We start from the raw sequence: 57047 nt of genomic DNA on the forward strand, positions 1-57047 counted from the left end.
TCGCCGCGCAGCTCGTCGAGGCCGTAGGCGGTGTCCTCGACAGTGTCGTGCAGCAGGGCCGCGCAGAGCGTCTCGTCGTCGGTGCCCAGCTCGGCCAGGATGGTGGCCACGGCCAGCGGGTGGGTGATGTACGGGTCGCCGCTCTTCCGCTTCTGGTCGCGGTGGTGGTAGGCGGCGACGTCGTAGGCGTGCTCGATCAGGCGCAGGTCGGCCTTGGGGTGGGTGGCGCGAACCGTCCTGAACAGCGGCTCCAGCACCGGATTCATGGCCCCACCCCCAAATCGCCGTCGACGCACCGCCGGGACACCGGGCGCCGTCTCGGCACTCCCAGCGTCGGTTACGTCGGGCACGACCACATCACGGGGCACACAGACTCCTTACTATCGAGTCCAGGCCCCCCAGTGTATCCAGGTGACAAACCTGGCCTCTCTCGGGGCGGGCTCAGACGATCACAAGGGAGCGCAAATCCACTCCCGCGAGACGCTCGCGTCCCTTGAGAAAGGCCAGCTCCATCAGTACGGCGACGCCGACGACCTCGGCACCGGCCCTGCGCACCAGTTGTACGGTGGCCTCCGCCGTGCCGCCGGTGGCGAGCACGTCATCGACGATGAGCACCCGGTCGCCTTCGGCGAAGGCGTCGCGGTGCACCTCGATGGTCGCGGATCCGTACTCGAGATCGTAGGACTCCTCCAGGGTTTCGGAGGGGAGTTTGCCCTTTTTTCTGATGGGCACGAATCCGGCCCCCGCCCGGTAGGCCACCGGAGCGGCCAGAATGAAGCCCCGCGCCTCGATCCCGACGATCTTGTCCACGTCGAACGCGCCGGCCAGTTCGTCGACCACGGCCGTGAACGCCACCGGGTCGGCCAGTAGCGGGGTGATGTCCTTGAACATGACTCCCGCCTGGGGGTAGTCGGGAACGTCCCTGATCCGGTCGCAGATCAACGAGCTCAGGTCGCTCATGACGGCACTCCTTCGGTTGACCGCCTGGCGGTCCTCTCCCACGACTGACGGCCTCCATGATGGCCCATCCGGCGGACCACCGGCGCCTGCCGGGGGGTGGTAAGTGGCATTCACCCGGTTATGTCCGGCCCTGTGAGGGCCCTCAGGGCTTCTACAAGCCGACGCCCCCGCCCATCTGGGCGGAGGCGTCGTTCACGCGTGTGCGGGCCCGTGTGGGCCGAGCCGGGCTAGCCCTTGGCCGTCGCCGCGCTCTTGGCGCCCTTGCCACCCTTGGTGCCGGTGGAGGCGAGCCGCCTGGCGATGGCCTGGTATTTCGGCTCCCGCTCCTTCAGCGTCACCAGCAGCGGCGTGGCCACGCACAGCGAGGAGTAGGTGCCGACGATCATGCCCACGAACAGGGCCAGCGACAGGTCCTTCAGCGTGCCCGCGCCGAGCAGCGTGGTGCCGATGAACAGGATCGCCGCCACCGGCAGGATCGCGACCAGCGAGGTGTTCAGTGATCGGATCAGCGTGTGGTTGAGGGCGTTGTTGGCCGCCATCGAGTAGGTCTGCTTCGACGTGGTGCCCAGCTTGGCCGTGACTTCCTTGATCATGTCGAACACCACGACCGCGTCGTAGAGCGAATAACCAAGGATGGTCAGGAAGCCGAGCAGCGTCGCGGGCGTGACCTCGAAGCCCGACCAGGCGTAGACGCCCGCCGTGATGACGAGGTCGTGGATGAGCGCGACGATGGCGGCCAGCGCCATCTTCGGCTCGAACGCCATGGACAGGTAGAGAATGATCGCCAGCATGAAGACGCCCAGGCCGATCCACGCCTTCTTGGAGACCTCACCGCCCCAGGACGCGCCGATCGACTGGATGTCGACGTCCTTGACCGGGACGCTGAAGTCCTTCGCGATGCCGTTCTGGACCTTGGTCACCGCCGCCGTGTCAAGGGTCTCAGTGGTGACCCGCCAGCGGTCGCCGGCCGTCTGCACGATCGGCTGGTGCACGCCCTCGTCGAGGAAGGAGGAGCGGACCTGCTGGATGGTGGCGGTCTGCGCCTTGAAGGAGAAGACCGACCCGCCCTTGAACTCCACGCCCAGGTTGAGCCCGTTGATGAGCAGCCCGGCGAGGGAGACGATCAGCAGGAAGCCGGAAAGGCTGTACCAGAGCTTCCAGCGGCCGACGAAGTCAACGTCGATCTCGCCGCGGTAGAGGCGACGCCCCAGTCCCATCTCAGGCCTCCTGCGGGGTGGTCGTACGGCCGGTGGTGCCAAGGTCCTGGCTCATACGCTCGGAGTCGAGGCCGGACAGCGGGTGACCCTTGGCGAAGAACTTGAGCTTGGCCAGCACCGCGATGAGCGGCTTGGTGAACAGGAACACGACCACGATGTCGATCAGCGTGGTCAGGCCCATCGCGAACGCGAACCCGGCCACACCGCCCACGGCCAGCAGATAGAGCACGATCGCGGCGATGAACATGACGGCGTCGGCGATCAGGATCGTGCGCCGCGCACGCACCCAGGCCACCTCGACGGCCGCGCGCAGCGTCCGCCGCCCTTCCTTCATCTCATCTCGGATGCGTTCGAAGTAGACGATGAAGGAGTCGGCGGTGATGCCGATCGAGACCACCAGGCCGATGATGTGCGGCAGCGACAGCCGGAACCCGGCGTTGTGGCCGAGCACGACCACCGCCGTGTACGTGATGATCGTGGCGACCGCGAGGCTGAGGACGGCGACAATGCCCAGGCCGCGGTAGTAGAACAGCGAGTAGAGCACCACGAGGGCGAGGCCGAAGGCGCCGGAGATCAGGCCGCCCATGAGCTGGTCCTGGCCGAGCGTCGAGGACACGGTGTCGATCGAGCTGGGGTTGAACTTCAGCGGCAGCGCGCCGTACTTGAGCTGGTCGGCCAGGTCGGTGGCGGTCTTCTGGGTGAAGCCGCCGGTGATCTCGGCGCGGCCGCCCGGGATCGGGCCGATGATGTTGGGCGCGGTGATCACGACGCCGTCGAGCACGACGGCGACCTTGTTGCGCGGCTCCTTCGAGTTGTACGCGGTCGAGGTGAGCTTGCTCCACTCACTCGCGCCGCTGCTCTTGAAGTCGAGCTGGACGAGCCACTGCGTGCTGCCCTGCTGGACGCCGGCGCTGGCCGAGGAGATGTCGGTGCCGACGACCTTGGCCACGTCGAGGACGTACTTGAGGCTGCCGTCGGACTCACACGCGGCGAACTGCTTGGCCGGGTCGTCCTGGACGCCCTTGCCGCGGTTCTTCGGGTCGCTGCAGTCGAGCTTGTTGAACTGCGCGAGCACGGCCGGGTCGATGCCCTGGGTGTCGATCCCCGCGGTGGGGTCCTGGGTGGGCGGCTGGCCGCTCGACGTCGGGGTGGGCGCCGGGGTGGCCTTGGCGTCCTTCTGGCCCTTCTTGGTGTCCTGAGCCTTCGGCGTCTCCTGGGCCTTGGGCGCCTCGGTCGCCGGAGTGCCGGCCGACGGGGTGGCCGACGGCGCGACGAGCGCCGAGGACAGGGCCTTGCCCGTGGGCGACGTGCTGGGCTTGGGGGCCCCAGCAGACGAGGACGGCTTGGCCGACGGCTTGGAGGTTGCCGTGCTGGACGGGGCGGCGGACGGCGAGGTGCCCGGCTTGGGGGCCTCGGTGGCGAGCTCCTGCGGAGTCTGCGTGGCCGCCATGGCGAGCACCTGGCGGAAGCGGAGCTCCGCCGTGGTGCCGACCAGCTTGATGACCTCCTCCTGACCCGCGCCCGGAACGGAGATGATGATGTTGTCGCCTGACTTGGCGACCTCCGCGTCGGACAGGCCGGTGCCGTTGACCCGGTCGCGGATGATGTTCACCGCGCGGTCCAGGATCTCCTCAGGCGGTGCCGCGCCGTTCAGGGTCACGGGAGACAGAGTCACCGTCGTGCCGCCGGCGAGGTCGAGTGCCAGCTTGGGCGTGAACGCCTTCTGCAGGAACATCGTCCCACCGAGGGCGATGATGAGCGCCAGCAGCACCAGGAGCGTTCGCCCCGGTCGGCTGTGGCGGCTGGTCGGTCGGGCCACTGGTCGTCAGTCTTTCAGATAGGGGTTTGAGGCAGAGCCTAGTCAGGACTGCTTGGTGCTGGAGTCCTTGCCGCCGTTGCGCTCCACGGTCGTCTCGGTCTCCTCACGGGGAGTGTTGTCCTTGTCGTCGTCGCCCTTGACTACCTCGTGGCCGGCCGTGTCGTCCGCGACGGGCTCGTCGGCGAGAGGCTCGTCGGCCGGAGCGTCTCCGGGAGTGACGACACGCCCGATGGCGGCCTTCACCCATCGGGTCTCGATCCCGGGGGCGACCTCGAGAATCACGTCCTCATTGTCCACCGCCACCACCGTTCCGAACAGGCCGGTGGTGGTCATGACACGGGCACCCGGAGCCAATGAGTTCTGCATGGCGGTCGCTTCTTGCTGGCGCTTGCGCTGGGGACGGATCAGCAAGAAGTAGAACACCACCACCAGAAGGATCAGCGGCAGGATGCTTCCGAGTTGTCCCATGTTCATAAGGGGCGACCTTCCATTGTCGTACAAGAAGTTGACACCGGCCTCGCGCCGGAAATTCCGTGCGTAGCCTCGGGGCCGCGCCGCTCAGCCCGTCAGCCTACACAGCCAGCCAAGCCACGGAGTGTAGGCGCTTGTTGCGAAACGCGGCAACGAAGCAGCGTTTCGGCGCGCGGGGAAGTTCCCATATTGAAACGGTTGCAACCGTTCTGTGATCAGTCGAAAAGTGTCGCTCCGAATGCGTCGGGTGGCGGTGTCATCCCGAGGTGGTGCCACGCCGCGGCGGTGGCGACCCGGCCGCGCGGGGTCCTGGCCAGCAGTCCTTGGCGTACGAGGAAGGGTTCGGCCACCACTTCGACCGTCTCCGGCTCCTCGCCGACGGCCACCGCGAGCGTCGACAGGCCGACGGGGCCGCCGCCGAACTTGCGCAGCAGCACCCCGAGCACCGCGCGGTCGAGCCGGTCGAGCCCTTCGGGGTCGACTTCGTACAGGTTGAGGGCCGCGGAGGCGATGTCGCGGTCGATGACGCCTTCCGTGCGCACGTCGGCGAAGTCACGGACCCGGCGCAGCAGGCGGTTGGCGATGCGGGGCGTGCCGCGCGAGCGCCTGGCGATCTCGTGCGCCCCCTCGCCCGGCAGCGTCACCTCGAGCAGCCTGGCCGAGCGGTAGAGGACCCGCTCCAGCTCCTCGACCTCGTAGAAGTCCATGTGCGCGGTGAAGCCGAACCGGTCGCGCAGCGGCGCGGGCAGCAGACCGGCCCTGGTGGTGGCGCCGACCAGGGTGAACGGCGCGATGTCGAGCGGGATCGCGGTGGCTCCGGGGCCCTTGCCGACGATGATGTCGACCCGGAAGTCCTCCATCGCGAGGTAGAGCATCTCCTCCGCGGGGCGGGCCATTCGGTGGATCTCGTCGATGAACAGCACCTCGCCCTCGGCCAGCGTCGACAGGATGGCCGCGAGATCACCGGCCCGCTCCAGGGCCGGCCCTGAGGTGATGCGGAGCGGAGCGCTCAACTCGGCTGCGATGATCATAGCCAGTGTCGTCTTGCCCAGACCCGGCGAACCACTCATCAGCACATGATCCGGCGGCCGATTGCGCCGCATGGCGCTTTCCAGCACCAGCGACAGCTGCTCCCGCACCCGCGCCTGGCCGATGAACTCGCTCAGCCGCTTGGGCCGCAGCGCCGCCTCGATCTGCAGCTCGTCACCCTCGGCGTCGGGCGAGACGAGATCACGTTCAAGGCTCACGCCTGGACCTCCCCGCTCATCGCGCGCTGCTCAGCGTTCGCAGGGCGGCCTTGAGCAGGACGGCGATCTGCGGGTCGTCGCCCGCCTCCGGCTCGACCGCGGCGATGGCCTCGTCGGCGTCCTTGGCGGAGTAGCCCAGCCCGACCAGGCCCGAGTGGACCTGGTCGCGCCAGGCCGCCGCCCGCCGGTCGCCGTTGAGGGCCGCGTCGAGCGCCTCGTCGGGGGTGCCGAGCCGGTCCTTGAGCTCCAGCACGATGCGCTGGGCGCCCTTGGGGCCGATGCCCGGCACCTTGGTGAGCGCCTTGAGGTCGGCGGAGGCCACGGCGACGCGCAGCGCGTTGGGCGTGTGGACGGCGAGCATGGCCAGCGCCACCTTGGGGCCGACGCCACTGGCCGTCTGGAGCAGCTCGAAGACGGTGCGCTCGTCGGCGGTGGCGAAGCCGTAGAGGGTGAGCGACTCCTCCCGCACCACCAGCGACGTGGCCAGCCGCGCCTCCTCGCCCACTCTGAGCGCGGCGAGGGTGGCGGGTGTGCAGTGGGTGAGGATGCCGACCCCGCCGACCTCGATCACCGCGCCGTAGGGGGTGATCGCCGTCACCTGCCCGGCCACGGACGCGATCACAGCGCCACGTCCTTCCCTATCGTACGGCCCTCTGCCATACGGCTCAGGGACGTGCGGTCCTCTGCCGCGCGGCCCTCTGCCATACGACTCAGGGACGTGCGGTCCTCTGTCGTGCGGCTCTGGGCCGTGGGGCCCTGTGTCGTACGGGGGGCCCGGGCTGTGCGGCTCTGGGCTCTGACCACGGCCTCGGCCAGCTTGTGCTGGGCGCCGCCGCGCCACACGTGGCAGATGGCCAGGGCGAGCGCGTCGGCGGCGTCGGCGGGCTTGGGCATCTCGCTGAGCCGCAGGAGGCGGGTCACCATGGCGCCGATCTGCTTCTTGTCGGCGGTGCCGCTGCCGGTGATGGCGGCCTTGACCTCGGACGGGGTGTGGAGCGCGACCGGCAGACCGCGCCTGGCCGCGCACAGGACCGCGATGCCCGCCGCCTGGGCGGTGCCCATGACCGTGCGGACGTTGTGCTGGCTGAACACCCGCTCGACCGCCACCGCGTCGGGACGCACGTCGTCGAGCCACTGCTCGATGCCGGCCTCGATGCCGACCAGCCGGGTGCCCAGCTCCTCGTCGGCGCCGGTGCGCACCACGCCGACGGCCACCAAGGACAGCGGCGCGCCCGGCCGCCCCTCGACCGCGCCAAGGCCGCACCGGGTCAGCCCCGGATCGACGCCCATCACCCGCACCGGCCTGCCTCCCCGCGCCGCCGAACATCTGTTCGGCACGAGACTCTACCCCGGCTGACGTGCCCGCGCATCGGGAAACGCCCGCGAGCATGGGCCATCCGCCGGGAACACCCGCGACCGTGCGCCGGCCCTCCGGAACGCCCGCGACCGTAGGACCGCCGGAGAGCGGACGTGGCTGGGGCGGTCAGAAGTAGTCCAGCATGTACGGCTTGGCGGCGAAGACGGTGTCCAGCAGCTCGTCGTAGCGTTCGTGCCCGGACATGAGGCCGCCGCGCCGCAGCGTGGCCGCCGGGATCCCCGCGTACAGGGCGGACAGGCCGTTGATCGACAGCACCGCCCCGGACTCCCCCGGGTCCCCGAGCGGCGTGGCGGCTCCGGCGCCGCCGGAGAACTCCAGCCGCCAGCGCCCCGTGTTGCCCGCCCGCAGCCGGTCGGTCACCTCGACGACCGCCTCACCCGCGACGGCGGCCGGGTATCCCCTGCGCTCCACGGCCGCCGCCACGTCGAGGACGCGGAACATCCACCGCACCTGCTTGATGTGCTCCGTGGACCGCTCACGCAGCAGCCACAGCACCGGATCGTCGGGCGCGACGTTGGCGGTGACGTGCTCGGCCATCGACGACGCGCTGCCCACCAGCGACCACAGCGCCCTGGCGGTCTCCTCGGACTCGGCGACGAGGTTGTCGACCTCGATGTCCGGGCCGGCCCAGCGGTAGACGACGTAGCCGTCCGGCGCCAGATAGAGGAAGTCGTCCTCCCGGCCGAGCCACAGCGCCCAGGTGCGCTCGTCCCATGAGACGGGGCCGGAGGCGCGCGCGGCGCCGTGTGCCCGCCGCAGCACCGAGACCACCTCGGCCGCGTCGCCGGGACCCATCCTGCGCAGCTCGACCCGGCCGCTCGGCGGGATCGTCCGCAGCGCCTCGGCCGGGAGCGTGACGCGGTGCTGCGCCCCCGCGTGCTCGTAGCCGGCCGAGCGGTAGAGCGGCGTGGTGGCCGGATAGAGCGCGGACACGGCGTCGCCGAACGCCACGGCCCGCTCCACGGTGGCCTGCATGAGCCGGCCGCCGACGCCCTTGCCGCGATCCTCCGGGCTGACGGTGACGGCCGCGACCCCGGCCAAGGGCTGCGGCTTGCCGTGCCACCACTGGGTGAACGGGCGCAGCCGCGAGGTCGCGACCAGCCTGGGCCCGTCGAACATGCCCAGGTAGCGGCCCTCGGCCAGCGCGGGCAGCGCCGCCTGGCGCCAGCGCTCCCGCTCGGCGGCAGGGACCAGGCCGAAGGAGCGCTGGCGGAGGTCGAGGACGGCGTCAAGGTCGTCGGAGGTCACATCACGGATGTCCACGGTCCCACAATTTACGCAGGTGAGGCGTCCGTCCGCGAACGGCCCACGGTGATGGCGAGCCGGTCGAGGTAGAGCAGTTGCGCGGCGACGATCCCGATCAGGGCGACCGCGACCACGGCCAGCGGCGTGGCCAGGCCGACGTCGGGCGGGGCCGAGGTGTAGCCGCTGGTCCGGGTGAGCAGCTCGACCGGCGCGGTGGCCAGGCCGGGGTCCTGGGCGACCAGCAGGGGCCACAGGAGTTCCTGGCCGTTCACGAGCGTGACGGCCAGGACGAGGATGCCGGCCATGGGGAGTGAGGGCAGGACCACGCCGCTCAGGAAGTCCTTGCCGGCACGCGCGGCCAGCCCCTTGCACAGCAGCGTCAGGATCAGCAGGGCGGGCACGCTGACCAGCACCGGCTGGACGAGGGCGATGAAGGAGTCGATCAGGCTCATGCCGCGGATGGTGCGCCAGTCGGCCAGGCTCAGCGGGCCCATCCCGACGAACAGCCAGGGGGCGAACACCAGCAGCAGCCACTCGCTCCTGCGGCCCAGCGGCCGCAGCCCGCCGATGCCGAGGGCCCCGAGGTAGGCGACGCCCACCGACACCAGCGCGCCGATCAGGGCGGGCGCCCAGGTGTTGAGGACCGTGCGCCACCCGGACGGGGCCGCGGATCCCGGCTGGGTGGGCGCCAGCAGCGCCGACAGCCACGGCCAGGTCAAGGCGAGCCCGACGGCGGCGACGACCACCAGCGCCACCACGCCGACGATCACCTTGGCCCCGGAGCCGGCGCGTACGACGGCCTGATCCGGGGTCGCCCCGCGGGGTTCGACCGTGATGCGCATGCCGCTCGCCGCCGCCACGCAGACCGCGCCGATCCCCAGGACGCCCAGGACCAGCCCCATGACGGTCGCCACCGCGGCGCCCAGCCCGACCCTGCCCACCATGAAGCTGTAGGTGTACTGGACGAGGCTCAGCGTCTGCGTGGACCCGTTGGGGCCGCCGTGCGTCATGGTCAGCCCGATCGCGAACGTCTGCAGCCCGGCGGCGACCATCGCCAGGGCGACGAGCCCGCCCACGGCCAGCATGGCCGGTGAGACCGTGCCGCCGCGCAGCGCGGGCAGGAACGCCATCGTCGCCAGCGCGCAGACCACGCCGAAGGTGGCGGCGGCCAGGATGAGCTGGAGCGTTCCCGGAGCCGTGGCGGGGTCGCGCAGGCCCTCGGCCATCGTGGCCAGGCCGGACGCGTCGGGCATCAGCCCGCGCATCCAGGAGACCGCTACGGCCACCGGCGAGAACGCCACCATGGCGAGGGACAGCACGATCCGCCCGGCGCGCCTCGGCCAGGCGCCCGACCAGTCGAGCGCCAGCGCGAGCAGCGGTCCCACCACCACGGCCACCAGCAGCGGGATGACCGTTATGGACAGCGTGAAGACCAGTGCCTTCCAGAACGCCCCTTGACCCAGCACCTGGCCGTAGTTGGCCAGTCCCACGAAGACGCTCGGGCCGGTGAGCCCGGCCGACTGGAGGCTGAGCAGGATCGTCTGGACGGTGGGCAGGAGCAAGGTGATCAACGTGCCCAGCAGGGCCGGCAGCAGGAGCAGCCATCCGAGGGCCGGAGACGCGAAAGCGGGCGAGATGTCGGTAGAGGTACGGGGGGAGGTCACGACGCCCGACCTTACAGCGGACTCAGATCAGGCGTGCGCCATCACGCTTCCAGCTTCTCCATGACCTCGTCGGAGACGTCGAAGTTGGCGAAGACGTTCTGCACGTCGTCGCTGTCCTCGAGCGCGTCGATGAGGCGGAACACCTTCTTGGCGCCGTCCTCGTCGAGCGGCACGCTCATCGTGGGCAGGAAGCTCGACTCGGCGGAGTCGTAGTCGATGCCGGCCTCCTGGAGCGCCTTGCGCACCGGGACCAGGTCGCCGGCCTCGGAGACGACCTCGAAGGAGTCGCCCAGGTCGTTGACCTCCTCGGCGCCCACCTCCAGCACCGCCGTCAGCACGTCGTCCTCGTCGAGCCCCTGCTTGGGCACGAGCACGACGCCCTTGCGGTTGAACATGTAGGACACCGAGCCGGGGTCGGCCAGCGAGCCGCCGTTGCGGGTGAGCGCGACGCGCACCTCGGAGGCCGCGCGGTTGCGGTTGTCGGTGAGGCACTCGATGAGCACCGCGACGCCGCCGGGGGCGTAGCCCTCGTACATGATGGTCTGCCAGTCGGCGCCGCCCGCCTCCAGGCCGCCGCCGCGCTTACGGGCCCGTTCGATGTTGTCGTTGGGCACCGAGTTCTTCTTGGCCTTGAAGATGGCGTCGAAGAGCGTCGGGTTGGCGTCCGGATCGGGGCCGCCGGTCCTGGCCGCCACCTCGATGTTCTTGATGAGCTTCGCGAACAGCTTGCCGCGCTTGGCGTCGAGCGCGGCCTTCTTGTGCTTCGTCGTCGCCCATTTGGAGTGGCCGGACATTACCTAGAGCTCCCTCAGCATGTCTACGAAGTATCGGTGCACGCGCGTGTCACCCGTCAGCTCAGGGTGGAACGAGGTCGCGAGCAGCGGTCCTTGGCGGACCGCGACGATCCTATCCCCAGGCTCGGCGATGCCCAGCACTTCGACGTCCGTGCCGACCGATTCGACCCATGGGGCGCGGATGAAGATGGCGTGCACCCGCTCGCCGGCGAAGTCCAGATCGGACTCGAAGGAGTCGATCTGGCGGCCGAAGGCGTTGCGCCTGACGACCATGTCGATGCCGCCGATGGTCTGCTGTCCCTCGGCGCCGTCCTCGATGCGGTCGGCCAGCATGATCATGCCGGCGCAGGAGCCGTAGGCGGGCATGCCGTCCTTGATCCGCATCCGCAGGGGTTCGAGCAGGTCGAAGGTGTCGGCGAGCTTCCACATCGTGGTCGATTCGCCCCCGGGGATGACCAGGCCGTCGACCGTGTCCAGCTCGGCGGGCCGGCGTACGGCGATGGCCGACGCGCCGGCCTCCTGGAGCATGCGCACGTGCTCGCGCACGCTCCCTTGGAGAGCGAGTACACCGATCGTGGGCACGGTGATCCTTCCGTCCGGCTTACGGGTTTCGGACAATTCAACACCAGGACGGCCTGGGATCTTCCTAGGGGTGGGCGATCACGCCGCCGCGGCGGCCTCCTGGGCCACGACGTCCACGCGGGACAGGGCGCTCAGGTGGTGGCGCCGGGCGTACAGGATGGCCATGCCGATCAGGCAGCACAGGGCGCCGAGCGCGTACGGGATCGGGGCGCCGAGTTCCTCGCCCAGCTTGGTGGCGATGAAGGGGGCGAGGGCGCCGCCCATCCAGCGGACGAAGTTGTAACCGGCGGAGGCGACGGGCCGGGGCGCGTCGGAGACCTCCATGGCCGACTCGGTGAAGACGGTGTTGTTCAGGCCGATCGGGATGCCGGACAGGATCGTGCAGACGATGATCCCGGCGTGCCCCGACACGGCGATGCCGACCTGGAGGACGGCCAGCACGGCCAGCGCCAGGTGCAGGACGTTCACCGAGCCGATCCGGCGCTGCAGCGGCGGCGCGCCGAACACCGAGGCCAGCGCCACGCACACGCCCCAGCCGAAGAACACCGCGCCGATGCCGTAGGCGGTCATGTGCAGGATGAACGGGGTGAAGGCGAGGATCGTGAAGAAGGCGAAGTTGTAGAACAGCGCGGTGAAGGCCGTGGTGGACAGGCCCCCATGCGTCAGGGCCCGCAGGGGCGCGCTCAGCTTGGTCCTGACGGCGGGTTTGGGCGTCGCCTCCAGCAGCGTGGCGATCAGCACGAAACCGGCGGCCATCAGCGTGGCGGTGCCGAAGAAGGGGGCTCGCCAGTTCCAGTCGCCGAGCAGGGCGCCGGCCAGCGGACCGGCCGAGATGCCCAGGCCGAGCGCGGCCTCGTACAGGATGATGGCCGCGGCGCCGCCGCCGCTGGCCGCGCCGACGATGACGGCGAGCGCGGTGGCCACGAACAGCGCGTTGCCCAGGCCCCAGCCGGCGCGGAAGCCGACGAGTTCGGCGACGCTGCTGGAGGTGCCCGCGAGCGCGGCGAAGACGATGACCAGCGAGAGCCCGGCCAGCAGGGTGCGCTTGCCGCCGATGCGGCTGGAGACCCAGCCGGTCAGCAGCATGGCGACGGCGGTCACCAGGAAGTAGCTGGTGAACAGCAGCGACACCTGGCTGGGCGTGGCCTTCAGACCTTGGGCGATGGACGGCAGGATGGGGTCGACGAGACCGATGCCCATGAAGGCGACCACCGCGGCGAAGGCGGTGGCCCAGACGGACATCGGCTGACGAAGGATTCCGCCACCGGACTGCATAGTGCTCCTCTCATGTGCGGCCGAGCTTCGCCAACGTGGGCAAGGCGACCGCCAGGGCGGCTCGCTCGTCATCGCTGAGCGCCGCCAGTTCCCGGCTGAGGTGGGCGATCCTGGCCTGGCGTACGGCCCGCAGCCGGACGCGGCCCTCGTCGGTGAGCTCGACCGTCCTGACGCGGGCGTCGGCCGGGTCGGTGCCTCTGGCCACCAGCCCCGCCTCTTCCAGGCGGTTGATCTGCACGGACATGGTGGGCAGTTGTACGGCGTGCTCCTCGGCCAGCTCGGTCATCCGGCGGGGGCCGGGCTCCAGGGAGCCGAGGACGGCGTACTGCTGGCTGGTGACCGGCTGGCCCGCCACCGTGCGCCTGAGCAGCAGCACCAGGTGGCGGAGCACCGCGGAGACCTGTTCGGCCAGCTCGGTGGGATCGTCCCTCATGATACTTAGCTTAACTAACTTAGCCTGGCTAATATTCCAGGCGCGAAAAAGGCGGCGCCCTGTCGGACGCCGCCTCGCCGGGATTTACGGGCGTTCGGTCTCCAGGCGGACGGTCTCGTCCACCGTGACGCGCCGCGCGAGCACGGACGGGTCGAGCGGGCGCAGGTACGTCTGCTGCACGCCGGGGACGCGGTCCTCGACCACGAACGTCGCCCTCGTGTACGCCTCCGCGCCAGGTTCCCGCAGGTGGGGCACCACCTTGAAGTCCGCGGTGAGCGCGTCGCGCTCGATCTTCGTCAGCACGTAGCCGCGCTGGTTGTTGTAGAACTTCAGGTGCGGGTTGATGGCCAGGAACGGGTGCGTGGCCGGGTCGGAGTCGGCGCCGTCGCCACCGGTGGAGATCGAGCTGGCCACCAGTTCGGAGCCCACGCTCGGGCCGGTCGGGTCGTCGTAGTTCAGCTTCAGGTCGCTGGCCCAGTGCGCGTGCACGTCACCGGTCAGCACGACGGGGTTGCGGACCTTGGCGTCGACCCAGCCCTGCGTGATCCGCTGGCGGGAGGCGACGTACCCGTCCCAGGCGTCCATGCTGGTCACCTTGGCCGGGCCGGCGTTGTTGTCGCGCTGGGCGAAGAAGACCTGCTGGCCGATGATGTCCCACTGCGCCCGCGACTTGTGGAAGCCGTCGACCAGCCACTCCTCCTGCGCCGCGCCGGTGATCGACCTCGCCGGGTCCACCGCGGCCGGGCAGTCCTTGTAGCCGTCGCCGCAGCCCTGGTCGTCGCGGTACTGGCGGGTGTCGAGCATGTGGAAGCTGGCCATCCGCCCCCAGCGCACGCGCCGGTAGAGCTGCATGTCGATGCCGCGCGGGATGGAGGTGCGGCGCAGCGGCATGTTCTCGTAGTAGGCCCGGAAGGCGGCCTCTCGGCGCTGCAGGAAGGTCGGCTGGTCCTCGGCGTGCTCCGGGACCTCGTCGGCCCAGTTGTTGTCCACCTCGTGGTCGTCGAAGACGACGAGCCAGGGGGCGGCGGCGTGGGCGGCCTGAAGGTCGGGGTCGGCCTTGTACTGGGCGTGGCGTTGGCGGTAGTTGGCCAGCGTGACGGTCTCGGGGCCCTCGTGGTTCCGTACGTTGCCGCCAGGGATGTTGTAGGTGTTCTTGGTGTATTCGTACTGGTAGTCGCCCAGGTGCAGGATGAGGTCCGGGTGCTCCTCGGCCAGCCTCCGGTAGGAGGTGAAGTAGCCGTGCTCGTACTGGGCGCAGGAGACGAAGGCCATCGACAGGGCGCCGCCGTACGACAGCGGGTGCGGGGCGGTCCTGGCCCGGCCGACGGGCGAGACGTAGGGGCCGACGCGGAAGCGGTACCAGTACTCACGGTCGGAGCCGAGACTGTCGACCTCGATGTGCACGCTGTGGCCCCATTCGGGGGCGGCCACGGTGACGCCGCTGCGGACCACGCGGCGGCAGCGCTCGTCGGAGTAGATCTGCCACAGCACCGGGAACGGCCGCTGCGGCATGCCGCCGAAACCGTCCTCGGCCAGCGGCTGCTGGGCCAGCCGGGTCCACAGCACGAAGCCCTCGTGGTCGGGGTCGCCGCTCGCGACGCCGAGCGTGAACGGGTCGGTGGTCAGGCCCCGCGAGGCCAGGCTCTGGGCGGTCTCGGCGGCGGGGTCCGGGGTGGGGTCGGCGTGGGCGGCGGTGGCCGGGAGAGCCGCGGCGGCACCCGCGGTTAACCCGGCCACGAGGAAGTGCCGGCGGTTGAGCTTGGACACGGGGCGCTCCTGGGACGATCAATGGGAGGGGGCGTCCCGTAGCCTGACTCAGAATCGTGACGCCCGGGTGAACACCACCTAACACGAAAAAGGCGACATCCTTCGCGGATATCGCCCTCTTCGGAAATTTCCGTCGTCGTGGCGGTGTGCCCGGCGTACTAGATCATTTCATCCCGAGTCATGCGTGACCTGCGGCGACACGCCGCACAGCAGGCCGATGTCACCAACCGCGCTCGGCGAGGCGGTGCGGCTGGGGGATGTCGTCGACGTTGATGCCGACCATCGCCTCGCCCAGCCCGCGCGAGACCTTGGCGATCACGTCGGGGTCGTCGTAGAACGTGGTGGCCTTGACGATGGCCGCGGCGCGCTTGGCCGGGTCGCCGGACTTGAAGATGCCGGAGCCGACGAACACGCCCTCGGCGCCGAGCTGCATCATCATCGCCGCGTCGGCCGGGGTGGCGATGCCGCCCGCGGTGAACAGCACGACGGGCAGCTTGCCGGTGCGGGCCACCTCGGCGACCAGCTCGTACGGCGCCTGCAGCTCCTTGGCCGCGACGTAGAGCTCGTCCTCGGGCAGCGAGCTGAGCCGCTTGAGCTCGCCGCGGATCGTCCGCATGTGGGTGACCGCGTTGGAGACATCGCCGGTGCCGGCCTCACCCTTGGAGCGGATCATGGCCGCGCCCTCGGTGATGCGGCGCAGGGCCTCGCCCAGGTTCGTCGCGCCGCACACGAAGGGCACGGTGAACTGCCACTTGTCGATGTGGTTGGCGTAGTCGGCCGGGGTCAGCACCTCGGACTCGTCGACGTAGTCGACGCCCAGGGCCTGCAGCACGCGGGCCTCGGTGAAGTGGCCGATGCGGGCCTTGGCCATGACCGGGATCGACACGGCGGCGATGATGCCGTCGATCATGTCGGGATCGCTCATCCGGGACACGCCGCCCTGCGCGCGGATGTCGGCGGGCACGCGCTCCAGGGCCATCACGGCGACGGCGCCGGCGTCTTCGGCGATCTTCGCCTGCTCGGGGGTGACGACGTCCATGATGACGCCGCCCTTGAGCATCTCGGCCATGCCACGCTTGACGCGCGCGGTGCCGGTGACGGGGGTGTTTTCGGGCGTGCTGGACACGACGGTCTTCCTCACAAAAGCGAACGGTAAGTTATCAAACCCATGGTAGGTCCTGAGGGCCTCTCTCCTGACACGCCACCATGTCAGGATTTATCAGCCCTCTTGTACATCTAGGTGCGCATTTCAGGGGATGACAGGCTTGCGACTGGCGAGCGCGACCCAGACCTGGCCGGGCGCGAAGTTCATCGGCTCGCCACTCTCCGTGGTGAAGGTCGTGCCGCTCTCCTCCGACTTCCGCTCCCACTTGGCCTTGTACGCCTTGCCGTCGCGCAGCACCACCGCCGAGCCCCTGCCGACGCTGTGCACCAGGGGCGTGTAGCTCTGGTTCTTGTCGTGGAACTGGGAGCGCTCGGTCTTGGTGTACTGGACGACGATCGTGGGCGCGCCGAGCTGGCCGCCCTCCGCCGCCATGTCCTTCTTGCCGTCCTGCCAGATCATCCACTTCTTGTCCGACTCGGACCAGCCGAAGGTGAAGCGCGCGCCGGGCCACTTGACGCTGTAGGTCTTCTTGTCCACGCCGCCGTCGGCCGGGGCGTCGCCGAAGGTGAAGCCGATGTCCTTGGCCTTGTCGGCACCCGGCGCCCGCGACAGCAGCTTCTTGGTGGTGGCGAACAGGTTGTAGGGGGCGACGCGGCCCGGCTGGCGGAAGAAGGCGCCGGGGTTGCGGGTGTCGCCGACGTCGTACAGCGACGCCTTGGCCATGAACGGCAGCATCAGCGACTGCACGCCCGAGTAGGCGAAGGCGGGCTTGCCGAACTGCGGCACGATGTGCAGGTCGGAGATGCGGGCACTACGTACGGGCCCCACCTTGGCCGGCAGCTTGGAGGAGAAGACCGCCATCAGACGGGTCAGACCGGCCTCGACCTGCTCGATGTAGACGATGTCCGCGCTCTTGAGCCCGAGCTGGGGCTTGCCGGCGGCGGTGTTCTCGATCTTCACGGCGAGCACCGGCTTGGCGGCGCCCTCCATCGGCAGCCCGGTGAACGGGTGGGTCTTGCCGGGCTCGGCCGCGGGCTCCTCGGTCGGGGACGCCGTGGTCGCCTGCGGGGCCTTGCCCGCCGCGGGCTCGTTCGACGAGCAGGCCGCGACCGGCAGCAGAACCGCCGCTCCGGCCAGCGTCACGGTAATCATCCGAGGTAGCCGCACCTGTGTACTCCTCCGCATGGGCCAAGAAACGGAAGAAGCCTACCGGCGCTCTCCAAATCGGGTCATTCAGTTGCCATAGTCGCCGGTGGATTGTCATCTATTTCGAAGAATTGGGGGTATTCGGTATGTCCGGCCAGGCGAAGGACTCTGGCGAGCCAGCGCCGCTGGGCCGTACGCGTGACACCCACGGCGCTGTTGTAGAAACGGCGCGAATAGACGACCTTGGCCACGGCCGCGCCGAGCTCTTCGAGCAGCGCCTGGCCGCCGGGCGACTCCGACAGCTTCTCGGTGAAGCGCTCTTGCTCGACCACGGCGCGCAGCGCGCCTGACAAGTCGCTCTCGGCGTGCTCGCGATCGTCCGGCCCGGCCATCCTGGCCTCGTGCGCCGCCGCGGCCAGCACCAGCGAGGTCGCCGGATCGAGCAGCCGGGAGCCGGCCAGCTCCAGCACCACGGCCCGGCGCCGCATGAGCGCGGCGTCGAGCGCCTCGCGGGCCAGCTCCAGCCGGATGTGCAACCGGTCGAGGCGACCGGCCCGCCAGGAGATGTAGACGGCCGTGAGCACCACGACGATGCCCGCGATCAGCACGATCATGGTCGAGGTCACAGCTCATCCCCCACGTCGCTGACCGAGGTCACAGGTCTTCCTCCACGCCGCTGACCGTGGTCACAGGTCTTCCTCCACGCCGCTGACCGTGGTCACAGGTCTTCCTCCACGCCGCCCGCGCCGCTGGCCGTCACCGTCTCGTAGACCCGGACCACGTCACGGGCGACCGTCGACCAGTCGTACTTGCCGACCGCTACCAGCGCCTCCTCGGCCAGCTTGGCGCGCCGCTCGGGGGCGTCGAGCAGCGCCGCCGCCTCGCGGGCCAGCGAGGCCGGGTCGCCGTTGGCGAACAGCGCGCCCGCCTGACCCTCGCCCAGCACCTTGCGGAAGGCCGGGATGTCGCTGGCCAGCACGGTCGCGCCGGAGGCCATGGCCTCGGCCAGCACGATGCCGAAGCTCTCGCCCCGGGTGTTGGGCGCGCAGAACACATCGACCGAGTGGTAGGCGCGGATCTTGTCGGCCTCGCTGACCATGCCGAGCACGGTGACCCGGTCGTGCAGCTCCTTGGGCACCCGGTCGTAGACGTCCTTGGCGTCACCCGGCCCGGCGATCAGGAGCTTGAGCTCCGGACGTTCGGCCGCCAGCGGCTTGAAGGCGTCCAGCAGGATCGGCAGGCCCTTGCGCTCCTCGTCCATCCGGCCGAGGAAGCCGAGCGTGGCGCCGTCGGGCCCCCAGCCGTCGAGCGGTTCGGCGTGGGCGTAGCGGCTGACGGTCACCCCGTTGGGGATCAGCACGGTGTCGCCGCCGAACTGCTCGACCAGGCTCTTTCGGGCCGCGTCGGAGACCGCGATGCGCCCGCTGAGCTTCTCCAGCGCGCTGCGCAGCAGCGGCTCGGCCACCGCGATGGCCCGCGAGCGCGTCCAGGAGGCGTGGAAGGTGGCCACGATCGGGCCCTTGGCCGCCCAGCAGGCCAGCACGCCCAGGCTCGGCACCAGCGGCTCGTGGATGTGCAGCACGTCGAAGCGGCCGTCGCGCACCCAGCGCCGCACCCGGGCCGCCGAGATGAAGCCGAACGACATCCTGGCCACCGACCCGTTGTAGGGCACCGGGATGGCCCGGCCCGCGCCCGTCACGTAAGGAGGCAGCTCCTCGTCGTCGGCGGCCGGCGCGATGACCGAGACCTCGTGATCCTGTGCGATGAGCGCCTGGGCCAGGTCGTCGATGTGCTGTTTGACCCCGCCGGGCATGTCCCACGAATAGGGACAGACGATGCCCACCTTCATCTCGCCAGGTCCTCCAGCCAGAGCCGCTGCAGCATGTGCCAGTCCTCCGGGTGCTCGGCGATGCCCTTCTCGAAGACGTCCGTCAGCCGCTGCGCCACGATGGCGACCTTCTCCTGCCTGGTGCCCTCCTCGGGCACGGGGATCTCCTCGTGGATGTCGATCCCCCAGTCGTCGCCGTGGAAGTAGACGGTGGCGGGCAGCAGCGCCGCGCCCGTCTGGACGGCCAGCAGCGGCGGGCCCGCGGGCACCTTGGTGGCCGAGCCGAAGAAGCGCACCTCGATGCCGCTCTTGGTCAGGTCGCGCTCGGCGGGCAGGCAGACGACGCCGCCCCGGCGTACGCGCGTGGCCAGTGTCCCGAAGTTGTGGCCGTCACCGCCCGTGAGCGGCAGCACCTCCATGCCCAGACCCTCGCGGAAGGCGACATAGCGGCGGAACAGCGACTCGGGCTTGAGCCGCTCCGCGACGGTCGCGAACGGGTGGCCCACGCCCACCAGCCACGCGCCGGCCTGGTCCCAGTTGCCCATGTGCGGCAGCGCCAGCACCACCCCGCGCCCGGCGGCCACGGTGTCGTGGATGTGCTCGGCGCCGGTCACGTGCGTGCGGCGGACGATCTCCTCGCGGCGCATCGACGGCAGCCGGAACACCTCGTGGAAGTAGCGGAAGTAGGAGCGCATGCCGGCCCGGCTCAGCTCGCGCAGCTCAACGCTGCCGGGATCGAGCCCCGTCACCCTGGCCAGGTTGGACTCCAGGCGGCGCACCGACCTGCCACGCTTGCGCCACACCCGGTCGGCCAGCAGCCGGAACGCCCCCGCGGTCGCACGCTGGGGCAGCAGCGGGACGAGCTTCCAGCCGGCCGCGAACCCCGCGGCGACGACCCGATCGGTGACCGAGATCTTCTGGCTCATCGCTCCCTCGTCTGCCGCGTCTGTGAGTGGACGTGGACCACCCGCTGCACCACCGTGACCGCGCTGGCCAGCGCCAGCAGCCACATCCCCGCGGGCAGGACGTACGGTACGCCGAGCCCGGCGAAGAAGGTGGCCACCAGCGCGACGACCAGCCGCTCCGGCCGCTCGGCCAGCCCCACGTCACAGGTGAGCCCGAGGCCCTCCGCCCTGGCCTTGGCGTAGGACACCAGCGTCCCGGCGACCAGGCAGGCCAGCGTCACCGCGGCCATCAGCGCGTCGTCCTTCGAGATGAAGTAAAGAATCAGCCCGGAAAATATGGCCGCGTCGGCCACCCTGTCGAGGGTGGAGTCGAGGAAGGCCCCCCAGGTGCTGCCGCCCTTGCCGCCGAGCCGGGCCACCAGGCCGTCGAGCAGGTCGAACAGCACGAACACCGTGATCAGCAGGGCGCCCCAGGACAGCTGGCCCAGCGGGAAGAAGAGCAGGGCGCAGACGACGGTGCCGATCGTGCCGATCGCCGTGACGACGTTCGGTCCGATCCCGCGGGCGGCCAGAGCCCTGCCCAGCGGGGTGAGTATCCGGGTCATGGCCGGGCGCAGGAGTTTCAGCATCGCGGTCTGATCGTAGGCCATTTACGAGCCGACGACTTTCTTTGCCCCACCCCCCTTGTGATATCCGCCACAGGGGTATTTGGTGAACACACCGCGTCCATGCGGTTTCTGTCCCCTCGCTCGGGCGCGGCGTTGGCACGTCAACCGACGACGCGGGAGGCGAATGTGGCAGAAAAGAACCCTGGTCATGCCATGGGAGCCGCGGGCAGGGCACCAGCGGCCGACAGGGCGGATGCGATACGCAATGTCGTGCTGGTCGGCCATTCAGGGGCGGGTAAGACGACCCTCGTGGAGCAGCTGCTGGCCGCGACGGGCACCGTTCAGCGGGCCGGCCGGGTGGAGGACGGCAACACTGTCAGCGACTTCGACGAGGTGGAGGTACGTCAGCAGCGCTCGGTGAACCTGTCACTGGCGCCGCTGGTGCACAACAGCATCAAGATCAATCTTCTGGACACCCCCGGTTACGCCGACTTCGTGGGCGACCTGCGCGCCGGACTGCGCGCGGCCGACGCCGCCCTGTTCGTCGTGTCGGCCTCGGAGGGCATCGACGGGCTGACCCAGATGCTGTGGGAGGAGTGCAGCCAGGTCGGCATGCCCAGAGCCGTCGTGATCACCAAGATCGACCACCAGCGGGCCGACTTCGACGAGGTCCTCGCCACCTGCCAGGACGTCTTCGGCGACGGCGTGGCCCCCCTCTACCTGCCGGTGATCACCAACGGGCACGTGAACGGCCTGATCGGCCTGCTGTCGCAGAAGTTCTACAACTACGCCACGGGCACGCGCACCGAGAAGGACCCGGGCGCCGAGTACGAGTCGCAGATCGAGGAGCACCGCGGCGTCCTGATCGAGGGCATCATCCAGGAGAGCGAAGACGAGTCGCTCATGGAGCGCTACCTGGAGGGCGAGCCGATCGACACCAAGGTCCTCATCGAGGACCTCGAGAAGGCCGTCGCCCGGGGCAGCTTCTTCCCCGTGCTGTGCAGCGGCATCGGCGTGGGCGCCCAAGAGGTGCTCGAACTCATGACGCAGGGCTTCCCCTCCCCGCTCGAACACCCGATGCCGGAGATCACCTCCCTCGACGGCAAGCCCGTCCAGGGCATCACCTGCGACCCCGACGGCCCGCTGGTCGCCGAGGTCGTCAAGACCACCAGCGACCCGTACGTAGGCCGCATCAGCCTGGTACGCGTCTTCTCCGGCTCCCTGCGCCCCGACATGACCGTGCACGTGTCAGGGCACGGCCTGGCCGAGCGCGGGCACGAGGACCACGATGTGGACGAGCGCATCGGGACCCTCACCTGCCCGCTGGGCAAGCAGCAGCGCGGCGCGCCGAAGGGGGTGGCGGGCGACATCATCGCGGTGGCCAAGCTCTCCCGGGCCGAGACCGGCGACACGCTGTCGGAGGTGGACAGGCCCCTGCTCATGACGGCGTGGGAGACGCCCGAGCCGCTGCTCCCGGTCGCCATCCAGGCCAAGTCCAAGGCCGACGAGGACAAGCTGTCGCAGGCGCTGGGCCGCCTGGTGGCCGAGGACCCGACGCTCCGGCTGGAGAACAACGCCGAGACCCGGCAGCTCGTGCTCTGGTGCATGGGCGAGGCCCACACCGACGTGCTCCTCGACCGGCTGTCCAAACGGCACGGCGTCGAGGTCGAGCGCATCGACCTGCGGGTGCCGCTGCGCGAGACGTTCGGCGGCAAGTGCCAGGCGATGGGCCGCAACGTCAAGCAGACGGGTGGCCACGGCCAGTTCGCGATCTGCCATCTGGAAGTGGAGCCCCTGCCGTCCGGCGGCGGGTTCGAGTTCGTGGACAAGATCGTCGGCGGTGTGGTGCCCCGGCAGTTCATCCCGTCGGTCGAGAAGGGCGTACGCGCGCAGATGGAGCGGGGCGTCGTCGCCGGCTACCCGATGGTGGACGTGCGCGTCACGCTGTACGACGGCAAGGCGCACTCGGTCGACTCCTCCGACATGGCCTTCCAGATCGCCGGGCAACTGGCGCTCAAGGAGGCCGCGTCCAAGGTGCCGACGCTGCTGCTGGAGCCGGTCGACGAGCTGTCGGTGCTGGTGGCCGACGACTACGTGGGCTCGGTGATGTCGGACCTGTCGTCGCGGCGCGGCCGGGTGCTCGGCACCGAGCCGGTGGGCACCGGACGCACCCTGGTCAAGGCCGAGGTGCCCGAGCTGGAGATCACCCGCTACGCCATCGACCTGCGGTCCATGTCGCATGGCACCGGGACCTTCCAGCGCGCGTTCCTGCGCTACGAGCCGCTGCCGACGCACGTGGCGGAGAAGGTCGCCGTCACGGACTGACGTACGGGACCGAGGCCGGGAGGGGCGCCGTCCCTCCCGGCACATCCATTACTCTGGCCACTCGAACATCACGAAACGATTTCTTTTTTCCGGCCTGCGCACGTCGGAGCCAATGCCAGACTGGAACATCATGCGAACCGGACGCCCTCTCATCGCCGCTGCCGCCCTCGCCACCGTCACCGTCGGCGCCGCCTACCTCTTCGGACCGGGAGCCAAGCAGACGCCCGCGGTGACCGCCGCCACCTCCGCGAAGAAGACGGCGGCCGAAACGCGGGACGGGGCCGCCTGCACCGCCGACGTCCGCTACCCCAAGCGCCAGCTGCGCGGCATCTGGATCGCCACGGTCAAGAACATCGACTGGCCCTCGCGCACCGGCCTGTCCGTCGCCAAGCAGCAGGCCGACTACCTCAAGATTCTGGACGCGGCGGTCAAACGCCGCTTCAACGCGGTGTTCGTACAGGTGCGGCCGGCCTCCGACGCGCTCTACAAGTCCTCGATCGAGCCGTGGACGCAGTATCTGACCGGCACCGCCGGAAAGGACCCGGGCTGGGACCCGCTGCCGTTCCTCATCGCCGAGGCGCACAAGCGCGGCCTGGAGTTCCACGCCTGGTTCAACCCCTATCGCGCCTCCTACGACGGCGACGTGGCCGAACTGCCCGCCAACCACCCGGCCCGCCAGCACCCGGGCTGGACCGTCAAGTACGACGGGCGCCTCTACTACAACCCCGGTCTGCCGGCGGTCCGCGAACACGTCACCAAGGTCGTCACCGACGTGACGCGGCGCTACGACATCGACGGGGTGCACTTCGACGACTACTTCTACCCGTATCCGGGCGAGGGCGGCACGTTCAACGACGCGGCCGCCTTTACAAAGTATGGCAAGGGCAAGAACCTCGCCGACTGGCGGCGGGACAACGTCGACAAGCTGATCGCCCAGGTCGACGAGGCCGTGCACGCGACCAAAAAGTACGTCAAGTTCGGCGTCAGCCCGTTCGGCATCTGGCGCAACAAGGCGGAGGATCCCACGGGCTCCAAGACCTCCGGCATGTCGGCCTATGACTCGATTTATGCGGATGCGCGGCACTGGATCAAGGCGGGCACAGTCGACTACGTGATGCCGCAGCTCTACTGGTCGCGCGGCTTCAAGGCGGCCGACTACCGGGCCCTGGCGCCCTGGTGGGCCAACGAGGTCAAGGGCACCGACGTCGACCTCTACATCGGCCAGGCCCTCTACCGGGTGGGCACCAGGGACGACAAGGCGTGGACCAAGCCGGGCGAGCTGTCCGCCCACCTGACGCTCAACCGCGAATACCGGCAGATCGGCGGCGACGTCTACTTCAGCGCCGCACAGCTGCTCAGCAACCCCCTGGGCGCCGTCGACCGCCTGGCCAAGGAGCACTACAGCCGCCCGGCGCTGCTACCGCTCATCAAGGACCGCGGTGGCGAGGCTCCGGCCAAACCCGCGGCGGTCAAGGCGGCCGGCCAGGTCATCTCGTGGAACGCGAGCCAGGGCGCCCGCTCGTACGCGGTCTACGAGGTCCCAAAGTCGGGCCAGGACTGCCAGTCCGTGGACGCCCGCAACCTGGTGGCCGTGGTCACCACACCCACCTTCACCGCCGGCGCGCCGGGCACCTACCTGGTGACCTCCCTCGACCGCCTGCAGAACGAGAGCAAGCCCGCCAAGGTGACGGTCGCCCCGGCTTGAGAGGCTGGAGCTGTGAACGGTCTCGCCACCCACAGCGAGGTGAGACGATGCTGCGGACGGTAGCCGTAGATCGTAGGGGGACATTCCCGTGAGGCGCGTGCTGGTCGTGATGGCGGTTCTCCTGTTCGTCGGGGGGTTCGCCCAGGCGGGGCAGGCCGAGGACGGTGGTGGGCGGGTCGCGCTCATCGGTGTGCCGGGGCTCCACTGGAACGACATCACCCCGAACGACACGCCCAATCTGTGGCGGCTCGCGGGTGCCAGTGCGATCGGATCGCTGTCCGTACGGACTGTGGGCAGTCTGACCTGCCCCTACGACGGGTGGCTCACCGTGTCGGCGGGCACCAGGTCGGCCTCCGGCTACAGCTGCGGCGCGCCACCGGCGCCGGAGGCGAGCGGCCAGGGCGCCGTCATCCCCGACTACCGCTACCTCATCGACGTGGCGGGCCAGCGCAACGCGGGCACGCTCGGCGAGGCGCTGAAGGCCGCGGGCCAGTGCTCGGTCGCGGTCGGCCCCGGCGCCGCGCTGGCGCTGGCCGACCGGAGCGGCGCGGTGTCCCGCTACCTCGCCTCCCCCGATCAGGTCACGGCCGCCGACCTGACGCAGTGCCGGATGGTCGCGGCCGAGGTCGACGACCTCATCCGCCCCTACCTGGCCTCCGGCAAGCTGCCCCGCGTGCCCGACCAGCTCGGCGCCCCCGAGCGCCGGGCCGCGCTGCGGCAGGCCGACGCGAAGGCGGGCGCGCTGCTGTCGGCCCTGCCCGCCGACGCCACCGTCATCCTGGCCGGCCTGTCCGACCACGGCTCCGTACCGCACCTGCGGGTGGCGATGCTGCGCCAGCCCGGCGCGCAGGGCCGCCTGCTCGGCGCCGCCTCCACACACCGCGACGACATCTCGATCCTGCCCGACCTGACCGCCACCGCGCTGACCACGGTCGGCGTGCCGGTGCCCGCCACGGTCGTGGGCGTGCCGCTCCAGGTGAGCACGCAGAGCGCGACGATCGACCGGCTGCGCCGCGCCGACGCCACCGCGCAGACGATCCGCTCGGTCAAGGGCATCTACTTCACGGTCGTCGCCGTGCTGCAGGTCCTGTTCTACCTGATCGCGTTCCTGCTGCTGCGCCGCCGCAAGGGCCTGCCCTGGGTACGCCTGGCCGCGGTCGCCCTGGCCTCGCTGCCCGTCTCCAGCTACCTGGTCAACCTGCTGCCGTGGTCCACCCTGCCGGGCCTGATCGGCGGCGCGCTCGGCTGGACGGCGGCCATCACCCTCCTCGCCTGCGCGGGGCCGTGGCGGCGCAACCCGCTCGGCCCGCTCACGGTCGTGGCGGGCATCACCGCGCTCACGCTCGCCGGCGACCTGCTGACCGGCACGACCCTGCAGCTCAACAGCATCATGGGCTACAGCGCCGAGGTGGGCGCCCGCTACTACGGCCTGGGCAACATCCCGTTCGCGCTGCTGGCCACCGGCACCCTGCTGGCGACCACGACCATCGCCCACCACTTCCCCGGCAAGGTGGGCGTGGCGGCGGTGGCCGTGCTGGGGGCGTTCGCGATGGTGCTCGGCGGCTCGGGCATGGGCAGCGACTTCGGCGGCGTGATCGCGTTCGTCCCGGGCATCGCGGTGACCGCACTGCTCATAGCGGGCAAGCGGGTGTCGATCGTGAAGCTGGGCGCGTTCTGCGTGGCGGGGGCGGTGATCGTGATGACGTTCGCGGTCATCAACTACCTGCAGCCGCCCGACAAGCAGACCCACCTGGGCCGCTTCGTCGGACAGGTGCTCAGCGGCGAGGCCCTCGAGGTCATCCTGCGCAAGCTCAGCGCCATGCTCGCCACGCTGCTCAGCCCCAACCTGATGCCGATCGTGATCGCCGCCACCGCGTTCCTCGTCTACGCGATCCTGCGGCCCGAGCAGGCCTCCGCCGGAGTGGTGCCCGCCGCCTTCACCTACTCCCCCGCGCTGCGCGCCGGGCTGATCGGCACGCTCGTGAGCGGCGTCCTCGGGATGCTGGTCAACGACTCCGGCGCGGCCGTACTGTCGATGGCCCTGGCCCTGGCCATCCCGCTGCTGCTGTCGGCGGGCATCTCCGCGCTGCCGCGGCCGTCAGTCCCAAGCGTCGGCGAGCAGCTCGCGCGTGTCACGAAGTAGCTGCGGCAACACCTTGGTCTGCGCGACGACCGGCATGAAGTTGGTGTCGCCGCCCCACCTCGGCACCACATGCTGGTGCAGGTGGGCGGCGATGCCCGCCCCCGCCACCTGACCGAGGTTCATGCCGACGTTGAACCCCTGGGCCCCGCTCGCCTTGCGCAGCGCGCGCACCGCCCGCTGCGTGAACTCCGCCAGCTCCACCAGCTCGGCGCCATCAAGCAGGTCATAGTCGGGTACGTGCCGATAGGGCACGATCATGAGGTGGCCGGAGTTGTAGGGGTAGAGGTTGAGCACCGCGTACACGACCTCCCCCCTGGCCACGATCAGCCCCTCCTCGTCGCTCATCTTGGGGATGGCGTCGAACGGACACCCGTCGTCGGCGCCCGTCCCGGTCGGCTTGCCCTCGCCCTTGATGTAGGCCATCCGATGCGGGGTCCACAGCCGCTGGAAGTTGTCTGGTGCCCCGGCCCCTGCCTGATCGTGCATATCTAGCAGCATAGGGCCCCAGGTCTTGGGACAAACGGCACAGGCTTCCGGGACAATCCTCAAGACCGCCCAGAGGAGGCCGCGATGACCGACGCATTAGGCGACGACACCACCAACCCGGGCACCACGGGGACGAACAGCACGGGATACGAACCCCCTGCCTACCTCGCCATGGGATATGGCGATACCGGCGCCGGCGCCGGCACCGGCGCTGGCGCTGGCACCACAGAACGAGGCCCCGACCCATACGGTGGCGGCCCGCTCCGCTCCATCGGCCCCAACTCCAGCGTCGACACGGACTCCGGTTCCGGCTGGAGTACCGGCGTGGGCTCCGGCTCGGATTCTGGCTTGGGGTCCAGCTCCGGCTCAGGTTCCGGCTTGGGGCCCAGTTCCGGCTCGGATTCCAGCTCCCGCGCCGGCTCTGGCTTGGGCTCCGGCTCCGGCTCTGGCTTGGGCCCCAGCCCCAGCCCCAGCCCCAGCCCCAGCCCCAGCCCCAGCTTGGACTCCGGCGACGTTGGAGTCCGCTCCATCGGCTCCACCTCTGGTGACGCCGGAATCCGTGGCACCGGTGCCGACTCCAGCGTCGTCAGCGCCCGGAGCATCGGCAGTGACAGTGGCAGTGGCAGTGGCAGTGGCGGATCTCGCAGAAGCGGCGCCGACTCCAGCCGCGTCGGACTCCGCGGCATCGCCCCCGCCAACCCAGAGCCCAGCCCGGACAGCCCTGGTTTCCCTGACCCTGGTTTCCCTGACCCTGGTTTCCCTGACCTTGGCGTCTCCGAACTTGGCCCCTCCGGACCAGGCACCGCCGAACTTCGCCACACCAGCCCTGGACCTGCCAGCCCTGGACCCGCAGGGCTCGGACCCAGCAGCCCTGGACACACAGGGCTCGGACCCGCCAGCCCTGGACCCACGGGGCTTGGATCTACCGGGCTCGGATCCGCCGCAACTCCCGCTGCCGGATCCGGCACCGCGCCGTACGGAGAGGCGGCCGCGACGGCGTTCTCTGGGGACCGGCCGACGGCCACCGCGGCCGTGGTGAAGGGGCAGATCAAGGTCGCCGACGAGGTGGTAGAGAAGGTGGCCTATCTCGCGACAATGGAGGTGTCAGGCGTCGCGGACATGGGCGGCGACCTGGCCCGGGCCTTCGAGTCGGTCCGCGACCGCATCGGCATCGGCTCCCAGCGCGGCAACCAGGGCGTGAGCGCACAGATCCAGGACCGCCAGGTGGCGGTGAGCCTGACGATCGTGGTCGAGTACGGCCATGTGGTGATGGAGGTCGCCGCCGCCGTCAAGACCAATGTGGCCCGCAGCGTCAGCCGCATGCTCGGCCTGCGCGTCACCGAGGTGAACGTCACGGTCGACGACGTCCGCCTCCCCGGCGAGCCCAGACCCACCGAAGAGCCCTCGGGATCAGACCCCTTCTGACCAAGATCCCAACCAGCCCACCGCCCCTGGACACGACTCCAGTGCACCCCCAAGCAGGGCACCCGAACACCGGACCGGTGGAGAGCACCTGAGCACCGGCCCGGTGCAGAACAACGGTCCGGAGCGACGCAGCGGGCCGGAGCGACGCAGGGTAATGGTCCGGTGGCACGTACCGCCCGGAGGCGGGTCAGGCCACCGCGTCGGCCAGGCGGTCGATCTGGTCCGGGTCGGAGGCCCAGCAGTAGAGCATCACCTCGTCGGCGCCGATGCCGGTGAACGCCGTGACCACGTCCCGGATCGCGGCGGACGTGGTGAGCAGCCCGGCCAGCATGTGCTCGGGCCGCCCGGTGAAGGCGTAGTAATCGCCCATCTCCTTTCTGGCCTCCGCCAGCACCGTCTCCGGACCGAGGGCGACGTTGACCTGGGCCACCAGGCGGGGACGGCCCTCGCGACCGGCAAGCTCCCATCGCCGCTCCACGTCGCGGAAGGCCGTGTCCATCCACTGGGGCCCGAGCCCGGCACCCAGGAAGCCATCACCCCATCGGGCGACCCGCTCGAACACCGCCGGGACGAAGCCACCGAACAACACCTCGGGGCCACCCGGCCGAACAGGCGCGGGCCCGATCGGACCCACGCCATCGCCCTCAGGCCGAACAGGCACAGGACTCACCAAACTCACGCCATCGCCACTACCGACCCCATACGGCTTGCCGGACCAGGCGCGTCGCAGGGAGGCGAGCTGTTGGTCGAGGCGACGTCCCCGGCGGTGGACGTCGACACCGGCTGCCAGGTAGTCGTCCTCGCGTCCTGCCGTACCGATGCCGAGTGTGAACCGGCCGCCCGAGAGGCGGTCCAACGTGGCGGCCTGCTTGGCCAGGATCGCGGTGTTGTGCAGGGGCGCGATCAGCACCTCGGTCTGGAGGCGAACACGCGAGGTGGCACCGGCCAGGACGGCGAGGGTGACCAGTGGCTCGGGGTTGTCGTAGACGAGCCGGTCGAGCAGTCCGAGTGCGCTGAAAGGGCCGGCGTCGGCGCGGCGGGCCCAGGTCAGCAGCTGGGCGGGGTCATTGATGGGGAGGCCGAGACCTACGTTCATCGGGGGAACACTCCTTCGAAAGGGCATGCGAACAGATCGCACCGCCCCTCCGGGGTCCTCACACGCGATGTGCGGGCCTTGCTTCCACTCTGCGGCGTATCTCTGGGAAGCGTGATCTTCAGAGTACGGGCAGACTACCGCATTCTCACCGCCCCACAAGTTCTGACAGACCTCATCGACTCCCCCAGAGCACTCCAGACCCCACAGCGCCAGGCCGCAGTACGCAAGAAGGGGTACGGCGAACTCCCGCCGTACCCCTTCTTAGACGCTGGAAAGTCAGACCTGGATGCGACGCTCCACAGCGTCGACGATCTCGGCGATCGCCTCCTCCACGGGCACGCCGTTCTTCTGCTCGCCACTGCGGTAGCGGAACGAGACCGCCCCGTTGGCGATGTCGTCATCACCGGCCAGCAGCATGAACGGGACCTTCGACTTCTGGGCGTTGCGGATCTTCTTCTGCATCCGGTCGTCGGCCGTGTCGACCTCGATCCTGATGCCGCGCTCGCGCAGCTTCTTGGCCACGTCCTGCAGGTAGGGGATGTGCGCGTCGGCGATCGGGATGCCGGCGACCTGCACGGGGGCCAGCCACGGAGGGAAGGCGCCCGCGTAGTGCTCGACCATCACGCCGAAGAAGCGCTCGATCGACCCGAAGAGCGCCCGGTGGATCATGACGGGCTGCTTGCGGGTGCCGTCGGCCGCCTGGTATTCGAGCTCGAACAGCTCGGGCAGGTTGAAGTCGAGCTGGATCGTCGACATCTGCCAGGTGCGGCCGATGGCGTCACGTACCTGCACGGAGATCTTCGGTCCGTAGAAGGCCGCGCCGCCCGGGTCGAGCACCAGGTCCAGGTGCTCGGACTCGGCGACCTCGCGCAGCGTCTCGGTCGCCTCCTCCCAGGCGTCGTCGGAGCCGACGAACTTCTCCGGGTCCTTGGTGGACAGCTCCAGGTAGAAGTCGTCGAGGCCGTAGTCGCGCAGCAGATCGAGGACGAAGCGCAGCAGCGAGGCCAGCTCGTCGCGCATCTCCTCGCGGGTGCAGTAGATGTGGGCGTCGTCCTGCGTCAGGCCGCGCACCCGGGTCAGGCCGTGGACGACGCCTGACTTCTCGTAGCGGTAGACGGTGCCGAACTCGAACAGCCGCAGCGGCAGCTCGCGGTAGGACCGCCCCCGCGCACGGAAGATCAGGTTGTGCATCGGGCAGTTCATCGGCTTGAGGTAATAGCGCGCGCCCTCGAGCTCCATGGGCGGGAACATCCCGTCGCGATACCAGTCGAGGTGACCCGAGACCTGGTACAGCTTCTCCTTGGTGATGTGCGGCGTGTTGACGAACTCGTAGCCCGCCTCCTCGTGCTTGCGCCGCGAATAGTCCTCCATCACCCGGCGGATCACGCCGCCCTTGGGGTGGAAGACCGCCAGCCCGGAGCCCAGCTCGTCGGGGAAGGAGAACAGGTCGAGCTCGGCGCCCAGCTTGCGGTGGTCGCGCTTCTCGGCCTCCTCCAGCATCTTGAGGTAGTCGTCCTGCTTGTCGCGCGACTCCCACGCGGTGCCGTAGATGCGCTGGAGCTGCGGGTTCTTCTCGCTGCCCCGCCAGTAGGCGCCGCCGGAGCGCATGAGCTTGAAGGCCGGGATGGACCTGGTGGAGGGCACGTGCGGGCCGCGGCAGAGGTCCTTCCAGCACAGCTCGCCGGTCTTCGGGTCGAGGTTGTCGTAGATGGTCAGCTGACCCGTGCCGACCTCGACGCTCTCCTCCTCGAGCGAGCCGCCCTTGAGCCCGATGAGCTCGAGTTTGTACGGCTCCCCGGCCAGCTCCTCGCGGGCCTCGTCGTCGGAGACGGCCCGGCGGGAGAACAGCTGCCCCTGCTTGACGATCTCGCGCATGCGCTTCTCGACGCGCTTGAGATCATCGGGGTGGAACGCCTGCTCGACGTCGAAGTCGTAGTAGAAGCCGTTTTCGACGGGCGGCCCGATGCCCAGCTTGGCCCCGGGGAACAGCTCCTGCACCGCCTGCGCCATGACGTGGGCGGTGGAGTGGCGGACGATGGCCCGGCCCTCGTCGCTGGAGACCTCGATGGGCTCGACGACGTCGCCATCCGCGACCTGGTGGGCCAGGTCGCGGGCCTCGCCGTTGACCCTGGCCGCGATGACGGTGCGGCCGTCGGCCTCCAGCGCGTCACCGGCCGTCGTGCCGGCCGCGACCACACGCTCGGCTCCGGCGAGGGTGATGCGTAGCTCGGCTGACACGGTGACTCCCTTGGATAGCAGTGTTGGTGGTAAGCACCGATGCTATCGCGGGTGAAACCCCAGCCTTGTCAGGTCTTCCCGGCTCCCGCGGAAGACGTTGCGATCCAGCGGGCTGTTGGCGTATTGGTGAATCGTCCACTCGCCCCAGGGACCGGGCACCAGCGGCTCGCCGCAGGGTTTCTCCGGGTTGGCGATCCACAACGGATAGTCACCGAGCCCCGCGCAGTGACCTCCGCGGGCGAACCACGGGAAGGTGTAGACGAACGGGCGCACGCCGCCGTGCCGCTCGACGTAGCGGCACCAGCGGCGGGCATATTGGGCGACCTGCTCGGGCCGGATCCCGTCGTTGCTCTCCAGGTCGAGCGCGACCAGGTCGCCGCGGCGAAAGCCGCCCGCCGCCCCCACCGCGTTCAGGAAGTGGCGGGCCTGCTCATTGGGGTCGCCCTTCGGGCGGGCGTAGTGGTAGGCGCCGCAGACGATCCAGCTCTCCCGCATGCCCTGCCAGTTGCGGGCGAAGTACGCGTCGGTGTAGTCGCCGCCCTCGGTGGCCTTGGCGAAGGCGAACGCTACCCCGGCTCCCGCGTGGCCGGTCCAGTCGACGGAACCTTGCCAGTTGGACACGTCTATGCCATGCAGCAAGCGCTTCACCTTGCGGGAGTTTATTCGGATGCCTCCCGGTCACCCCACCGACGCGCCGGTCAGGGCTGATCAGAGCCGGTCAGAGAAGTGTCTTGAGGAATGCCCTGGTGCGTTCCCGATGGGCGAACTCGGAGGCCACGAACTCCGTCACCCCGGCCTTGGCCAGCCCGTCGAGCTGGGCGCGCACGGTGTCCTCGTCGCCGACGATCGCCACGTCACCGGGGTCGGCCGCGCCCTCCCGGTCGAGCATGGCCCGGTAGGAGGGCAGCTGGCCGTAGATGGCGAAGATCTCGTTGGCGCGGGCTCTGGTGGCCTCGACGTCGTCGGTGACGCTGATCGGCAGCGAGCAGACCACGCGCGGCGCGGGCCGCCCGGCTTCGCTCGCGGCGGCGGTGATGGTGGGCGCGACGTGCTCGGCGACCGTCTTGGGGCCGGTCATCCAGAGCACGGTGCCGTCGGCGACGGTGCCGGCCAGCTTGAGCATGCGCGGGCCCAGGGCCGCGATCAGCACCCGCAGCCCCGCTCCCGGCGTGGTGAGCCGGGCGTGGGCTTTGAGGGTCTCGCCGTCGTAGTCGACCTGCTCGCCGCGCGTGGCCGGCATCAGGATCTCCAGGTATTCCTTCATGTGCCTGCCCGGCCGCTCGAAGCTGTAGCCGAACATGTTCTCGATGACCATCTGGTGCGACAGGCCGATGCCGAGCGACAGCCGCCCGCGTACCGCCGCGTTGACCGTCATGGCCTGCTGGGCGAGCGCGAGGGGGTGACGCGGGAAGGTCGGCACCACGGCGGTGCCGAGCTCGATGCCGGGCACCTGGCTGCCCGCCACGGCCAGCGTGGTGAGGGCGTCGAGGCCGAAGATGTGCGAGAGCCAGGCGGAGGCGAAGCCCTCGTCGGCGGCCTTGGCGAGCTTGTCGCGGAGCCCGCCCAGCGGGTCCGGATCCTGAGATTCGTTCAGGAGCAGTCCGATACGCATGGCAACAGAACTCCATTCTAGTGACTGACGCGAGTCTAGCCGAGCCTCGCCGAGCGGCCACTCGTAAAGTGGCCTCATGACCCACGAACGCGCCGGACAGCCCGCCCAGCCCGCCGACCTGGTCGACGTGGCCAAGCTGGTCACCGCCTATTACGCCCTCCACCCCAATCCCGACGAGGTGGCGCAGCGGGTGGCGTTCGGCACCTCCGGGCATCGTGGCTCGTCGCTGAACACGGCGTTCAACGAGGATCACATCCTCGCCACCAGCCAGGCGATCTGCGAGTACCGCCACGCCCAGGGCACGGACGGGCCGCTGTTCCTCGGCGTCGACAGCCACGCGCTCTCGGAGCCCGCGCGGGTGTCGGCGCTGGAGGTGTTCGCGGCCAACGGGGTACGGGTCCTCATCGACAGCCGCGACGGCTACACGCCGACGCCCGCCGTCTCGCACGCGATCCTCGCCTACAACCGCGGCCGCTCCACCGGACTGGCGGACGGGGTGGTGATCACGCCGTCGCACAACCCGCCGCCCGACGGCGGCTTCAAGTACAACCCGCCGCACGGCGGCCCGGCCGACACCGACGCCACGACCTGGATCCAGGACCGGGCCAACCGCCTGCTGGCCGGGGGCATGAAGAACATCCTCCGCGTTCCGTACACGAAGGCCCTGCGGGCGGACACGACCGGGCGCTACGACTTCGTCGGCGCTTACGTCGGCGACCTGCCCTCGGTCCTCGACCTCGACGCGATCAGGTCGGCGGGGGTACGCATCGGCGCGGACCCCCTCGGCGGGGCCAGCGTCGCCTACTGGGGGGAGATCGCCGAGCGGCATCGGCTGGACCTGACCGTGGTCAACCCGCTGGTGGATCCGACCTGGCGGTTCATGACGCTCGACTGGGACGGCAAGATCCGGATGGACTGCTCGTCGCCGTACGCCATGGCCTCGCTCATCGCCAGCAGCGGCGAGTACCAGATCTCCACCGGCAACGACGCCGACGCCGACCGGCACGGCATCGTCACGCCCGACGGCGGGCTGATGAACCCCAACCACTACCTGGCCGTGGCCATCTCCTACCTCTACGCGCACCGCGACGGCTGGCCCGCGGGCGCCGGGGTGGGCAAGACGATGGTCAGCAGCAGCGTCATCGACCGCGTGGCGGAGTCGCTCGGGCGGCGGCTCTACGAGGTGCCTGTGGGCTTCAAGTGGTTCGTGCCGGGGCTGCTGGACGGCTCGCTCGGGTTCGGCGGCGAGGAGAGCGCCGGGGCCTCGTTCCTGCGCCGCGACGGGTCGGTGTGGACGACGGACAAGGACGGCGTGATCATGGCGCTGCTGGCGTCGGAGATCCTCGCGGTCACGGGGCGCTCGCCGAGCGAGCACTACAAGGAGCTCACCTCCCGGTACGGCGAGCCGGCGTACGCCCGGGTGGACGCGCCCGCGACGCGGGAGGAGAAGGCGGTGCTCGGCAAGCTGTCGGCCGACCAGGTCACGGCGACGTCGCTGGCCGGCGAGCCCATCACCTCGGTGCTGACGGCGGCGCCCGGCAACGGGGCGGCGCTGGGCGGGGTGAAGGTGTCGACCGAGAGCGCCTGGTTCGCGGCCCGGCCGTCGGGGACCGAGGACGTGTACAAGATCTACGCCGAGTCCTTCCAGGGACCCGAGCACCTGGCCGAGGTCCAGAAGGAGGCCCGCTCCCTGGTCTCGGCCACCCTGGGCTGAGGCCCCGACCGCCGCACGCTCGGCCTCCAACAGAGACCGGGCGTGCGGCGGGCAGGCAGGACGGGTGGCCAGGGCTGAGGCCGGGCCGGGGCTGGGGTCAGGCGGGGCTGAGGTCAGGTCAGTTCGCGGCCGGGCCGGCTGTCCACGCGGGTGCGGCCCAGGTCGGCGCGGCGGCCCGCCTCGACGCCGGCGCGGTAGCCGGTGCCGCTGGTGCGTGGCACGCTGAGCCGGATGCGCGGGTAGTGCGCGGCCACCACCCGCTCCACCTCCGCCCGCCGGTCGGCCAGCATGAGCGCGGTGCTCGCGGCGGGGGCCCGCTCCTCGGCCCGCGTCTCGGCCTCGCGCAGCAGCCGGTACACCTCGTCGGTGAACCCGAGCAGCCACGATCGCCGGTAGGCGCGGATCGCGGTGTCGGGCGGCCGTACCCGGGCCAGTCCCGTGGCCATCTGCAGCAGCAGCGAGGTGGCCAGTACGTCGGCGCGTTCGAGGTCGGCGGCGAAGCCGAAGACGTGCACCCGCTGCCCGCCGTCGCCGCGCCCGATGAGCAGCGGCCGGCAGCGCAGGGCCTGCGCGACCAGGCTGACGAGCCGCGCCTTCTCCCGGGCCCACGGGTTGGGCAGGGTGACGATCCGGTCGCCCGGCGCCTGGCGGGTGTCGGCGGGGTCGAGGGAGTCGATGCCGTACTTGGCCATGAGCGACGCCGCCGCCGCCATGAACGTGGCCCGCTCATGCTCGTTGTCGGTACGTTCGGCCTTGGCCAGGAGCTTTCTGACCCGTTCGAGCGTGCGCTCCCTCAACCGGCCCCCCCGGGCTCAGGACTTGGTGGTCAGCATCCGCCCGTCGTCGGCGATGGCCGGGAAGGCGCCGGTGTCCACGATGCCGTGCTGCTGGTACAGAGCCTCGATGAGCGCGTGCGCCTCGGGCTCCAGCTTCCACAGGGCACGATACTGGCGGGCGGCGGGCAGTGAGAGGCCGATCTCCTGCGCGATGTCGATCGTGCGCGGCACGATGCCCTTGGCGATCTGCCTGTCCCAGTAGTCGCGGGCGGAGCGCATCAGCGCGGCCCGCTGGGCGGTGTCGACGACCTGCGGCGTGGTGTCGAACACCTGGACGTCCTCGTCGTCGTCCTGGACGAGCTCGACCAGCGCGGGCGGCAGGGCGGGGCGGGCCGGCACGGGGTGGTGGTCGGCCTCCGGCTCCCAGGGCACGCGCGGGTCGGCGTCGATGAGGGCGGAGGTGTTGTACAGGGCGGCGATCTGGGCGAGCAGCGCCTCCTGGCGGCCCTGGTCGACGGCCAGCCCGGTGTGCTCGACGGCCTGGTCCATGGCCTTGTCGAGCTTGGCCAGCGCGCCGCGCATCTTGCGCTCGGACGCGCCGCCCTCGCGCAGCGACTTGGCCCGCTTGGCGGCCAGCGCGACGCGGGTGAGCCTGCGGTGCGCGTCGACCTCGCTCGCGGTGCGGTCGCTCACTTCGGCCAGGCCCACCCTGACCAGCAGCCGTTCGGGGGTGAGGCGCCAGTTGATACGGCCGGTGCCCCTGATGCGGTGCCGTTCGATGGCCATGCCACGCTCCCACAGCCAGGCGGCGACCAGCGGCGCGGCGAGGCGGAAGACGGCCTCGGGCAGGCTGCGCGCGTCCATGCTGGACAGTACGGCGGTCAGGCAGGTCAGCGCCCACACGGCGATGCCGTCGATCCCGGCGGAGAAGTTCTCGCGCATGTTGCGGCGCGCCCGTACGGCCGAAGTGATGATCGCGACCTCGATGAACGCGAACAGCAGCAGCCGCAGCGGCCCGTCGAGGCCGAGCACGTCACCGGAGAAGCGCCACATGCCCTGGGCGGAGACACCGGTGGCGATGGAGGCGGCCACGACGGTCAGGACGTCCTCGATGGGACGTGGGGCGATATAGCGCGAGACGACCCAGGCGAGGGCCCGCCAGGCGACCCTGAGTATCAGGTAGGCGAGCACCAGCCCGGCCAGGCCCAGCAGCGCTATGACCGCGGTGGCGAACGGCTTGTCGGCGACGAAGGCAGCTATTTCCTCGAATGTGGTGGGCATCAGTCACTATCCGTGAGGCTCAAACTCCGCTTATAGCGAGATCATCGCAGAATGTGGCGTACCTGTACGCCAAACGGCCTCTGCCGCCCCGCTTTGCCCACGTTTACCACAATCCTCCCCCGGCACAGGAGACCTCGCGTTCATGAAGGTCGTGACGCAGAATGGAGCCGGTCGGCCTAGGAGGCTTCGTGAGCAAGCGATCGCGCAGACGCCGTGCTCTCCCCAGTGGGGCTCCGAGCTGGCTACCCGGGTTCGGTCCGGGTGAGCCGCACGGCCCCGACGACGAGGATTTTCCGTTCGACGAACCTGGCGGAGGAGAAGGCGGGGTGCGCGAGCCACGCCGGCCCAAACCGGCGCCGCCGTCGCTGATGGCGGAGGCCCTGTTGCCCGAGCCTCCGGTGCGGGCGCGCGACCGGTCGATCCCATCCCCGGACGAGGTCACGAGCATGCCGGCGCTCGGCTGAGCCTGGCCGGATCGCGTCCTGCGGATGGGACCATCTATGTAGGGATTTATCCCAACAAAGTGTGATGTATCCCAGCAGGACGGATTTCGATGTCAGACTCAGAGTTCCCGCTCGTCCAGTTCATGCGCGAGGGCTTCGACCCGGTGGCCGAGCTCGGCCGCATCCGCACCGAGCAGCCGGTGTTCCCGATGTCGATCCCGGGAGACCAGACGGTCTATCTGGTCACCCGCTACGACGACGTGCGTAGCGTGCTCGCCGACCATGAACGGTTCAGCAACGACTTCGGCAACGTGATCGGTCTGGGCACCAACCAGGAGGATCCGGGCGGCCTCGGCTTCCGCGACCCGCCTGAGCACACCAGACTGCGCAAGTACCTGACGCCGGAGTTCACCATGCACCGCCTGCGCAGGCTGGTGCCGCGCATCGAGGCCCTGGTCGAGGAGTGCCTGGACCGGATGGCGGCCAACGGGTCGCCCGCCGATCTGGTGGAGGCGTTCGCGCTGCCGATCCCCTCTCTGGTCGTGTGCGAACTGCTGGGTGTGCCGTACGAGGAACGGTCCGAATTCCTGAAGATCAGCACGAACCGCTTCGACCTCACCGCCGGGCCCGAGGCGTCCCTCCAGGCGATCAACGACGCGATGGCGTACCTGACGGACCTGGTCGCCCGCGAACGGCTGAACCCCGGCGAGGGCCTGCTCGGGGAGTTGCTGCGCGAGCACGGCGACGACCTCGACGACCGGACGCTGGCCAGCATGGCCGACGGCCTGCTGACCGGCGGCCACGACACCAGCACGAGCATGCTCGCGCTGGGCACGCTCTGGCTGCTGGAGAACCCCGAGCAGGCCGCCCGGGTACGCGAGGACGACCGCTACGCCGAGCAGATGGTCGAGGAGCTGCTGCGCTACATGACCGTGGTGCAGGTGGCCTTCCCCCGCTTCGCCCGCGAGGACCTGGAGCTGTTCGGCCACTCGATCAAGAAGGGCGAGATGGTGCTCTGCTCGCTCACGGCGGCCAACCGCGACCCCCACCTCGGCGAGGGGATCGAGGAGGTCCGGCCGGAGCGCCCGACGGCGGGCTCGCACCTGGCCTTCGGGCACGGCATCCACCGCTGCGTCGGGGCGCCCCTGGCGCAGATGGAGATGCGGATCGCCTTCCCCGCGCTGCTGCGGCGTTTTCCGGGGCTCCGGGTGGCGGGTGAGGTGCCGTTCAGAAAGCTCGCCATCGTCTATGGCGTGGAGAAGCTACCCGTAGCGTGGTAGAGCGGTTACGTTCACAGAGTGAACGAGCCCGTCATCGACCTGGCCGCGATCAGTGCCGTCGTGTTCGACACCGACGGCGTGGTCACCGACACCGCTCGGGGGCACGCGGCCGCCTGGAAGCACGTCTTCGACGCGTTCCTGCGCGGCCGCTCGGCGCCTTTCGACATCCGCGACGACTACCTGCGGCATGTCGACGGCCGTCCGCGTCTGGACGGCGTCCGCACCTTCCTCGCCTCACGCGGCATCACACTGCCGGAGGGCGCCCCCGACGACGAGGCGGGGGCGCTCACCGTGCACGGCCTGGGCCTGGCCAAGGACCGGCTGTTCATGTCGCAGGTGGACAAGTACGGGGTGGCCGCCTTCCCCTCGACCGTGGCGCTGCTGCACGAGCTGCGCCAGCGGGGCGCGCGCACGGCGGCCGTCTCCGCCAGCCTGCACGGCCGCCGGCTGGTCGGCTCGGCGGGTGTGCTGCACCTGTTCGACGTGCTGGTCGACGGCAACGACGCGGCCCTGATGAACCTGCCGGGCAAGCCGGACCCCGCGCTGTTCCTGGAGGCGGTGCGCCGTCTGGCGCTGCCCGCGCCCAAGGCGGCCCTGGTGGAGGCCACCCTGCCGGGGATCGAGGCGGGCCGCAAGGGCGGCTTCGGGCTCGTCGTCGCGGTCGACCGGCACGGCGAGACCACCGAGCTGAGCGCGCAGGGCGCCGACGTGGTGGTGAAGGACCTCGCCGAGCTGGCCGTGCGCGGCAGGGTCCTACCCTTTACCTCCTAACCTTGACGTCGTGACGGTGCTCATCGATCCCCCCGCCTGGCCGGGGCCGCGCGGCCTCATGTGGTCGCATCTGGTCAGCGACAGCTCCCTGGAGGAGCTGCACGCCTTCGCGCTCCGGCTCGGCGTGCCGGAGCGGGCCTTCGACCGGGACCACTACGACGTGCCGGAGACCGTGCACGCCCGTGCCGTGGAGCTGGGCGCGGAGGCGGTCAGCTCGCGCGAGCTACTGCGCCGCCTCATCGCCGGCGGCCTGCGCCGCCGCAAGCGCCACTAGCTCGGCGCTCATGTTGGCTCGTGCGCGCTCCTCCCACAGCGCGTACGCCTCGTCCGTGCGATAGAGCCGGGGTACGGCCAGGAGCCTGCGCAGGACCGCGGCCCGCCCCTGGCGGAAGAGCTCGTCGGGCACGTGCGCGTACTCCTGGCGGATCCGCGCCGTGTAGGGCTCGTAGTCCGGACCGCCCAGGACCGCCAGGTCGGCGTCGCACAGGACGGCGCCGTCGCGGTCGCCCTCGGCCAGCGTGTCGTGCGCGGCCGTCAGCCGCACCAGCCTGGCCACCTCGGCGACCCGGTCGGCGGGCACCCCGCAGCGGGGCAGCCGCGCCTGGGCCAGCTGAGCGCTGCGCTCCTCGTCCCAGCCCGGCCGCCCGTCGTAGACGGCGTCGTGGAACCAGGCGGCCAGCCGTACCGCGACGGGGTCGGCGGCGGCGTCGGCGAGCCGGTCGATGGCGGCGAGCACGGCGGCGAGATGGGCGAGCGTGTGGTAGCGGCGGTGCGGCTCGGCCCAGCGGGCGACCAGCTCCGCGCCGGTGGCCCTGGCCGCCGCGGAGTCCGCCACCAGGGTGAGCCAGTCCTCGCGCATGGAGACCACCGTAGATCACCCCATCCGGCTACTCGCGAGCGCGGTGCCGCGCGGGAGGCCGGCGAGCGGGGGCGCGCACTCATTGGGAGCACGTGTGTGCGGGCTGTATACCGAGATTTACCCGCTTGATAGCGTTCTTGACATGGAGCCGACGGCGAGGGATCCCCGGCGCCTGCCCCGTTGGCAGGACCTGCGTGCCGTACTCCCGCCCCGGCCACGGCCGTTCCCGTCGCGGGAGCGGCGGCTGGCGGCGGTGGCCGATCTGGCGGACATGCGGCGGCTGGCGTGGCGGCGCGCCCCACGGGTGGTGTTCGACTACGTCGACGGCGCGGCCGAGGCGGAGCGGTCGCTGGCCAGGTCGGTCGCGGCCTTCGCGCGGGCCGAGCTGCGGCCACGGGTGTTGCGGGACGTCTCCGAGGCGCCCACGGCGGTGGAGGTGCTCGGCAAGCGGATCTCGATGCCGGTCGTGCTCGCGCCCACCGGGTTCACCCGGATGATGCACCGCGAGGGCGAGCGGGCCGTGGCCAGGGCGGCGGCGCGGGCGGCGGTGCCGTACACGCTGTCCACGATGGGGACCACCACGCCCGAGGAGGTGGTGGCGGCGGCGCCGGACGGCTGGAACTGGTTCCAGCTCTACGTCGTGCGCGACCGGGGGCGCAGCCAGGAGACGCTCGACCGGGCCCGTGAGGCGGGCATGGACGTGCTGGTCGTCACCGTGGACGTGCCGGTGGCGGGGGCGCGGCTGCGTGACGTGCGGCACGGCATGACGATGCCGCCCGCTCTGCGCTGGCGTGGCGTCCTGCAGGCGCTGAGCCGTCCGGCCTGGTGGTTCGACTTCATCACCAGCGAGCCGCTGCGCTTCGCCACGGTCGACGGCGCGCCGGACGACCTGGCGGGGATCACGAACCTGATGTTCGATCCGACGGTGACGCTGCGGGACCTGGAGTGGATCCGGTCGGTCTGGCCGGGGCGGTTGCTGGTCAAGGGCGTGCAACGGGTGGACGACGCCAAGGATCTGGCGGCCGTGGGAGTGGACGGGCTGGTCGTCTCCAACCACGGCGGGCGCCAGCTGGACCGCGCCCCCACCCCGCTGGAGCTGCTGCCCGAGGTGGTGGCCGCGGTCGGTGACCGCACGGAGGTGTTCCTGGACGGCGGGGTACGCAGCGGCGCGGACATCGCCATCGCGGTGGCGCTGGGCGCGCGGGCCTGCTTCGTCGGCCGGGCCTACCTGTACGGGCTGATGGCGGGCGGTGAGCCCGGCGTGGACCGGGTGCTGGCCATGCTGCGCGCCGAGCTGGTCCGCACGCTGCAACTGCTGGGTGTGGGCGGCGTCGAGGGGCTCGACCCCGACTGCGTACGCCTGCGGTAAGCAACGCGGACAGACCCTTTCCCGGTTTACGGTCTGGTTACGGCGAATGAATTCCTCGCCGTAACCCTTGGCAGTCAACCCGCCAGACACCTATCGTTCAGTGCAATGCCACACATTACTGATGAAGAGCTGGTGTCCGAGCACGTCAAGCCGGTCGCCGTCCGCATCGTGGGCGGCCTGCTGCATGCCTGGCAGCTCAGGAACAGCGCGGCCACGGTCCCCCACGCCATCGAGCGGCTGCGCGCCGCCGGGAACGTGGACAACCTCAGCCGCCTGCTGATGGACGACCCGCCCCCGTACCGGGGCCGCTACCCGTTCCTCGACACCGACCTGTACAAGACGCTCGAAGGGCTGGCGTACGAGCTGGCCACGGGCACCGCGGCCGAGCCCGTACGGGAGTTCTACGAGGAGGTCGTCGGCCTGCTGGAGCGGGTCCAGGCGGACGACGGCTACCTGAACTCCTTCTTCCAGGACCCGGCCGCCGCCAAGAAGCCGTGGGAGGACCTGGCCTGGGGGCACGAGCTGTACAACCTGGGCCACCTCATCCAGGCCGCCGTCGCCGCCGCCCGGCACCTGGGCGACCGGCGGCTGCTCGCGGTGGCGGTCAAGTTCGCCGACCTGGTCGTGTCCCGCTACGGCGAGGGCCGCGAGGAGGCCGTCTGCGGTCATCCGGAAGTGGAGATGGCGCTGGTCGAGCTGTTCAGGGAGACGGGCGAGCGCGCCTATCTCACCCAGGCCCGGCTGTTCGTCGACCGGCGCGGCCACGGGCACCTGAAACACAGCATCTTTACCGCCGAGTACTTCCAGGACCACCTGCCCTTCCGCGACCTGCCCTCGGTGACCGGCCACGCCGTGCGCATGACCTACCTGGCCGCCGGCGCGGCCGACGTGTACCTCGAGACGGGGGACCGCTCCCTGTTCGAGGCGCTGGAGCGGCTGTGGGACGACATGGTGGCCACCAAGCTCTACATCACCGGCGGGCTGGGCAGCCGGCACTCCGACGAGGCCATCGGCGACCGGTACGAGCTGCCGTCCGAACGCGCCTACAGCGAGACCTGCGCGGCCATCGGCACCATGCAGTGGGCGTGGCGGATGTTCCTGGCCACCGGCGGCGCCAAGTATCTCGACGTGTTCGAGCGGATCCAGTACAACGCCTACGCCGTGGGGCTGTCGGCCGAGGGCACCGCCTTCTTCTACGACAACCCGCTCCAGCGCCGTCCCGATCACGAGCAGCGCAGCGGCGCGGAGGACGGCGGCGACCCGCTGCGCCGGCCGTGGTTCGGCTGCCCCTGCTGCCCGCCGAACATCGTGCGCTGGATGACCCAGCTCGGCGACCACATGGCCGCCGAACGCGAGGGCGCGCTGCTGATCGCCAGCTACGCCGGGGCCAGGATCGACACCGAGGCGCTCGGGCTGACGATGGAGAGCGACTATCCGTGGGACGGCGACGTGCGCCTGGTCCTGGACCGGGCGCCTGACGGGCCGTACACGATCATGCTGCGCGTGCCGGGCTGGGCGAAGAACGTGACGGTCACCGTCAACGGCGCGGCGGCCGACGCCACCGCGCGGGACGGGTGGCTGAGCGTCGAGCGGGTCTGGCACGCGGGCGACGAGGTGCGCCTGAGCCTGCCGATGCCGGTCAGGGCGCACGGCTCGCATCCCCACCTCGACGCCACCCGGGGCGCGGCCAGCCTGGCGCGCGGCCCGCTGGTGTACTGCGTCGAACAGCAGGACTGCCCTGTGGACGTGGACGACCTGGTCCTACCACGGCTTGTTAACGCCAACATCGCCAAATCCACCGCCGGCATCGCCTTGTCGGAAGGCGCGGTCGTCCTCCAGGTGGAGGCGGCCACGGCACCGCCGCCGTCCGCGGAGCTCTACCCCGAGCTGCCGCAGGAGCCGGCGTTCCCGGAGACGACGGTCACCACGACCTTCGTCCCGTACTTCATGTGGGGCAACCGTAGCCCCATGGCCATGCGGGTGTGGGTCCGCAATGCGTGACGCCCACCCAATGGATTGATTCAGAAAGAAGGCGACATGAGGAGATCGGCTGCGCTTTCGGGCGTCGCGGTGAGCGCCATGCTGGCGCTCGCGGCCTGCGGGGGCGGCGGCGCCGCCCCCTCCAACTCCACCGGATCCGGCTCGTCCGGCTCGTCCGCGAAGCCCGCCACCGGTGGCACCGTGCACTTCCTGACAAAGGCGGACTTCTCCCACCTGGATCCCGCCCGCGGCTGGGACGGCGGCGTCAACAACTTCTACCGGCTCATCTACCGGAACCTGACCACCTTCGGCGCGGCCCCCGGCGCGGAGAGCACGAAGATCGTGCCCGACCTCGCCACCGACACGGGCAAACCGTCCGACGGCGCCAAGACCTGGACCTTCACCCTCAAGGACAACCTGTTCTTCGAGGACGGCACACCGATCAACAGCGAGGCGGTGAAGTTCGGCGCCACGCGCGGCTTCGACCCCGAGGCCGGAATCGGCTCGCCGTACGCCAAGCTGCTCCTCGACGCGCCCAAGGACTACAAGGGCCCGTACATCTCCGGCGACCTCGACACGATCGAGACCCCTGACGCCAAGACCATCGTCTTCCACCTCAAGAAGCCCTTCGCCGACTTCCCCAGCGCCCTGGCCATGGCCAACTTCATCCCCTTCCCCAAGGGCACCGGCGCCGCGGCCGCGTTCGACACCAAGCCGATCGCGTCGGGGCCGTACAAGGTGGCCAGTTACAACCGCGGCTCCTCGCTCAAGCTGGTGCGCAACCCGCAGTGGAAGGCCGAGACCGACAGCGTCAGGTCGGCCAAGCCGGACGCCTGGGAGTGGACGTTCGGGCTGGACCCGGCCACCATCGACGAGCGCATGCTGGCCGGTCAGGGCGCCGACGCCGACGCCGTCGCGGGCACGATCCAGGCGGCGACCGTGGCGCGGGTGCAGACTCCGCAGCTCAAGGCCCGCTCGCTGAGCGGGCTCAACGGCTGCACCACCTACATGGGCCTGAACACCACCAAGAAGCCGCTCGACGACGTGCGGGTGCGCCAGGCGATCAACTACGCCATCAACAAGGACACCGTGGTGGCCGGGATGGGCGGTTCGAGTCTGGCGGCCAAGGGCACCTCCATCCAGCCGCCGACGGTCGCCGGCCGGGTCGACTACGACCCCTATCCCACCGACGTCGAGGCGGCCCGCAAGCTGCTCGCCGAGGCGGGCCAGGCCAACGGCTTCACCCTCACCCTCGACACCCGGCCGGACCCGAAGATGGCGGCGGTCGCCGTGGCCATCCAGGAGGCGCTCAAGGCGGTGAAGATCGACGTCAAGATCAACAACATCGACACCTCCACTTACTACGAGGTGATCGGCACACCCGCGCAGCAGCACGACGCCGCCGTCACCGGCTGGTGCCCCGACTGGGCGTCCGGCGCGACGTTCCTGCCGCCGCTGTTCGACGGCCGCAACATCACCGCCAAGGGCAACGCGAACCTCGCCCAGATCAACGACAAGGCGATCAACAAGCGCATCGACGAGATCGCCGCGATGCCCGACGTCACGGCCGCGAACGCCGCCTACGGGGAACTGGACAAGGAGATCATGAAGCTGGCGCCGATCGTGCCGCTGGCCTATGAGAAGTACGTCATCGTCTATGGCGCCAACATCGCCGGCGCGTACCAGTCCGCCTCGTTCTCCGGGGGTATCGACCTGGTATCCGTCGGGCTGGCCAAGCCGGGCAAGTAGCCGAAGATGACCACCACCACTGCCCTCCCACCGGCGGGCGCCCCCGTGGCGCCCGCCACCTCGGCCCGGCGGGTCGCCGGCGCGCTGCTGCACGACTGGGCGGCCGTGCTCAGCACGGCCTTCCTCGTGCTGGTCCTGCTGATGGCGATCTGCGCGCCGCTGATCTCCGCGATCACCGGCCACGGGCCGAACGACTTCGACAGCGCCGCCATCGACACCGACCTCGGCGGGCTGCCGCGCGGCTCGCTGGGCGGGATCAGCGCCGACCACCTGCTCGGTGTGGAGCCGCAGAACGGCCGCGACATCCTGGCGCGCATCGCGTACGGCGCGCGCGTCTCGCTGCTGATCGCGGCCGCCGCCACCGTGCTCACCACCCTGCTCGGGGTGGTGCTCGGCATGCTGGCCGGCTTCTACCACGGCTGGGTCGACCAGGTGATCTGCCGGATCATGGACTTCCTGATGGCCTTCCCCGCCCTCATCTTCATGATCGCGATCCTGTCCTCGCTGCCGACGGGCAACCGGTCGGTGCTGCTGGTGGTGGTGATCAGCGTCTTCGGCTGGCCGTACCTCGCCCGTGTGGTGCGCGGCCAGACGCTGACGCTGGTGAACAGGGAGTTCGTCGAGGCCGCCCGGGTGTCGGGCGCCTCGACGGGCGTCCTGGTGTTCAGGGAGATCCTGCCGAACCTGCGCAGCTCGCTGATCGTGATGACCACGCTGGCCGTGCCCGGCTACGTCGGCACCGAAGCGGGGCTGTCGTTCCTGGGCGTCGGCGTGGCCCCGCCGACACCGTCCTGGGGGCAGATGATCTCCAGCTCGGTCGGCTGGTACGCCGTGGACCCGATGTACTTCGCGGTGCCCGGCGCCTTCCTGTTCTGCACCGTGCTGTCCCTGACCGTGCTCGGGGACCGTCTACGTGCCGCCTTCGACGCCGGGGAGGCCTCCTGATGGCGCGTTATGTCGCCGGGCGGTTCGCCGGCATCCTGGTGATCCTGTTCCTGGTCTGCCTGTTCACCTTCATCATCTTCTTCACGCTGTCGCCGGATCCGGCGCTGATGATCTGCGGGAAGACGTGCACGCCCGAGCGGATCGACCAGATCCGCGGGGTGCTCGGGCTCGACCAGCCGTTCTTCACCCAGTTCTGGACGTTCCTGGCGGCCATCTTCGTCGGCCGGGACTACGGCTCGGGGGCCAACCTGATCCACTGCGCGGCCCCGTGCCTGGGCTACAGCTTCCAGACCAATCAGTCGGTCTGGGAGATGGTCGTGGACCGGCTGCCGGTCAGCGCGACCGTCGCGATCGGCGCCGCGGTGCTCTGGCTGCTGATCGGCATCCTGGCCGGGCTGCTCAGCGCGGTGAAGGAGGGCACCTGGTGGGACCGTACCGCGATGGGGCTGGCCCTCGGCGGGTCGAGCATCCCCAACTATGTGCTGGCGCTGGCGCTGCAGTACGTGCTGGTGGTGTGGTTGCAGATCCTGCCCTTCCCGTCGGCGGTCTCCTTCTCCGACGGACCGGTGCTGTGGTTCCAGTCGTACCTGATGCCCTGGGTCGTGCTGGCCACCGGCTACGCCTGCCTCTACGCGCGGCTGACCAGGGCCAACGTGATCGACACGCTGGCGGAGAACTTCATGCGCACGGCGCGGGCCAAGGGCCTGCCGCCCATGCTCACCATGCGGCGGCACGCGCTGCGGCCCGCGCTCACCCCGATCGCCACCATCTTCGGCATGGACTTCGCGGCCCTGCTGGGCGGCGCGCTCATCACCGAGACGGTCTTCGGCCTCAACGGGGTGGGCAAGATGGCCGCCGACTCGATCGCCAAGAACGACCAGCCGGTGATCATGGCGGTGACGCTTCTCGCCGCGTTCTTCGTGGTGGTGGGCAACCTGGTGGTCGATCTCGTCTACACCACGCTGGACCCGAGAGTGAGGATCACCGCGAAATGAGTGACCTGCTTGTCGTGGAGGACCTCACCGTCACCTTCCCCACCACGCGGGGGCCGGTGGACGTCGTCAAGGACGTCTGCTTCACCGTCGGGAGCGACGAGACCGTCGGCATCGTCGGCGAGTCCGGCTCGGGCAAGTCGATGACCAGCCTCGCGATCATGGGGCTGCTGCCCCGGGGGGCGGTGACCCGGGGCAGCATCCGGCTGGACGGCACCGAGCTGCTCGGCCGCACCGACAAGGACATGCGCCGGATCAGGGGGGACCGGATCTCGATGGTCTTCCAGGACCCGCTGTCGTCGCTGAACCCGTACTACACCGTGGGCCTGCAGATCGAGGAGGTCTACCGGGCCCACCGGGGCCGCTCGCGCAAGGCCGCGCGCAAGGTCGCGATCGAGGCGCTGGAGCAGGTGGGCCTGCCCGACCCGGAGCGGCGGGTGGACTACTACCCGCACCAGTTCTCCGGCGGGCAGCGGCAGCGCGTCATGATCGCGATGGCGCTGGTCTGCTCCCCCGCCCTGCTCATCGCCGACGAGCCGACCACCGCGCTCGACGTGACCGTCCAGGCGCAGATCCTGCGCCTGCTCGCCGACCTGCGGCGGCAGAGCGGCACCGGGATGGTGTTCATCACGCACGACCTCGCGGTGATCAGCTCGATCGCCACGCGCGTCCTGGTGATGTGCCGGGGCGAGCAGGTCGAGTACGACACCGCCGAGCAGGTCTTCTCCGATCCGCGGCACGACTACACCCGCATGCTGCTGGACAGCGTCCCGCGCATCGACGACTCCCCCATCGACGAGGTGATGTCATGAGCGAGCCCCTGCTGAGGGCGAACGAGCTGACCAAGCGGTTCGTCACCCGCGGGCCGCTGGGCGGCAAGGCCGAGTTCGTCGCGGTCGACGGCGTCAGTTTCGACGTACGGCCGGGCGAGACGCTGGCCGTGGTGGGCGAGTCGGGCAGCGGCAAGTCGACGACCGCCCGCATGGTGGCCAGGCTGACGGAGCCGAGCGCGGGCACCCTGGAGTTCGAGGGCGAGGACATCACCGTCGCCAAGGGGGCCGCACTGGCCCGCTACCGCGCCAACGTACAGGTCGTCTTCCAGGACCCGTTCTCCTCGCTCAACCCCCGCCACACGGTCGAACGCATCCTGATGGCGCCCCTGGTGTACCAGGGGATCCCCCCGACGGGCGGGAAGCGGGCGCACGCCAGGGAGCTGATGGAGCGGGTCGGGCTGAACCCGGACCACTCCCAGCGCTACCCCGCGCAGTTCTCCGGCGGTCAGGCGCAGCGGATCGGCATCGCCCGCGCGCTGGCCGTGCACCCCAAGCTGGTCATCTGCGACGAGGCGGTGTCCGCCCTGGACGTCTCCGTACAGGCCCAGGTCATCGAGCTGCTGCGGCGGCTGCAGGCGGAGAGCGGCTTCAGCTACATCTTCATCGCCCACGACCTGGCCGTAGTCCGGCAGATCGCCCATCGGGTGGCGGTCATGAGCAAGGGCAGGATCGTCGAGCAGGGCCCGGTCGAGAGCGTCTTCGGCGACCCCCAGGACCCGTACACCCGTACGCTCCTGGCCGCCATCCCCCGCATCAACCCCGAATGGGACCGCAGGCGCCGTGAAGGGAGCCCCCGTTGACCACATACACGATTCCCGGGATGCGCGTGCGCGACCACGTGGTGGAGGTGCCGCTCGACTGGTCCGCGCCCGATGGGGACACGATCACGGTGTTCGCCCGGGAGCTGGCCGATCCGGTGCGGGCGGCCGAGGACCTGCCGTGCCTGCTCTACCTGCAGGGCGGTCCCGGCGGCAAGGGCCCGCGCCCGGTCGGCACGAACGGCTGGCTCGGCCAGGCGCTCAAGACGCACCGGGTGATCCTGCTCGACCAGCGCGGCACCGGCCGCAGCTCGCGGATCGACGGGCGGGTCATGAGCTCGTTCGGGAGCGCGCGAGAGGCCGCCGCCTACCTCGCCCACTTCCGCGCCGACTCGATCGTCGCCGACGCCGAGCACCTGCGTACGACCGTCTTCGGCGGCCGTCGCTGGGAAACGCTGGGCCAGAGCTACGGCGGGTTCCTCACGCTGACGTACCTGTCGCGGGCTCCACAGGGGCTGCGCGCCTGCTACGTCACCGGAGGGCTGCCCGGCCTGGACCCGGACGCGGCGGAGGTCTACCGGCGCACCTATCCCCGCGTCGCGGCCAAGAACGCCGAGTTCTACCGCCGCTACCCGCACCACGTGGAGACCGTCGGCCGCCTGGCCGACCGGCTGGCCGCGCAGGACGTCCGGCTGCCCGACGGCGACGTGCTCACGGTACGGCGGCTGCAGTCGCTCGGCATCGACTTCGGCATGAAGCCGGGCTACGAGCGCATGCACTGGCTGCTCGACGAGGCGCTCGACGGCGACCACGTGACGGACACCTTCCTGCAGCAGGTGCTGGCCCGCTCCTCCTACAGCGACAACCCGCTGTTCGCCGCGCTCCAGGAGAGCATCTACGGCTCGGGCCCCGGAGCCACCGGCTGGGCGGCCGAGCGCGAGCGGGCCCATCACCCGGCCTTCGCCGAGTCGGCCCGGCCACTGCTGTTCACCGGGGAGATGATGTACCCCTGGATGTTCGCGGAGATCCGGGTGTTGCGCCCGTTCCGCGCGGCCGTGGAGCTGCTGGCCGAGCGGGCGGACTGGCCGCCGCTCTATGACCCGGTACGCCTGGCCGCCAACGAGGTTCCGCTGGCCGCCGCCGTGTATTACGACGACATGTACGTAGATTCCGGCCTGCAACTGGACACCGCCGCTCGTATCGGCAACGCCCAGGCGTGGGTCACCAACGAGTACGAGCACGACGGCCTGGGCGAGGAGCGCGTCTTCGCCCGGCTGACCGAACTGGTGCGTGACATCGGAGGAGGCATCACAGGTGACTGACGGCAGGCCCCCGAAACTGCTGGACATTCCCGCGTTCACTGACTACATCGGCAAAGGCTGGGACATCCCCGACCGCACCCCGACCGTGGTCGCCGGTGCCGCCGAGGCCGCCGCCGCGCACCGGGCCCGGCTCGGCGCCGCGCTCCCCGGCCGGACCGTCGTGGTGGCGGCCGGCCAGGCGCCGGTGCGCAGCAACGACACCTCCTACGACTTCCGTCCCGGCAGCGACTTCTACTGGCTGACCGGCTGCGTGGCCGAGGACGCCGTGGCGGTGATCAGGGACGGCGACGCGGTCGTCTACCTGCCCGTCCCCGCCTATCCCGGCGAGCCGGGCTTCTTCGCCGACGCCGCCCACGGGGAGCTGTGGGTGGGCGCCGCCCCCGGACTGGCCGAGTGGTCGGCGGCGCTGGGCGTGCCGGTCAGGCCACTGACCGACTTCGACGGCACGGTCTCCACCGACGACGAGCTCGCCCGGGTGCTGGCCGAGCTGCGCATGATCAAGGACGACTGGGAGATCGGCCAGCTGCGGGAGGCCGTGGACCGGACGGTCGAGGGGTTCGCCGCCGTGCTCGCCGAGATCCCGACCGCCGTGGCCGGGCCGGGGGAGCGCTGGCTGCAGGGCACCTTCGACCGGTACGCCAGGGCGTACGGCAACGGCCCCGGCTACGCCTCGATCGTGGGCAGCGGCCCGCACGCCCCGACCCTGCACTGGGTGCGCTGCGACGGCCCGGTGCTGCCGGACGAGCTGCTGCTGCTCGACATGGGCGTGGAGGTACGCAGCCACTACACCGCGGACGTCACCCGCACCTTCCCCGCCTCCGGCACCTTCTCCCCCGCCCAGCGCCAGGTGCACGACCTGGTGGAGCGGGCGCACCGGGCGGCGCTGGCGCAGGTCGCCCCCGGCCGCCGCTTCACCGACTTCCACCACGCCGCGATGGAGGTCATCGCGCGCGGGCTGGACGACTGGGGGATGCTGCCGGTCTCGGTGGACGAGGCACTGTCGGAGCGCGGCCAGCACCACCGCCGCTACCTGATCTGCGGCATCGGCCACCACCTCGGCCTGGACGTGCACGACTGCGCCAAGGCCGCGCCCGAGGCCTACCAGGGGGCGCTCATCGAGCCGGGCATGGTGTTCACCGTGGAGCCCGGCCTGTACTTCCACGCCCACGACCTGACCGTGCCGCCCGAGCTGCGCGGGATCGGCGCGCGCATCGAGGACGACCTGCTGGTGACGGCGGACGGCATCGACGTGCTCTCGGCGCAGCTGCCCTTGTCGGCGAGCGGCCTGGAGGACTGGATGAAGTGACCCTGACCTACGACCCCTGACCTACGACGCGTCGTCCGCGCGTCGCAGAACGCCCTCCACGGCGGCCAGGGCGAGCGTCTTGTAGCCCACCGAGTCGAACAGGACCGTGATCCGGTCCGGCTCGCGGCGCATGACCGTGCCCCGCCCCCATGCCTGGTGCTCGACCTTGGCGTGCAGCGGGTACGGTCCCTCCCCGGTCGCGATGGGCTCCAGGCCGTCCTGGCAGGTGTCGCAGGTCCGGCAGGCCGTGTCGTACGGCTCGCCGAAGTACTCCAGCAGAAAGCGGCGGCGGCACCCGGTCGTCTCCGCGTAGCCGCGCATCATGTCGATACGCGAGTCGTCGACGCGATGCCGGATCTCGTCGAGTTCCACCGCCCGCGCGGCGGCCTGCTCCGGCGGCGGGCCGCCCGGCGCGTAGCGCAGGTCGCCGGAGTCGGTGACGGTCAGCGCCTCGGCCTGCTCCAGCAGGTTGACCAGGCTCGTCAGCTGGGAGGCGCCCACCTCCAGCAGGGCCCGCAGCTCGGTGACGGGCACGGTGCCGCCGTGCTCCTTCACCAGGGTCGCCACCCGCAGCAACGCCTCGGCGTCCGCCCGGCCGCTGGCGAAGAAGCGGCGCAGGCCCAGATCCTCCGGCCGGTAGAACAGCACGGCGCGGGCGGGCCCGCCGTCCCGGCCCGCCCGGCCGATCTCCTGGTAGTAGGCGTCGGGCGACTCGGGCGGCGACGCGTGCAGCACGTAGCGGACATCGGGCCGGTCGATCCCCATCCCGAACGCCGAGGTGGCCACCACCGTGTCCACCTCGCCCGCCGTGAAGAGCGCGTGCACGCGCGTCCGCTCGGCCGCCCGCATCCCGGCGTGGTACGGCTCCGCGTGGCGGCCCATCCCGGTCAGCAGCGCGGCGTACTCCTCGGCCTCGCGCCGGGTGGCGACATAGACCAGGCCGAGCCCGTCGAGGGAGGCGGCGTGCTCGGCCAGGGCCCGGCTCTTGTCGTCGTCGCCGACGAACCGGCGTACCTCCAGCCGGATGTTGGGCCGGTCGAACCCACGGACGATCTGCACCGGGTCCTTCAACCCGAGGGAGCGGACGATCTCCTCCCGGACGTTCGGCGCCGCCGTAGCGGTCATCGCCACCACCGGCGGATGCCCCAGGCGCTCGATCACCTTGCCCAGCCGCAGGTAGTCGGGGCGGAAGTCATGCCCCCATGACGAGACGCAGTGGGCCTCGTCGACCGCGATGAGCGACGGCTCGGCCTTGGCCAGCTGGGTGACGACGTCGGGCTTGGCCAGCTGCTCGGGCGACAGGAACACGAACTCCGCCTCCCCCGCCGTGACCTTCTCCAGCCCCGCCTTGACCGAGGAGGTGGAGTTGACCGCGACGGCCCCGCCCGCGTCGGCCTTCTCCAGGCCGAGCACCTGGTCGCGCTGCAGCGCGATGAGCGGCGAGACGACCACGGTGGGGCCGTCACGCAGCTGCGCGGGCACCTGGTAGACCGCCGACTTGCCGGCGCCGGTCGGCATGACCAGCAGCACGTCACGCCCGTCGAGCAGGTGTTCCATCGCCTCCTGCTGGCCCGGCCGCAGGTCCTTCCAGTCGAAGGTCTGCCGGGCCGTGGCCCGCAGCCGCCGTCCCTTCCGCCCGAACCGGCTGTTGAGCCTCGCCCGTAATCCCATACGCCCCTCCTGGTAGTGGGCGGCCAGTACCCGCTGCCGCGCTCACCGAACGCCGGCCGTCGAACTCAGCGTGGCGCCCACTCGGGCAGCCAGCCGGGACGATGGCGGTAGCCGTAGGCGAGGAGCCGCAGTGTGTCGCAGGGCCCCTCGTCTGCGTGCCCTTCTCCGTCCGCGCGCCCGGCTTCGTCTCCGTCCCCGGCGCCGTGTCCGTGCGCGGCGATCAGGCGCAGCTCGGCGGCGCAGCGGGCCATGACGTCACGGGGATCGTGGCGGGCGATGTGCACGGCGTCCCTCATGGACGGCGCGTGACCGGCGTCGCCGGTGATGCAGACCGCGCCACGGAAGGCCGACGGGTCGCCGAAGCCGACGAACTCCTGCCCGTTGGTCATGGTGACGAAGTCGTCGCCGTCGTACCACTCCCTGGTGGGGTCGTAGGACCACGGGCCGGGAGTCGCCGCCTCGGCCGTCGCGTTGTCGCCCTCGATCGTGGCGCGCAGCCAGGACAACAGGTCGTAGGTCAACGCTCTCCCTCAGTCGGCCCCGGCATAGGTCCAGGCGCCCTCGTGCCGGACGAAGCGGCTGTGCTCTTCCATGCAGCCCGCCTCGCCGTTGTCGGTGTAGTGGGCCCGGAAGCGGACGGTGCCCTCGGTGGAGACGACGCTGCCCCCGGTGGTCTCCAGGATCTCCAGCCGGGTCCAGCGTGTCCCCCGGTCGAGGTCGAGCCGGGCCGGGCGGGCCGCCGGGTGCCAGGTGCGCAGCAGATATCCGGCGTCGCCGACACTGAAGGCGCTGAACCGGGACCGCATGAGCGCCTCGGCCGTGGGCGCGGCGGCGAGGCCGCGATGCAGCCGCCCGCAGCACTCCCGGTAGGTCGCCGGCAGCCCGCACGGGCATGGGGCTGAGGCGGATTTCGAGTCACGTCGCGGCACGCCTCTCATTCTGCCCGGTGCGGGGACCGTCAGCGCCCGCGCAGGATCAGGCGCAGCTGCCTGCCGGTCCGCTTGCGCCGGAACGCCTCGCGTTCGTTGACCTGAGGGAAGGGCTCGTCCGGTACGGGCGTCCCAAGGAAGGCGCACAGCGGCTCCCATCCCTCCCGCACGTCGAAGACCAGCAGCCGCGCGGCCGGGATCACCGCCTGGACCTCGGCGAGGTGCCGTTCGTAGACCTTCATGACGTACGCGGGATCGTCGACGCGGCCGTCGAAGATCCGGTCCATGACCGTCGCCCTGGCCATGCGCGGGTAGAGGGCGAAGTCCGGTGCCCGGCGCGCGACCAGCCACCGGATGATGCGGCGGCGGATCGGCATCGGGCGGCGTTCGGCCAGGGCGCCGGCGAAGATGGTCTCGCTGACGCTGTCGTACCACCGGCGCGGGTCGCGGACGGTGAGGATGACCTTCGCGTCGGGATAGTGCTCGGCCAGCTCCCGCCAGTAGGAGGCGGCGGGCCAGTCCACCGCCGATGGGAAGCCGGTGAACACCTCGTCCCAGTCGCGGGCGCGGCCCTCCCCGACGTCGAGCCACTGGCGGACCTGGTATCTACCTATGACCGTGGACATGTGTTGACGCGCTCCCGGAATGAATCCCCGGGGATTCCGCCTGTGCCACATGGTCATGCGACACTTCGGTGGCTTCCTGCTTCGTCGGCCGTGCCCCGTGCCCGGCGCTTGCGCGCTGGGTGTGGGGTCTTACCTGCCTCCACAGGCGTTTGGGGTCTCCGCTTCCCGCCCATCTCAGGTTCGGGTTTCCGTCCAGCGGCGACCTGCCGCCTCCCGGCGGCCAAGATGTTGATCGCGGCGTTCGCATCCCGGTCATGCCTCACGCCACAGGCGCACACCCACTCCCGCACGTTCAGCGGCATCACCTGCGCCAGGTTCCCGCACGCCGAGCAGAGCTTGGAGGAGGGATGGAACCGGTCGATCCGGGCGAACGTGCGACCGTAGAGTTTCGCCTTGTACTCCAGCATGCCCACAAACGCCGACCAGCCCGCATCGTGCACGCTCTTGGCCAGCCGCGTACGGGCCAGCCCCTTGACCGCCAGGTCCTCCACATAGATCGCTTGGTTCTCGCGAACTATCCGCATCGAGGCCTGATGGTGGAACTCCCGGCGCGCATCGGCGACCCTCGCATGCTGCTTGGCGACCTTCATCCGGGCCTTGACCCGGTTCGCCGACCCCTTCTCCTTACGCGACAACACCTTCTGAAGACGCTTGAGCTTCTTCTCCGCCCGACGCAGAAACCGGGGCGAGTCGACCTTCCGGCCATCGGCCAGCACCGCGAAATGCCCCAACCCCAGATCGATACCGGTCTCAGCCTCGATGCGAGGCAACGGCCGTTCGGCGACCTCGACCACGAACGACGCGAAGTACCGGCCCGCCGCGTCTTTGATCATCGTCACGCTCGACGGATCGGACGGCAGACGGCGTGACCAGCGCACCGCGATATCACCGATCTTCGGCAGCGACAACTTCCCGCCCGCCGTGATCGTGAACCGGGAGTTCCTGGTGAACCGGATCGCCTGCCGGTTGTCCTTACGGGACCGCAGCCGGGGTGGGCCGATCTTCGGCCCGTGACGTTTGCCGCTGACACTGGCGAAGAAGTTGCGGTAGGCCGCGCAGGCGTCGGCCAGGGCCTGCTGCAGCACCACCGCCGACACCTCGCCCAGCCACACCCGCTCGGGACGTCGTTTGGCCTCGGTGATGACCTGCTTGGACAGCTCGCCATCGGTGATGAACGGCAGCCCCTCGGCGTGGGCGTGGCGGCGCAACGCGAGCGCGTCGTTAAACACCACCCGCGCGCACCCGAACGCCCGCGCCAGCGCGATCCGCTGGCCGACGGTGGGGTCCAGGCGGAAGGAGTAACGCAGCTGCACGGCCTCGATTCTACAGTTGGGTTATGGCCGACAACAGTGATATCCGGACAGGCAGGCACTGTGTTTTCCTGCTCCACGCGCACTTGGTTTTCGTCACGAAATTGCGGCATAAGGCGTTCACCGACACCCACCTGACCCGCATGGAAGAGATCATGAGGGACGTGTGCGCCGACTTCGAAACCGAACTCCGAGAGTTCAACGGCGGCCCCGACCACGTCCATCTCCTGGTCACCCTCCCGCCCAAGATCGCCCTGTCGAAGCTGGTCAACAGCCTCAAGGGCGTCTCCTCCCGGCGGATGCGGCAAGAATTCCCCGACCTGGCCGCCCACTACTACCGGGCCACCAAACTGTGGTCAGGCTCCTACTTCGCCGGATCCGCCGGTGGTCCACCGTTGTCGACCGTGCGCCAGTACATCGAGCAGCAGAACCGACCGCTCTGAGCCAAGAAGACGCTGGTCCGCCTGGCGGCGAATCGGCTGTTCCTGCCCCGATATGCGGGAGAGTCCGCTTGACCACCGGCCTGAAGGCCGGAGCACTGCCGACGAATCCGGTAGCAGGGGCCGTACCCCAGCAGTTCCAGCGCCGCCTTCAGCGACCCCGTCCCCGTTCTGCCGAACCCCGCGCCGATCACCTTCACCTCGCGCTCCCTCCCGCCT

General features: G+C 70.4%; 53 protein-coding genes and 1 pseudogene (1 of these 54 only partly in view). 19 read left to right on the plus strand and 35 right to left on the minus strand.

Annotated features, from left to right (window positions below; translation table 11 throughout):
* The 21 genes and pseudogenes from AB0B64_RS44750 to pgsA all read right to left on the minus strand — a co-directional run.
* Positions 1-266, minus strand: the 5' end (the start) of a protein-coding gene (locus AB0B64_RS44750) for a bifunctional (p)ppGpp synthetase/guanosine-3',5'-bis(diphosphate) 3'-pyrophosphohydrolase (protein ID WP_357955558.1). 1924 nt of this gene lie to the left of the window's left edge; the window shows 266 of its 2190 coding nt (coding positions 1-266); the start codon lies at positions 264-266; its stop codon lies off the left edge, out of view.
* Positions 267-441: 175 nt separating this feature from the next.
* Entirely contained in the window at positions 442-960 is a 519-nt protein-coding gene (locus tag AB0B64_RS44755) for an adenine phosphoribosyltransferase (protein ID WP_357955560.1), read from the minus strand.
* Between the two features lie 227 nt (positions 961-1187).
* Positions 1188-2177, minus strand: a complete 990-nt coding sequence (gene secF / locus AB0B64_RS44760; RefSeq protein ID WP_358187212.1) for a protein translocase subunit SecF — start codon at positions 2175-2177, stop codon at positions 1188-1190.
* A 1-nt stretch (position 2178) separates the two neighbouring features.
* On the minus strand, positions 2179-3996 hold the full coding sequence (gene secD, locus AB0B64_RS44765; RefSeq protein WP_358187217.1) for a protein translocase subunit SecD: 1818 nt from the start codon (positions 3994-3996) through the stop codon (positions 2179-2181).
* A gap of 42 nt (positions 3997-4038) precedes the next feature.
* Positions 4039-4464 (minus strand): preprotein translocase subunit YajC, encoded by a 426-nt coding sequence (gene yajC, locus AB0B64_RS44770; protein WP_358187222.1) that lies wholly within the window; start codon positions 4462-4464, stop codon positions 4039-4041.
* A gap of 218 nt (positions 4465-4682) precedes the next feature.
* Positions 4683-5714, minus strand: a complete 1032-nt coding sequence (gene ruvB / locus AB0B64_RS44775; protein WP_357955567.1) for a Holliday junction branch migration DNA helicase RuvB — start codon at positions 5712-5714, stop codon at positions 4683-4685.
* Between the two features lie 16 nt (positions 5715-5730).
* Entirely contained in the window at positions 5731-6336 is a 606-nt protein-coding gene (gene ruvA, locus AB0B64_RS44780; protein ID WP_357955570.1) for a Holliday junction branch migration protein RuvA, read from the minus strand.
* Between the two features lie 182 nt (positions 6337-6518).
* A pseudogene (gene ruvC / locus AB0B64_RS44785) lies at positions 6519-7013 on the minus strand (crossover junction endodeoxyribonuclease RuvC); the annotation flags it as partial.
* Between the two features lie 184 nt (positions 7014-7197).
* Positions 7198-8355, minus strand: a complete 1158-nt coding sequence (locus tag AB0B64_RS44790) for a GNAT family N-acetyltransferase (protein WP_357955571.1) — start codon at positions 8353-8355, stop codon at positions 7198-7200.
* Between the two features lie 11 nt (positions 8356-8366).
* Entirely contained in the window at positions 8367-10001 is a 1635-nt protein-coding gene (locus tag AB0B64_RS44795; RefSeq protein WP_358187234.1) for a hypothetical protein, read from the minus strand.
* Positions 10002-10042: 41 nt separating this feature from the next.
* Positions 10043-10795, minus strand: coding sequence for a YebC/PmpR family DNA-binding transcriptional regulator (locus AB0B64_RS44800; RefSeq protein WP_357955574.1), 753 nt, complete (start codon positions 10793-10795; stop codon positions 10043-10045).
* A 3-nt stretch (positions 10796-10798) separates the two neighbouring features.
* On the minus strand, positions 10799-11377 hold the full coding sequence (gene pdxT / locus AB0B64_RS44805; protein ID WP_357955577.1) for a pyridoxal 5'-phosphate synthase glutaminase subunit PdxT: 579 nt from the start codon (positions 11375-11377) through the stop codon (positions 10799-10801).
* 78 nt (positions 11378-11455) lie between these two features.
* Positions 11456-12619 (minus strand): MFS transporter, encoded by a 1164-nt coding sequence (locus AB0B64_RS44810; RefSeq protein WP_358187241.1) that lies wholly within the window; start codon positions 12617-12619, stop codon positions 11456-11458.
* Positions 12620-12662: 43 nt separating this feature from the next.
* Complete coding sequence (locus AB0B64_RS44815; protein WP_357955582.1) at positions 12663-13085, minus strand: MarR family transcriptional regulator; 423 nt, start codon at positions 13083-13085, stop codon at positions 12663-12665.
* An 84-nt stretch (positions 13086-13169) separates the two neighbouring features.
* Positions 13170-14852 (minus strand): alkaline phosphatase D family protein, encoded by a 1683-nt coding sequence (locus AB0B64_RS44820; RefSeq protein ID WP_357955584.1) that lies wholly within the window; start codon positions 14850-14852, stop codon positions 13170-13172.
* A gap of 220 nt (positions 14853-15072) precedes the next feature.
* Positions 15073-15993 carry a pyridoxal 5'-phosphate synthase lyase subunit PdxS gene (gene pdxS, locus AB0B64_RS44825; protein ID WP_357654753.1) on the minus strand — a complete coding sequence of 307 codons (921 nt, stop codon included), beginning with the start codon at positions 15991-15993 and terminating at the stop codon, positions 15073-15075.
* A gap of 108 nt (positions 15994-16101) precedes the next feature.
* Entirely contained in the window at positions 16102-17109 is a 1008-nt protein-coding gene (locus AB0B64_RS44830) for a DUF3048 domain-containing protein (protein ID WP_357955586.1), read from the minus strand.
* Positions 17110-17186: 77 nt separating this feature from the next.
* Positions 17187-17729, minus strand: coding sequence for a hypothetical protein (locus AB0B64_RS44835; protein ID WP_357955589.1), 543 nt, complete (start codon positions 17727-17729; stop codon positions 17187-17189).
* A gap of 92 nt (positions 17730-17821) precedes the next feature.
* Positions 17822-18952, minus strand: coding sequence for a glycosyltransferase family 4 protein (locus AB0B64_RS44840; RefSeq protein ID WP_357955591.1), 1131 nt, complete (start codon positions 18950-18952; stop codon positions 17822-17824).
* Positions 18949-19857, minus strand: coding sequence for a phosphatidylinositol mannoside acyltransferase (locus AB0B64_RS44845; protein ID WP_357955593.1), 909 nt, complete (start codon positions 19855-19857; stop codon positions 18949-18951). Before AB0B64_RS44845 ends, AB0B64_RS44840 begins: the two co-directional genes overlap by 4 nt.
* A complete protein-coding gene (gene pgsA, locus AB0B64_RS44850; protein ID WP_358187255.1) occupies positions 19854-20486 on the minus strand; it encodes a phosphatidylinositol phosphate synthase in 633 nt (210 codons plus the stop codon). Before pgsA ends, AB0B64_RS44845 begins: the two co-directional genes overlap by 4 nt.
* A 144-nt stretch (positions 20487-20630) precedes the next feature.
* On the opposite strand from pgsA, the gene AB0B64_RS44855 reads away from it, so the two are divergent.
* The 3 genes from AB0B64_RS44855 (at position 20631) to AB0B64_RS44865 (ending at position 26617) form a co-directional block, all read left to right on the plus strand.
* Complete coding sequence (locus AB0B64_RS44855) at positions 20631-22769, plus strand: elongation factor G-like protein EF-G2 (protein ID WP_358187258.1); 2139 nt, start codon at positions 20631-20633, stop codon at positions 22767-22769.
* A gap of 130 nt (positions 22770-22899) precedes the next feature.
* Entirely contained in the window at positions 22900-24474 is a 1575-nt protein-coding gene (locus AB0B64_RS44860; protein ID WP_357955599.1) for a family 10 glycosylhydrolase, read from the plus strand.
* An 88-nt stretch (positions 24475-24562) separates the two neighbouring features.
* On the plus strand, positions 24563-26617 hold the full coding sequence (locus AB0B64_RS44865; RefSeq protein WP_358187264.1) for a hypothetical protein: 2055 nt from the start codon (positions 24563-24565) through the stop codon (positions 26615-26617).
* On the opposite strand, the gene AB0B64_RS44870 is transcribed toward AB0B64_RS44865, so the two are convergent.
* Positions 26573-27103: an HIT domain-containing protein gene (locus AB0B64_RS44870; RefSeq protein WP_308016238.1), complete on the minus strand. Its 531-nt coding sequence runs from the start codon at positions 27101-27103 to the stop codon at positions 26573-26575. The genes AB0B64_RS44865 and AB0B64_RS44870 overlap by 45 nt on opposite strands.
* 1035 nt (positions 27104-28138) lie before the next feature.
* Between AB0B64_RS44870 and AB0B64_RS44875 the strand changes: the two genes are divergently transcribed.
* Positions 28139-28528: an Asp23/Gls24 family envelope stress response protein gene (locus tag AB0B64_RS44875; RefSeq protein WP_357955607.1), complete on the plus strand. Its 390-nt coding sequence runs from the start codon at positions 28139-28141 to the stop codon at positions 28526-28528.
* 187 nt (positions 28529-28715) lie between these two features.
* Here AB0B64_RS44875 and AB0B64_RS44880 read toward each other — a convergent pair whose 3' ends face one another.
* The 4 genes from AB0B64_RS44880 to AB0B64_RS44895 form a co-directional block, all read right to left on the minus strand.
* The gene (locus AB0B64_RS44880) at positions 28716-29624 is read right to left on the minus strand and encodes an LLM class flavin-dependent oxidoreductase (RefSeq protein WP_358187270.1); all 909 of its coding nucleotides are present in this window, start codon (positions 29622-29624) and stop codon (positions 28716-28718) included.
* 276 nt (positions 29625-29900) lie between these two features.
* Complete coding sequence (thrS, locus tag AB0B64_RS44885; RefSeq protein ID WP_357955862.1) at positions 29901-31883, minus strand: threonine--tRNA ligase; 1983 nt, start codon at positions 31881-31883, stop codon at positions 29901-29903.
* Between the two features lie 21 nt (positions 31884-31904).
* Positions 31905-32510 (minus strand): glycoside hydrolase family 25 protein, encoded by a 606-nt coding sequence (locus AB0B64_RS44890; protein WP_357955611.1) that lies wholly within the window; start codon positions 32508-32510, stop codon positions 31905-31907.
* A gap of 70 nt (positions 32511-32580) precedes the next feature.
* Positions 32581-33474, minus strand: a complete 894-nt coding sequence (locus AB0B64_RS44895; RefSeq protein ID WP_357955613.1) for an LLM class F420-dependent oxidoreductase — start codon at positions 33472-33474, stop codon at positions 32581-32583.
* A 76-nt stretch (positions 33475-33550) separates the two neighbouring features.
* Between AB0B64_RS44895 and pgm the strand changes: the two genes are divergently transcribed.
* Entirely contained in the window at positions 33551-35188 is a 1638-nt protein-coding gene (gene pgm / locus AB0B64_RS44900) for a phosphoglucomutase (alpha-D-glucose-1,6-bisphosphate-dependent) (RefSeq protein ID WP_358187277.1), read from the plus strand.
* 113 nt (positions 35189-35301) lie between these two features.
* Here pgm and AB0B64_RS44905 read toward each other — a convergent pair whose 3' ends face one another.
* The gene (locus tag AB0B64_RS44905) at positions 35302-35985 is read right to left on the minus strand and encodes a DUF2786 domain-containing protein (protein ID WP_358187280.1); all 684 of its coding nucleotides are present in this window, start codon (positions 35983-35985) and stop codon (positions 35302-35304) included.
* Between the two features lie 15 nt (positions 35986-36000).
* The gene (locus AB0B64_RS44910) at positions 36001-37245 is read right to left on the minus strand and encodes a hypothetical protein (protein WP_357955619.1); all 1245 of its coding nucleotides are present in this window, start codon (positions 37243-37245) and stop codon (positions 36001-36003) included.
* Positions 37246-37433: 188 nt separating this feature from the next.
* On the opposite strand from AB0B64_RS44910, the gene AB0B64_RS44915 reads away from it, so the two are divergent.
* The 4 genes from AB0B64_RS44915 to AB0B64_RS44930 all read left to right on the plus strand — a co-directional run bounded on the left by AB0B64_RS44915 (position 37434) and on the right by AB0B64_RS44930 (position 40013).
* Positions 37434-37709 carry a hypothetical protein gene (locus AB0B64_RS44915; RefSeq protein ID WP_357955621.1) on the plus strand — a complete coding sequence of 92 codons (276 nt, stop codon included), beginning with the start codon at positions 37434-37436 and terminating at the stop codon, positions 37707-37709.
* A gap of 89 nt (positions 37710-37798) precedes the next feature.
* Complete coding sequence (locus AB0B64_RS44920; RefSeq protein ID WP_357955624.1) at positions 37799-38968, plus strand: cytochrome P450; 1170 nt, start codon at positions 37799-37801, stop codon at positions 38966-38968.
* 18 nt (positions 38969-38986) lie between these two features.
* Positions 38987-39739 (plus strand): HAD family hydrolase, encoded by a 753-nt coding sequence (locus tag AB0B64_RS44925; protein ID WP_357955626.1) that lies wholly within the window; start codon positions 38987-38989, stop codon positions 39737-39739.
* A 10-nt stretch (positions 39740-39749) separates the two neighbouring features.
* Positions 39750-40013 (plus strand): DUF4031 domain-containing protein, encoded by a 264-nt coding sequence (locus AB0B64_RS44930; RefSeq protein WP_357955629.1) that lies wholly within the window; start codon positions 39750-39752, stop codon positions 40011-40013.
* On the opposite strand, the gene AB0B64_RS44935 is transcribed toward AB0B64_RS44930, so the two are convergent.
* Positions 39963-40598, minus strand: a complete 636-nt coding sequence (locus AB0B64_RS44935) for a metal-dependent phosphohydrolase (protein ID WP_358187289.1) — start codon at positions 40596-40598, stop codon at positions 39963-39965. The two genes, AB0B64_RS44930 and AB0B64_RS44935, sit on opposite strands and share 51 nt — an antisense overlap.
* Before the next feature lie 142 nt (positions 40599-40740).
* Between AB0B64_RS44935 and AB0B64_RS44940 the strand changes: the two genes are divergently transcribed.
* The 9 genes from AB0B64_RS44940 to AB0B64_RS44980 all read left to right on the plus strand — a co-directional run bounded on the left by AB0B64_RS44940 (position 40741) and on the right by AB0B64_RS44980 (position 51852).
* Complete coding sequence (locus AB0B64_RS44940) at positions 40741-41967, plus strand: alpha-hydroxy acid oxidase (protein WP_358187294.1); 1227 nt, start codon at positions 40741-40743, stop codon at positions 41965-41967.
* Between the two features lie 105 nt (positions 41968-42072).
* Positions 42073-43968 carry a beta-L-arabinofuranosidase domain-containing protein gene (locus tag AB0B64_RS44945; protein ID WP_358187298.1) on the plus strand — a complete coding sequence of 632 codons (1896 nt, stop codon included), beginning with the start codon at positions 42073-42075 and terminating at the stop codon, positions 43966-43968.
* 36 nt (positions 43969-44004) lie between these two features.
* Positions 44005-45696 carry an ABC transporter substrate-binding protein gene (locus AB0B64_RS44950; RefSeq protein ID WP_358187304.1) on the plus strand — a complete coding sequence of 564 codons (1692 nt, stop codon included), beginning with the start codon at positions 44005-44007 and terminating at the stop codon, positions 45694-45696.
* 6 nt (positions 45697-45702) lie between these two features.
* Positions 45703-46641 carry an ABC transporter permease gene (locus tag AB0B64_RS44955; RefSeq protein WP_357955639.1) on the plus strand — a complete coding sequence of 313 codons (939 nt, stop codon included), beginning with the start codon at positions 45703-45705 and terminating at the stop codon, positions 46639-46641.
* Complete coding sequence (locus tag AB0B64_RS44960; RefSeq protein WP_358187311.1) at positions 46641-47636, plus strand: ABC transporter permease; 996 nt, start codon at positions 46641-46643, stop codon at positions 47634-47636. The genes AB0B64_RS44955 and AB0B64_RS44960 overlap by 1 nt, the downstream gene beginning before the upstream one ends.
* Entirely contained in the window at positions 47633-48445 is an 813-nt protein-coding gene (locus AB0B64_RS44965; protein ID WP_357955643.1) for an ABC transporter ATP-binding protein, read from the plus strand. The genes AB0B64_RS44960 and AB0B64_RS44965 overlap by 4 nt, the downstream gene beginning before the upstream one ends.
* Positions 48442-49266, plus strand: coding sequence for an ATP-binding cassette domain-containing protein (locus AB0B64_RS44970; protein WP_357955645.1), 825 nt, complete (start codon positions 48442-48444; stop codon positions 49264-49266). Before AB0B64_RS44965 ends, AB0B64_RS44970 begins: the two co-directional genes overlap by 4 nt.
* Positions 49263-50546 (plus strand): alpha/beta fold hydrolase, encoded by a 1284-nt coding sequence (locus AB0B64_RS44975; RefSeq protein WP_358187317.1) that lies wholly within the window; start codon positions 49263-49265, stop codon positions 50544-50546. The genes AB0B64_RS44970 and AB0B64_RS44975 overlap by 4 nt, the downstream gene beginning before the upstream one ends.
* Positions 50539-51852: an aminopeptidase P family protein gene (locus AB0B64_RS44980; protein WP_358187319.1), complete on the plus strand. Its 1314-nt coding sequence runs from the start codon at positions 50539-50541 to the stop codon at positions 51850-51852. Before AB0B64_RS44975 ends, AB0B64_RS44980 begins: the two co-directional genes overlap by 8 nt.
* A gap of 21 nt (positions 51853-51873) precedes the next feature.
* On the opposite strand, the gene AB0B64_RS44985 is transcribed toward AB0B64_RS44980, so the two are convergent.
* From AB0B64_RS44985 to AB0B64_RS45005, 5 genes are all read right to left on the minus strand, one after another.
* A complete protein-coding gene (locus tag AB0B64_RS44985) occupies positions 51874-53523 on the minus strand; it encodes a RecQ family ATP-dependent DNA helicase (RefSeq protein WP_358187325.1) in 1650 nt (549 codons plus the stop codon).
* A 65-nt stretch (positions 53524-53588) separates the two neighbouring features.
* The gene (locus AB0B64_RS44990; protein WP_357955653.1) at positions 53589-54044 is read right to left on the minus strand and encodes a DUF6221 family protein; all 456 of its coding nucleotides are present in this window, start codon (positions 54042-54044) and stop codon (positions 53589-53591) included.
* 9 nt (positions 54045-54053) lie between these two features.
* A complete protein-coding gene (locus tag AB0B64_RS44995) occupies positions 54054-54452 on the minus strand; it encodes a YchJ family metal-binding protein (protein WP_357955655.1) in 399 nt (132 codons plus the stop codon).
* A 29-nt stretch (positions 54453-54481) separates the two neighbouring features.
* Positions 54482-55078, minus strand: a complete 597-nt coding sequence (locus tag AB0B64_RS45000) for a sulfotransferase family protein (RefSeq protein WP_358187333.1) — start codon at positions 55076-55078, stop codon at positions 54482-54484.
* A 53-nt stretch (positions 55079-55131) separates the two neighbouring features.
* Complete coding sequence (locus AB0B64_RS45005) at positions 55132-56391, minus strand: transposase (protein ID WP_358187336.1); 1260 nt, start codon at positions 56389-56391, stop codon at positions 55132-55134.
* Between the two features lie 23 nt (positions 56392-56414).
* Here AB0B64_RS45005 and tnpA point away from each other — a divergent pair, with 23 nt between their 5' ends.
* A complete protein-coding gene (gene tnpA / locus AB0B64_RS45010; RefSeq protein WP_358187341.1) occupies positions 56415-56831 on the plus strand; it encodes an IS200/IS605 family transposase in 417 nt (138 codons plus the stop codon).
* Here tnpA and AB0B64_RS45015 read toward each other — a convergent pair.
* Positions 56753-57028 (minus strand): sulfotransferase, encoded by a 276-nt coding sequence (locus tag AB0B64_RS45015; protein WP_358187347.1) that lies wholly within the window; start codon positions 57026-57028, stop codon positions 56753-56755. The genes tnpA and AB0B64_RS45015 overlap by 79 nt on opposite strands.
* Positions 57029-57047: the final 19 nt, after the last annotated feature.

Source organism: Nonomuraea sp. NPDC049129 (assembly GCF_040648495.1).
Classification (GTDB): Bacteria; Actinomycetota; Actinomycetes; order Streptosporangiales; family Streptosporangiaceae; genus Nonomuraea.

Coding starts and splice junctions, on each gene's coding strand:
- pgsA (WP_358187255.1), bottom strand. CDS start 20,486: ATGGCCTACGATCAGACCGCGATGCTGAAACTCCTGCGCCCGGCCATG.
- AB0B64_RS44755 (WP_357955560.1), bottom strand. CDS start 960: ATGAGCGACCTGAGCTCGTTGATCTGCGACCGGATCAGGGACGTTCCC.
- AB0B64_RS44840 (WP_357955591.1), bottom strand. CDS start 18,952: ATGAAGGTGGGCATCGTCTGTCCCTATTCGTGGGACATGCCCGGCGGG.
- AB0B64_RS45000 (WP_358187333.1), bottom strand. CDS start 55,078: ATGTCCACGGTCATAGGTAGATACCAGGTCCGCCAGTGGCTCGACGTC.
- AB0B64_RS44880 (WP_358187270.1), bottom strand. CDS start 29,624: ATGAACGTAGGTCTCGGCCTCCCCATCAATGACCCCGCCCAGCTGCTG.
- AB0B64_RS44800 (WP_357955574.1), bottom strand. CDS start 10,795: ATGTCCGGCCACTCCAAATGGGCGACGACGAAGCACAAGAAGGCCGCG.
- AB0B64_RS44945 (WP_358187298.1), top strand. CDS start 42,073: ATGCCACACATTACTGATGAAGAGCTGGTGTCCGAGCACGTCAAGCCG.
- yajC (WP_358187222.1), bottom strand. CDS start 4,464: ATGGGACAACTCGGAAGCATCCTGCCGCTGATCCTTCTGGTGGTGGTG.
- AB0B64_RS44960 (WP_358187311.1), top strand. CDS start 46,641: ATGGCGCGTTATGTCGCCGGGCGGTTCGCCGGCATCCTGGTGATCCTG.
- AB0B64_RS44970 (WP_357955645.1), top strand. CDS start 48,442: ATGAGCGAGCCCCTGCTGAGGGCGAACGAGCTGACCAAGCGGTTCGTC.
- AB0B64_RS44920 (WP_357955624.1), top strand. CDS start 37,799: ATGTCAGACTCAGAGTTCCCGCTCGTCCAGTTCATGCGCGAGGGCTTC.
- AB0B64_RS44815 (WP_357955582.1), bottom strand. CDS start 13,085: ATGAGGGACGATCCCACCGAGCTGGCCGAACAGGTCTCCGCGGTGCTC.
- secF (WP_358187212.1), bottom strand. CDS start 2,177: ATGGGACTGGGGCGTCGCCTCTACCGCGGCGAGATCGACGTTGACTTC.
- AB0B64_RS44965 (WP_357955643.1), top strand. CDS start 47,633: ATGAGTGACCTGCTTGTCGTGGAGGACCTCACCGTCACCTTCCCCACC.
- pgm (WP_358187277.1), top strand. CDS start 33,551: ATGACCCACGAACGCGCCGGACAGCCCGCCCAGCCCGCCGACCTGGTC.
- AB0B64_RS44935 (WP_358187289.1), bottom strand. CDS start 40,598: ATGCGCGAGGACTGGCTCACCCTGGTGGCGGACTCCGCGGCGGCCAGG.
- AB0B64_RS44955 (WP_357955639.1), top strand. CDS start 45,703: ATGACCACCACCACTGCCCTCCCACCGGCGGGCGCCCCCGTGGCGCCC.
- tnpA (WP_358187341.1), top strand. CDS start 56,415: ATGGCCGACAACAGTGATATCCGGACAGGCAGGCACTGTGTTTTCCTG.
- AB0B64_RS44845 (WP_357955593.1), bottom strand. CDS start 19,857: ATGAGCCAGAAGATCTCGGTCACCGATCGGGTCGTCGCCGCGGGGTTC.
- AB0B64_RS44810 (WP_358187241.1), bottom strand. CDS start 12,619: ATGTCCGTCTGGGCCACCGCCTTCGCCGCGGTGGTCGCCTTCATGGGC.
- AB0B64_RS44910 (WP_357955619.1), bottom strand. CDS start 37,245: ATGCCCACCACATTCGAGGAAATAGCTGCCTTCGTCGCCGACAAGCCG.
- AB0B64_RS44870 (WP_308016238.1), bottom strand. CDS start 27,103: ATGCACGATCAGGCAGGGGCCGGGGCACCAGACAACTTCCAGCGGCTG.
- AB0B64_RS44830 (WP_357955586.1), bottom strand. CDS start 17,109: ATGATTACCGTGACGCTGGCCGGAGCGGCGGTTCTGCTGCCGGTCGCG.
- AB0B64_RS44895 (WP_357955613.1), bottom strand. CDS start 33,474: ATGCGTATCGGACTGCTCCTGAACGAATCTCAGGATCCGGACCCGCTG.
- AB0B64_RS44985 (WP_358187325.1), bottom strand. CDS start 53,523: ATGGGATTACGGGCGAGGCTCAACAGCCGGTTCGGGCGGAAGGGACGG.
- AB0B64_RS44940 (WP_358187294.1), top strand. CDS start 40,741: ATGGAGCCGACGGCGAGGGATCCCCGGCGCCTGCCCCGTTGGCAGGAC.
- AB0B64_RS44860 (WP_357955599.1), top strand. CDS start 22,900: ATGCGAACCGGACGCCCTCTCATCGCCGCTGCCGCCCTCGCCACCGTC.
- AB0B64_RS44950 (WP_358187304.1), top strand. CDS start 44,005: ATGAGGAGATCGGCTGCGCTTTCGGGCGTCGCGGTGAGCGCCATGCTG.